This window comes from Variovorax sp. PDC80, assembly GCF_900115375.1.
Taxonomy (GTDB): domain Bacteria; phylum Pseudomonadota; class Gammaproteobacteria; order Burkholderiales; family Burkholderiaceae_C; genus Variovorax.
This window is the reverse complement of the sequence record NZ_FOWG01000019.1, coordinates 109,630-154,832: the sequence shown is the minus strand read 5'-3', so window position 1 is coordinate 154,832 and position 45,203 is coordinate 109,630. Positions and strand designations below refer to the sequence as shown.

The 45,203-nt window shown below is 70.5% G+C and carries 39 protein-coding genes (1 of these 39 running past the window's edge); 15 read left to right on the top strand and 24 right to left on the bottom strand.

Features of this window, described 5'->3' with window-relative positions:
- Positions 1 to 518: 518 nt before the first annotated feature.
- The 3 genes from BM109_RS37655 to BM109_RS37645 are packed head-to-tail and all read left to right on the top strand — an operon-like array spanning position 519 to position 4,449.
- Entirely contained in the window at positions 519 to 2,549 is a 2,031-nt protein-coding gene (locus BM109_RS37655) for a transglutaminase TgpA family protein (RefSeq protein ID WP_093354790.1), read from the top strand.
- Positions 2,550 to 2,606: 57 nt separating this feature from the next.
- Complete coding sequence (gene mltB, locus BM109_RS37650; RefSeq protein ID WP_093354787.1) at positions 2,607 to 3,797, top strand: lytic murein transglycosylase B; 1,191 nt, start codon at positions 2,607 to 2,609, stop codon at positions 3,795 to 3,797.
- A 10-nt stretch (positions 3,798 to 3,807) separates the two neighbouring features.
- Positions 3,808 to 4,449 carry an HD domain-containing protein gene (locus BM109_RS37645; RefSeq protein ID WP_177239562.1) on the top strand — a complete coding sequence of 214 codons (642 nt, stop codon included), beginning with the start codon at positions 3,808 to 3,810 and terminating at the stop codon, positions 4,447 to 4,449.
- A gap of 16 nt (positions 4,450 to 4,465) precedes the next feature.
- Here BM109_RS37645 and BM109_RS37640 read toward each other — a convergent pair whose 3' ends face one another.
- The 16 genes from BM109_RS37640 to glpD all read right to left on the bottom strand — a co-directional run bounded on the left by BM109_RS37640 (position 4,466) and on the right by glpD (position 19,866).
- Positions 4,466 to 4,957: a hypothetical protein gene (locus tag BM109_RS37640; RefSeq protein ID WP_093354785.1), complete on the bottom strand. Its 492-nt coding sequence runs from the start codon at positions 4,955 to 4,957 to the stop codon at positions 4,466 to 4,468.
- Entirely contained in the window at positions 4,954 to 6,042 is a 1,089-nt protein-coding gene (locus tag BM109_RS37635) for a beta-ketoacyl synthase N-terminal-like domain-containing protein (protein WP_093354782.1), read from the bottom strand. The genes BM109_RS37640 and BM109_RS37635 overlap by 4 nt, the downstream gene beginning before the upstream one ends.
- Positions 6,043 to 6,049: 7 nt before the next feature.
- A complete protein-coding gene (locus BM109_RS37630; RefSeq protein ID WP_057592243.1) occupies positions 6,050 to 6,322 on the bottom strand; it encodes an acyl carrier protein in 273 nt (90 codons plus the stop codon).
- Complete coding sequence (locus BM109_RS37625; protein ID WP_093354780.1) at positions 6,319 to 7,476, bottom strand: ABC transporter permease; 1,158 nt, start codon at positions 7,474 to 7,476, stop codon at positions 6,319 to 6,321. The genes BM109_RS37630 and BM109_RS37625 overlap by 4 nt, the downstream gene beginning before the upstream one ends.
- A 6-nt stretch (positions 7,477 to 7,482) precedes the next feature.
- A complete protein-coding gene (locus BM109_RS37620; protein ID WP_093354777.1) occupies positions 7,483 to 8,391 on the bottom strand; it encodes an ABC transporter ATP-binding protein in 909 nt (302 codons plus the stop codon).
- A complete protein-coding gene (locus BM109_RS37615) occupies positions 8,391 to 9,404 on the bottom strand; it encodes a BtrH-related acyltransferase DarH (RefSeq protein ID WP_093354775.1) in 1,014 nt (337 codons plus the stop codon). Before BM109_RS37615 ends, BM109_RS37620 begins: the two co-directional genes overlap by 1 nt.
- Complete coding sequence (locus BM109_RS37610) at positions 9,401 to 9,796, bottom strand: DarG family dialkylresorcinol biosynthesis protein (protein ID WP_093354772.1); 396 nt, start codon at positions 9,794 to 9,796, stop codon at positions 9,401 to 9,403. The genes BM109_RS37615 and BM109_RS37610 overlap by 4 nt, the downstream gene beginning before the upstream one ends.
- Before the next feature lie 32 nt (positions 9,797 to 9,828).
- Positions 9,829 to 10,971 (bottom strand): beta-ketoacyl-ACP synthase III, encoded by a 1,143-nt coding sequence (locus tag BM109_RS37605; protein WP_093354770.1) that lies wholly within the window; start codon positions 10,969 to 10,971, stop codon positions 9,829 to 9,831.
- A complete protein-coding gene (locus tag BM109_RS37600) occupies positions 10,961 to 11,944 on the bottom strand; it encodes a dialkylrecorsinol condensing enzyme (protein WP_256223039.1) in 984 nt (327 codons plus the stop codon). Before BM109_RS37600 ends, BM109_RS37605 begins: the two co-directional genes overlap by 11 nt.
- A gap of 223 nt (positions 11,945 to 12,167) precedes the next feature.
- A complete protein-coding gene (locus BM109_RS37595; protein WP_093354765.1) occupies positions 12,168 to 13,898 on the bottom strand; it encodes an ABC transporter substrate-binding protein in 1,731 nt (576 codons plus the stop codon).
- A gap of 101 nt (positions 13,899 to 13,999) precedes the next feature.
- Positions 14,000 to 14,308 carry a DUF2160 domain-containing protein gene (locus tag BM109_RS37590; RefSeq protein WP_093354762.1) on the bottom strand — a complete coding sequence of 103 codons (309 nt, stop codon included), beginning with the start codon at positions 14,306 to 14,308 and terminating at the stop codon, positions 14,000 to 14,002.
- A 13-nt stretch (positions 14,309 to 14,321) separates the two neighbouring features.
- On the bottom strand, positions 14,322 to 15,134 hold the full coding sequence (locus tag BM109_RS37585; protein WP_093354760.1) for a carbohydrate ABC transporter permease: 813 nt from the start codon (positions 15,132 to 15,134) through the stop codon (positions 14,322 to 14,324).
- A complete protein-coding gene (locus BM109_RS37580) occupies positions 15,131 to 16,021 on the bottom strand; it encodes a carbohydrate ABC transporter permease (RefSeq protein ID WP_093354758.1) in 891 nt (296 codons plus the stop codon). Before BM109_RS37580 ends, BM109_RS37585 begins: the two co-directional genes overlap by 4 nt.
- The gene (locus BM109_RS37575; protein ID WP_093354755.1) at positions 16,018 to 17,097 is read right to left on the bottom strand and encodes an ABC transporter ATP-binding protein; all 1,080 of its coding nucleotides are present in this window, start codon (positions 17,095 to 17,097) and stop codon (positions 16,018 to 16,020) included. Before BM109_RS37575 ends, BM109_RS37580 begins: the two co-directional genes overlap by 4 nt.
- Position 17,098: 1 nt before the next feature.
- Positions 17,099 to 18,172: an ABC transporter ATP-binding protein gene (locus BM109_RS37570; RefSeq protein WP_093354753.1), complete on the bottom strand. Its 1,074-nt coding sequence runs from the start codon at positions 18,170 to 18,172 to the stop codon at positions 17,099 to 17,101.
- Positions 18,172 to 19,866, bottom strand: a complete 1,695-nt coding sequence (gene glpD, locus BM109_RS37565) for a glycerol-3-phosphate dehydrogenase (RefSeq protein WP_093354750.1) — start codon at positions 19,864 to 19,866, stop codon at positions 18,172 to 18,174. The genes BM109_RS37570 and glpD overlap by 1 nt, the downstream gene beginning before the upstream one ends.
- Positions 19,867 to 20,023: 157 nt before the next feature.
- Between glpD and BM109_RS37560 the strand changes: the two genes are divergently transcribed.
- Entirely contained in the window at positions 20,024 to 20,809 is a 786-nt protein-coding gene (locus BM109_RS37560; RefSeq protein WP_093354748.1) for a DeoR/GlpR family DNA-binding transcription regulator, read from the top strand.
- A 7-nt stretch (positions 20,810 to 20,816) separates the two neighbouring features.
- Positions 20,817 to 22,316 (top strand): glycerol kinase GlpK, encoded by a 1,500-nt coding sequence (glpK, locus tag BM109_RS37555; protein ID WP_093354745.1) that lies wholly within the window; start codon positions 20,817 to 20,819, stop codon positions 22,314 to 22,316.
- A gap of 15 nt (positions 22,317 to 22,331) precedes the next feature.
- Here glpK and BM109_RS37550 read toward each other — a convergent pair whose 3' ends face one another.
- On the bottom strand, positions 22,332 to 22,748 hold the full coding sequence (locus BM109_RS37550) for an SH3 domain-containing protein (RefSeq protein WP_256223038.1): 417 nt from the start codon (positions 22,746 to 22,748) through the stop codon (positions 22,332 to 22,334).
- 211 nt (positions 22,749 to 22,959) lie between these two features.
- On the opposite strand from BM109_RS37550, the gene BM109_RS37545 reads away from it, so the two are divergent.
- Together BM109_RS37545 and BM109_RS37540 are read left to right on the top strand one after the other, a co-directional pair.
- Positions 22,960 to 23,436: a hypothetical protein gene (locus BM109_RS37545; protein ID WP_093354740.1), complete on the top strand. Its 477-nt coding sequence runs from the start codon at positions 22,960 to 22,962 to the stop codon at positions 23,434 to 23,436.
- Between the two features lie 154 nt (positions 23,437 to 23,590).
- Positions 23,591 to 25,234, top strand: coding sequence for a phosphoethanolamine transferase (locus BM109_RS37540; protein ID WP_371269422.1), 1,644 nt, complete (start codon positions 23,591 to 23,593; stop codon positions 25,232 to 25,234).
- A gap of 25 nt (positions 25,235 to 25,259) precedes the next feature.
- Here the strand turns inward: BM109_RS37540 and BM109_RS37535 are convergent, their stop codons facing one another.
- The 5 genes from BM109_RS37535 to BM109_RS37515 form a co-directional block, all read right to left on the bottom strand.
- On the bottom strand, positions 25,260 to 25,802 hold the full coding sequence (locus BM109_RS37535) for a prolyl hydroxylase family protein (protein WP_177239561.1): 543 nt from the start codon (positions 25,800 to 25,802) through the stop codon (positions 25,260 to 25,262).
- A gap of 29 nt (positions 25,803 to 25,831) precedes the next feature.
- On the bottom strand, positions 25,832 to 26,788 hold the full coding sequence (locus BM109_RS37530; RefSeq protein WP_093354738.1) for an alpha-E domain-containing protein: 957 nt from the start codon (positions 26,786 to 26,788) through the stop codon (positions 25,832 to 25,834).
- A gap of 23 nt (positions 26,789 to 26,811) precedes the next feature.
- Complete coding sequence (locus BM109_RS37525) at positions 26,812 to 28,308, bottom strand: circularly permuted type 2 ATP-grasp protein (RefSeq protein WP_093354736.1); 1,497 nt, start codon at positions 28,306 to 28,308, stop codon at positions 26,812 to 26,814.
- 88 nt (positions 28,309 to 28,396) lie between these two features.
- Positions 28,397 to 29,254, bottom strand: coding sequence for an oxepin-CoA hydrolase, alternative type (locus BM109_RS37520; protein WP_093354733.1), 858 nt, complete (start codon positions 29,252 to 29,254; stop codon positions 28,397 to 28,399).
- A gap of 145 nt (positions 29,255 to 29,399) precedes the next feature.
- Positions 29,400 to 31,877, bottom strand: coding sequence for a DNA internalization-related competence protein ComEC/Rec2 (locus BM109_RS37515; RefSeq protein ID WP_093354731.1), 2,478 nt, complete (start codon positions 31,875 to 31,877; stop codon positions 29,400 to 29,402).
- Positions 31,878 to 31,998: 121 nt separating this feature from the next.
- Here BM109_RS37515 and BM109_RS37510 point away from each other — a divergent pair, with 121 nt between their 5' ends.
- The 7 genes from BM109_RS37510 (at position 31,999) to BM109_RS37480 (ending at position 41,599) form a co-directional block, all read left to right on the top strand.
- A complete protein-coding gene (locus BM109_RS37510) occupies positions 31,999 to 35,550 on the top strand; it encodes a transglutaminase family protein (RefSeq protein ID WP_093354728.1) in 3,552 nt (1,183 codons plus the stop codon).
- A gap of 143 nt (positions 35,551 to 35,693) precedes the next feature.
- The gene (locus BM109_RS37505; protein ID WP_093354726.1) at positions 35,694 to 38,501 is read left to right on the top strand and encodes a circularly permuted type 2 ATP-grasp protein; all 2,808 of its coding nucleotides are present in this window, start codon (positions 35,694 to 35,696) and stop codon (positions 38,499 to 38,501) included.
- Between the two features lie 65 nt (positions 38,502 to 38,566).
- Positions 38,567 to 39,376: a basic amino acid ABC transporter substrate-binding protein gene (locus tag BM109_RS37500; RefSeq protein WP_093354723.1), complete on the top strand. Its 810-nt coding sequence runs from the start codon at positions 38,567 to 38,569 to the stop codon at positions 39,374 to 39,376.
- A gap of 15 nt (positions 39,377 to 39,391) precedes the next feature.
- Positions 39,392 to 40,459, top strand: a complete 1,068-nt coding sequence (locus tag BM109_RS37495) for a transglutaminase family protein (RefSeq protein ID WP_093354721.1) — start codon at positions 39,392 to 39,394, stop codon at positions 40,457 to 40,459.
- The gene (locus BM109_RS37490) at positions 40,456 to 40,914 is read left to right on the top strand and encodes a RidA family protein (RefSeq protein WP_093354718.1); all 459 of its coding nucleotides are present in this window, start codon (positions 40,456 to 40,458) and stop codon (positions 40,912 to 40,914) included. The genes BM109_RS37495 and BM109_RS37490 overlap by 4 nt, the downstream gene beginning before the upstream one ends.
- A gap of 23 nt (positions 40,915 to 40,937) precedes the next feature.
- Complete coding sequence (locus BM109_RS37485; RefSeq protein ID WP_256223037.1) at positions 40,938 to 41,255, top strand: c-type cytochrome; 318 nt, start codon at positions 40,938 to 40,940, stop codon at positions 41,253 to 41,255.
- A gap of 14 nt (positions 41,256 to 41,269) precedes the next feature.
- On the top strand, positions 41,270 to 41,599 hold the full coding sequence (locus BM109_RS37480) for a Rieske (2Fe-2S) protein (RefSeq protein WP_093354716.1): 330 nt from the start codon (positions 41,270 to 41,272) through the stop codon (positions 41,597 to 41,599).
- A 29-nt stretch (positions 41,600 to 41,628) separates the two neighbouring features.
- Here the strand turns inward: BM109_RS37480 and BM109_RS37475 are convergent, their stop codons facing one another.
- Both BM109_RS37475 and BM109_RS37470 read right to left on the bottom strand, forming a co-directional pair.
- The gene (locus BM109_RS37475) at positions 41,629 to 41,811 is read right to left on the bottom strand and encodes a hypothetical protein (RefSeq protein WP_143129335.1); all 183 of its coding nucleotides are present in this window, start codon (positions 41,809 to 41,811) and stop codon (positions 41,629 to 41,631) included.
- Between the two features lie 150 nt (positions 41,812 to 41,961).
- Positions 41,962 to 43,542 carry a serine hydrolase domain-containing protein gene (locus BM109_RS37470; RefSeq protein WP_177239560.1) on the bottom strand — a complete coding sequence of 527 codons (1,581 nt, stop codon included), beginning with the start codon at positions 43,540 to 43,542 and terminating at the stop codon, positions 41,962 to 41,964.
- A gap of 239 nt (positions 43,543 to 43,781) precedes the next feature.
- On the opposite strand from BM109_RS37470, the gene BM109_RS37465 reads away from it, so the two are divergent.
- Positions 43,782 to 45,203, top strand: partial view of a GMC family oxidoreductase gene (locus BM109_RS37465; RefSeq protein WP_093354708.1) — the 5' portion only. It continues 324 nt past the right edge of the window; the window shows 1,422 of its 1,746 coding nt (coding positions 1–1,422); the start codon lies at positions 43,782 to 43,784; its stop codon lies off the right edge, out of view.

Sequence of the window (45,203 nt, the reverse complement as noted above, 5' to 3'; positions counted from 1 at the left end):
CTGTCTGTGTCCCTCCGCTTCGCTACGGGCAACCTGCGGTGCTCGGAGAAAGCGGGGGTCCGCAGAACTCGCTCCACTTCGTTGCGCTCAGACAGCTGCGGCCCTTATCCCGCTTTCTCCTGCGCTCCTCGGCACAGCCAGAGGGGATTAGGGTCAACGCGCCGTGGCGCGTCCTTGTGTGGGGTGCTGGGATGCGTAGGCCCTGGATCTTTCACCAAGGCCGAGCAACGCGAAGGCCGGTTGGGTCTTGGTGGCCGAGCGCAGCGACGGCCCGAACCACCCCTCTGGCTGCGCCGAGGAGCGCAGCGTTTCGCGGATAAGGGCTCGCAGCTGTTTGAGCGAAGCGAGTTCTGCGAGACCCCGCGAAACGCGAGCACCGCAGGTTGCCCGCAGCTTCGCTGCGGGTCGCAGACAGTGGGTCGCCTTTTCTTTGGTTACTTTCTTTTGGCGAAGCAAAAGAAAGTGACTCGCCCGCCGGGGCGAGACCCGGCCAACAGCCTTCATAAGAAACCAACCTCATGAAGAAGCTAACGATGGCGACATTGCCAAGAGACACAAGAGACACCCTCTTCCTCCTGGCAGTCATCGCCCTCATCATCCTCCCCCAGGTAGACCACCTCCCCTGGTGGTGCACCACCCTCACCACAGCAGTCCTGATCTGGCGCAGCACCCTCGCCGTCCAATCCAAACCCCTCCCCTCCCGCTGGTGGCGCATCGCCCTGCTCGTGGTGACGGTCGCCGCCACCTTCGCCACCCACCGCACCCTGCTGGGCCGCGACGCCGGCGTCACGCTGATCGTGATCCTGCTCGCACTCAAGACGCTCGAACTTCGCGCGCGCCGCGACGCCTTCGTCGTCTTCTTCCTGGGCTTCTTCGCGATGCTCACGAACTTCTTCTATTCGCAGTCGCTCGCCACCGCCATCACGATGCTGCTCGCGCTGCTGGGCCTGCTGACCGCGCTGGTCAACGCCCACATGCCGGTGGGCCGGCCGCCGCTCGCGCAGGCGGCGCGCACCGCGGGGTGGATGGCGCTCGCGGGCGCGCCGATCATGTTCGCGCTGTTCCTGCTGTTCCCGCGCTTCGCGCCGCTGTGGGGCACGCCCAGTGACGCGATGGCCGGACGCAGCGGGCTGTCGAACACGATGCGCGTGGGCACCATCGCAGAACTCGCGCTCGACGAGCGCGTGGCGGCACGCATCAAGTTCGACGGCAACCGCGCGCCGCCGCAGAGCCAGCTCTACTTCCGCGGCCCGGTGCTCGCGCAGTTCGACGGCCGCGAATGGACCGCGCTGCCGTCCTGGCGCCGCGGCGCGGCCGGCTCCGAATTGCGCACCAGCGGCGAGCCGCTGGGCTACGAGGTCACGCTCGAGCCCAGCAACCGTCCCTGGCTCCTCACCCTCGACGCCGCACCACGCGCGCCCGAGCTGCCGGGCTACGAGGTCACGGGCAGTTCGGACCTGCAATGGTTCGTGAACCGGCCGCTGTCGGACCTGGTGCGCTACCGCGCCCAGAGCTACACGCGCTTCGAGAGCGGCCCCGCGAACAGCGCGAACACGCTGCGCGCCTACCTCGCGCTGCCGCCAGCCTCGAACCCGCGCACCGCGGCGCTCGCGCGCGAGATGCTCGCCGACCCGGCGCTGGCCGGCGCCGCCACGCCCGCGCTGGTGCAGGCGGTGCTGCAGCGGCTGCGCACCGGCGGCTACAGCTACACGCTCGAGCCCGGTGTCTACGGCAACGACACCGCCGACGAGTTCTGGTTCGACCGCAAGGAGGGCTTCTGCGAGCACATCGCCTCGGCCTTCGTGGTGCTGATGCGCGGCATGAACGTGCCGGCGCGCATCGTCACCGGCTACCAGGGCGGCGAGCTCAACGGCATCGACGGCTACTGGGTGCTGCGCCAGAGCGATGCCCACGCCTGGGCCGAGGTCTGGGAGGCCGGCAAGGGCTGGGTGCGCGTCGATCCCACCGGCGCGGTGGCACCGGGACGGGTCGGCCAGTCGATGCGCCTCGTGCAGGCGCCGGGGCTGTTCGCGGGCGCCGTCATCGCGATGAGCCCGACCTTCGCGCAGAACCTGCGCGCGACCTGGGAGGCCGTCAACAACGGCTGGAACCAGTGGGTGCTCAACTACACGCAGAGCCGCCAGCTCGACCTGCTGAAGAACATCGGCTTCGAGGCGCCGAGCCTCGAGGACCTGGCCTACGTGCTGCTCTACCTGCTGGTGGGCGCGAGCCTGGCCGGCGCGCTCTGGACGCTGTGGGAACGCAGCCAGCACGATCCCTGGCTGCGCCTGCTCGGCCGTGCGCGCGCGCGGCTCGCGAAGGCCGGCCTCGCGGTGCCCGACACCGCGCCGCCGCGCCAGATGGCGGCGCTGGCCGAAGCCTTCTTCGGCATCGATGAAAGCGCGCCGCTGCGCGACTGGCTGCTGAAGCTCGAGGCCCAGCGCTATGCACCGGCCGGCCCCGGGACGCCGGCCGCGCTGCGCGCCGAGTTCTGCCGCCTGCCATGGCCCGCGCGCAAGGCCGGGCCTGCACTACTGCAGCCCGGCTGAACGCAACCACATGTGTCGCCCGCCGGCCCTCGCGCGGCCGGGCGGCACAATCGGCCGATGCGATCCTCTCTTTCCACGCGGCATCAGCCGGTCCGCGCCGCCGCCCTCGCCCTCTTCGCTGCCTGTGCCGCATGTGCCGCCGGGTTCGCCACGCAGGCCGCGGCCCAGTCCCGCGCGGTCAAGGCCGTGGTCGGCAGCACGCCCTACGCCACGCGCGACGACGCGATGCGCTTCGCCGACGAGGTCGCGGCGCGCCGGGGCCTGGACCGCCAATGGGTGCGCGCCACCATCGGCGGCGCGCGCTTCCTGCCCAACGTGCCGCGGCTGATGCTGCCGGGACCGGTGGGCACGGTGAAGAACTGGCAGGCCTACCGCAGCCGCTTCATCGATGCCACGCGCATCGCCGCGGGCGTGCGCTTCTGGCGCGCCAATGCCGACCTGCTGGCGCGCGCCGAGGCCACCTACGGCGTGCCGCCCGAGATCGTCGTGGGCATCGTGGGCGTGGAGACCATCTACGGCCGCAACATGGGCAACTTCCGCGTCATCGATGCGCTCGCCACGCTGGCCTTCGACTTCCCGCAGGGCCATCCGCGCGCGGCCGAGCGCCAGGCCTTCTTCCGCGGCGAGCTCGAGAGCTTCCTGAGCACCGAGAGCCGCACCGCCGACGACCCGATGGTGCCGCTGGGCAGCTACGCGGGCGCGATGGGCATGCCGCAGTTCATGCCGAGCAGCATCGCCAAGTACGCAGTGGACTTCGACGGCGACGGACGCATCGACCTGGTCAACAACACGGCCGACGTGATCGGCTCGGTGGCCAGCTACTTCAAGGCCTTCGGCTGGCAGCCGGGCATGCCCGCGATCTACCCGGTGCGCTTCGACGAGTCGCGGCTGCGCAAGGACATCCTGCTGGCGCCCGACATCCTGCCGAGCTTCAGCGCCGACAGCTTCGTGGCCGCGGGCGCGGTGCCCGACGGCGAGGGCCAGCGCCATCGCGGCCTGCTCGCGCTGATCGAACTGCAGAACGGCGCCAACGCCGCGCCGACCTACGTGGCGGGCACGCGCAACTTCTACGTGATCACGCGCTACAACTGGAGCAGCTACTACGCGATGTCGGTGCTCGACCTCGGCAACGAGATCAAGGCCGCGATGGGCTATGCGCCGGCGCCGCAGCCGGTGCTCGCGCCGGCGCCCGCACCGCTGCGCTCGCAGCCGAGGCTCGATGCGCAACCGATGCCGCTGCCGCAGTGAGGGCCACGCGATGACGCCCCTGTCGAGCGCGGCCCTGCGGGCGAACTGGCACGCCGCCTGGCGCGCGCTCGGCATCGCGCAACCCGGCACGCCCGAGCGCGATGCGCTGTGCGACGAGCTGCAGCGCCGCTACGCCGAGCCGCAGCGCCACTACCACACGCTGCAGCACCTCGGCGAATGCCTGGCCTGGTTCGAGCGCGAGCAGGCCGCCGCGCAGCGGCCCGGCGAAGTGGCGCTCGCGCTGTGGTTCCATGACGCAATCTACGACGTGCATGGGCACGACAACGAGGCACGCAGCGCCGCCTGGGCGCTCGAGGCGCTGCGCCGCTTCGAGGCCGGCGAGGACGCGGCGCAGCGCGTGCACGAACTCGTGATGGCCACGCGCCACGATGCCGTGCCCGAGGGCCGCGATGCCGAACTGCTGATCGACATCGACCTCTCGATCCTGGGCGCCGAGCGCGCGCGCTTCGATGAGTACGAGGAGCAGGTCGGGCGCGAATACGCCTTCGTGCCGCTCGAGATCCGCCTGCCGCGCCGGCGCGCGATCCTGCAACGCTTCCTCGACCGCGACGCGATCTACGCCACGCCGCGCATGCACGCCCTGCTCGAGGTCTGCGCGCGCGAGAACCTGCGCCGGTCGATCGCGGGCTGAGCGCGCCGCCGATATCTCAGGCCGGCAGCAGCCGCCACCATTCCGAGCGCATCGGCAAGGCGCCACCGGCCTCCTCGACCTGGCCCAGCAGCAGGCCATCGGCCCCCGCGCCATGCACCACCAGTCGCAGCAGTTGCGCCGCATCGCGGTTCAGCACGAAGCTGCCGTCGCCGCGCCAGCCCAGGCAGCGGCCGACCTCGGCCAGCGCCAGCGCGGGCTGGCTCTGCATGAAGGTGAAGGGCATGGTGAGCCCCGCATCGAGCTGCTCGAGCCCGGTGCAGGTCGCGGCCCAGGGCCCGCGCCGGCTGCCGACGCGCAGGCGTGCACCGGCCGGCAGCGCGGCCTCGCCGACCGCGTCGATGCAGCGCAGCGCGCCATGCATCGCGAGCTCGGTCCAGGTACCGACGCGGCGCGGCCGGTAGCCGAGCCGCTGCACCAGCTGCGCGTGCCAGTCGTCCGGTAGGGGATCGGCACCGACATGCGCGACGACGCGCCAGCCCTCGATCATGGCGCGCCCTCCCCCGCATCCTCGAGCACCAGCGCCGCATGGCCGCCGCCGAAGCCCAGCACGTTGAACAGCAGATGCCGCAGCCCGCGCGGCGCCGAGGCACTCAGCGCCAGGCCCAGCGCCGCGTCGGGCGCATGCGTCGCCACCGGCCAGGCGCCGTGCGCGATGCAGCCGGTCAGCAAGGCCAGCTCGGCCGCGCCCGAGGCGCCGAGCGTGTGGCCGATCGCGGTCTTGAACGACACCAGCGGCGGCAGCGGATCGAACAGCGCGCGCAGCGCCTGCGCCTCCACCGCGTCGTTGCCGGGGCTGCCCGCGGCCTGCACCTTGACAAGGCCGATGTCGCGCGGCCGCAGCCCGGCCTGCGCGAGCGCGGCCTCGCACACGGCGCGCACCGCGCCCGCCTCGTTGCCCGCGGGGTTGCTGCCGTCGACCCTGTTCGCGCCGCCCGCGATGCGCCAGCGCGCGGGCCGCGTGCGCAGCTGCAGCGCTGCGAAGGCCTCGCCGAGCACCAGCCCGTCGCGGCCGGCGCCGAAGGGCCGCGCGCCATCGGGCGACAGCAGCTGCATCGCGCCGAAGCCCGCCACGGTGAAGCGGTTGTCGGGCTCGGCGCCGAGCACCAGCGCCTCCTCGGCCCCGCCGCCGCGCAGCAAGTCCGAGGCCGCGAGGATCGCATTGAGCGCCGAGGTACAGGCCGTCGACACGGTGAAGACCGGGCCGCGCCAGGCGAGCGCGCCGGCCACGATCTCGGCGAAGTCGAGCAGGTCGCCACCGAGCCGGCGGTCGTCCTTCTCGTGCTCCATGTGGCCGATGTCGAGCGAGGACGAGGCGACGAACAGCGGCGCGTCGCGCGACACCGCGCCGCCCGCGCGATCGGCCTGCGCCACCACCGCGCGCGCGCGCCGGCGCACGCGTTCGTCCCAACCGCCATCGCTCGCCGACAACTGGTAGACGGGCCATTGCGCCTGCGTCGACACGGCCACCGGCACGGGACGCACGCCGCCCGCGCGCAAGGTGGCGAGCGCCGCGTCCAGGTCGTCGCCCAGCGCGCAGGCCAGTCCCACGCCGCCGAGGTACACCGCCCTCATCGCGCGGTCATGCCTTCTGCTCGCGCAGCAGGTGCTCGGCCAGGTGCGCGACCGAGCTCAGCGCGCGGCGCGTCTCCTTGCTGTCGGGCATGCGCACGCCGAAGGCCTGCTGGATCGCCATCGACACCTGCAGCGCATCGAGCGAGTCGAGGTCCAGCCGCGCCTCGGGGCCGAACAGGGCCTCGTCGTCCGACAGGCCGCCGGGCGGCGGCTCCTTCTCGACGGCCTCGAGCACCAGCGTCTTGAGCCGGGCGATGAATTCGGGAGTGACGGGGTTCATGGCGTGCGCCTGCGAAAGAGAAAGACCGCGAGCACGAACATGGCGGCCGCGAACACCACGAGCCGGCCCACCTGCGGCAGCGTGTCGGCCACGCCGCCGCCGCGCAGCAGCACGGTCAGCAGCGCTTCGAGGCCCCAGTTCATCGGCGAGAGCTCGACCAGCCGCTGCATGAAGCCCGGCATCACGAACTTGGGCACCATGATTCCGCCCGCGGCCGCCATCAGCACGTTGACCATCGGCCCGATGGTGGCGGCCTGCGCATGGCTGCGCACCGCGCAGGCCAGCGCCAGCGAGAGGCTCACGGCCGCCAGGCTCACCGCGCCCAGCGCGACCAGCAGCGCGCCCCAATCGATGCCCGCGAGCGAGAGCGCGTCGCCGCCGATCAGCGGCATCAGCCAGATGCCCGCGGCCAGCATCAGCGCGGCCTGCACCGCATTCACCGCGAGATAGGGCAAGGCCTTCGAGGCCAGCAGCATGGCGCGCGAGACGCCCAGGCTCTGCAGCCGGCCCAGCGCGCCCGAGCCGCGCTCCTGCACCAGCAGGCTCGAGAGCGAGGCCACCACGAAGAACATGCCGAACACCAGCCAGGCCGGCACGTTCTGCTGCACCGAGGTCGGCCGCGGCCCGCTGCTCGCGAAGCGCTCGGCCTGCACCAGCGCCTGGATCGAGGCGCCCTGCGCCGGCCCCGCGGTGCCCGGCACCTGCAGCGCGAGCCGCGCCTTGAGCTCGCCCGAGGCGCCGACCAGCTCGGCGCGCAGCGCGTTGTGCAGGTTGCTGTCGATGCCGGGCTCGGTCAGCAGCTGGACGTAGGGGCGCGTCGAGAGCGCCACCGATTCGAGCTCGTCCGACAACCCCGGCTGCAGCACGATCACGTACTTGAGCTCGCCGCGGCGCAGCCGCGCCTGCCAGTCGGCGCCCAGCGGCTCGGGCGCGCCGTGGGCCTTGCGCCACAGCTGCAGCAGCCACTGCGCGGGCGTGCCGTTGTCGCGCACGTCGACCGCATAGTTCAGCGCGGCCAGCGGCGGGCGGTAGATGTCCTTGAGCGTCAGCGACATCAGCACGATGAAGATCATCGGCATCAGGAACAGCGCGGCCAGGCCGTGCATGTCGCGCCGCAGCGCGAGCAGTTCCTTCTTGATCAGGGCCCCGAGCATCGGTCGTCAGTCCCGCAGCGAACGGTGGGTGAGCGCCATGAACAGCTGCTCGAGGTCGTGGCGGCCGAACTCGGCATGGCGCACCTCGATGCCCGCGGCCTCGAGCGCGGCCAGCACCGGGGCCGGGCCGGTGCCCGGATGCAGGTGGATGCGCCAGTGCACGCCGCCCTGCTCCACCGTGCCGAAGCGCGAAAGCATCCGCGCGTCGAGCCCGTCGGCGGCCAGCGTGAGCAGCATCGCGTTCTTCGACAGCAGCTCCTCGAGCGACCCCTCGCGCAGCACCCGGCCATGGTCGAGGATCGCCACGCGGTCGGCGATGGCCTCGATCTCCTCCATGTAGTGCGAGGCGTAGATCACCGCCGCGCCCGCGCGCGCCAGGCCCTTGATGGCGTCGAGCACGAAGGCGCGCGACTGCGGATCGACGCCGACGGTGGGCTCGTCGAACAGCATCAGCTCGGGCTCGGGCAAGAGTGCGATCGCGAGGTTGAGCCGGCGCTTGAGGCCGCCCGACAGCCGCTCGGCGCGCGTGCCCGCGAAGGCCTCGAGCTGCGCGAACGCGAGGCAGGCCGCGATGCGCTCGCGCTGGCGCGCGCCCGCGAGCCGGCCCGCGGCGGCGAAGCAGGCCAGGTTCTCGGCCACGGTGAGCATCGGGTAGAAGGCATGGTCCTGCGGCGCCACCGCGATGCGCGTGGGCGCCTGCGCGCGCACCTGCGCGAGCGGCACGCCATCGATGCGGATCTGGCCCGACTGCACCGCGAGCGCGCCCGACAGATGCGAGATCAGCGTGGTCTTGCCCGCGCCGTTGGGCCCGAGCAGGCCGAGCACGCAACCGCGCGGCACGGCCAGCGACACCGCGTCGAGCGCGTTCGCCTGGGCGTGCGGGTAGCGGTGGCTCAGCCCCTGCAGTTCGAGCATCAGGACACGGCGGCCTTGAGGTCGCGGAAGAAGCTTTGCTCGCGCTGCGCCTGCTCGCGCAGCAGCGCCGCGAGCTTCGCCGGATCGACCGCCTCGCGCCCCTTGACCATGCGCGCCGCCTTGAGCGCGAAGGCGCGCCAATCGTCGCCGATGGCCGTGAGGCGGTCGGACATCTGCAGCAGCTGCGGCTTGCCGAGCAGCGCGGCCGCCTCCTGCAGGAAGGCCGCGTAGATGAAGCGGAAGCCGGCACCGCCGGTGCCGATCTCCTCCTGCATGCGCACCAGGTGGCCGATGAAGGCCACGGTGCGCGGATCGGCGGGCGCGAGCTTCGCGATGCGGCCGGCCAGGGTGCGCATGCCGCGCACGCCGACGATGGGCACCGGCGCGAGCATGTTGCGCACCGTCTTCAGGATCGCCTTGCGCACCGCGCCCGCGTCGACCGCCTTGCGCTCGATCGCCTGCGGGTAGTACATGAGCCCCTTGGGCGCGAGCACGCCCTTGGCGAAGCGCGCGCGCGCCAGGTCGGCGCTGGCGCAGCGCACCGGCTGCTCGAACACCGGGTCGCTGATCAGGTAGTCGTCGCCCTCCTTGCCGTAGACCAGCAGGTTGTGCGCGTTGAAATGGAAGCGCATGTTGGGCGGGAAATACGGCAGCCAGTAGACCGAGGTCTGCAGACCCACGAGGTGGCCGTCGGCGAGCAGCGCGTCGAGCCGGCGCTGGCCGTCCTCGGGGCTTCTGAAGGTCTCGAAGCGAAAGCGCGCGGCCATCGGCGCGAGCAGGCCCTTGATCATCGCGCGCGGCGGCATGCGGTAGGAGATCAGCGGCAGGCCCGAGAGCTTGATGAACGGCAGGTAGGCGAACGAGAGGCCCGAGGACAGGCCCAGCGCCATGCTCTCGGTCATCGCGGGCACGCCGTGGTGGCGCATCAGGCTCGAGATCACGCCGCTCTCGCAGTGGGCGGCCTGGCTGTGGCGGAAGCCGGCTTCGGCAACCGGTGCGGCGATGGCATTCATGGCAGTTCCTTGAGCGCGGCGACGGACAGGCCCAGCGCCTGCGCATAGCGCGCGAGCTGGTCCCCGGAGAGCGCCGCGAAGTGCCGCGGCTGCAGGTGGCGCCGCACGCGCCATTGCCAGAAGCCGCTGGTCTGCGACAGCAGCGCCACGTCCATGCGGCGGTCGTACATCCAGTATTCGAGCGGCGAGGCCAGGCCCTGCGCCACGCGCTCGCGCGCGGCCGCGGCCTGCGTCACCAGCGCGTCGACCGCGTGGGTGGTGACGATCTCCTCGGCCTCCCAGCCGCGCGAGGTGGTCGTGACCACGCGGCCCTGCGCATCGCGCGCGTACATCAGCTTGGCGTGGCCCGCGAGCGTGGCATTGCCTTCCTGGGGAACTGCGTCGAGGTCCATGTCAGCGTCTCTCCTTCGCCATCGGCTTCGTGTCAGACGGCTTCGAGGTAGATGAAACCGCTCGAGAAGCGGCCGCTCTCGGGCACGAACATCAGCAGCTTGTGGCCGGGCCGGATGCGGCCCGAGCGGAACAGCTCGTCGAGCATGATGTAGGGCGAGGCGGAACCGGTGTTGCCCTTGCTGACCAGGTTGCTGAACCAGCGCTCGCGCGGAATCGCGAAGCCCATCTGTTCGAGGCAGCGCGCCACCGGTTCCACGAAGTAGCTCGACGACAGATGCGGCAGGAACCAGTCCACGTCATCGGGCCGCAGGCCGCGCTTCTCGACGATGGCCGCGAGCGGCTCGCCGAGCGTGGCGCGCACGATGTTCTCGTTGAGCAGCCGCACGTCCTGCTTGATCGCGAAGGTGGAGTCGCGGTGCCAGTCGCGCGGCGCGGTGCGGGCCCAGCCGGTGAGGCTGCCGTCGGCATTGCGGTCGGCGCCGGCATACATGCACACCGGCAGCTCGTGCGCGGCCGACGAGAGATCGATCCATTCGACCTTGAGCGACAGCGGGCCGCGCGGCGCGCGCTCCAGCAGCACGGCGCCCGCGCCATCGGACAGCATCCAGCGCAGGAAATCCTTCTCGAACGCGATCTCGGGATTCGTCTCGAGCAGGTCGATGCGGTGCTCGATCTCGGCCTCGAAGCGCGAGCCGCGCATCAGCGGCGAGGCCAGCTCCGAGCCGGTGGCCACGGCGCGCTCGGCATCGCCCGCGCGCACCGAGAGCCAGGCGTGCTTGAGGGCGGTGGCGCCGGCCAGGCAGATGCCCGCGCAGGCCACCACCTCGAGCCGCGGCCAGCCGAGCTCGCCGTGCACCATCACCGCGTGGTTGGGCATCAGCTGGTCGGGCATCGAGGTGCCGGTGACGAGGCAGTCGATGCGCCCCAGCTCCTCGGGCGTACCCAGGTTGCGGATCGCCGCGGCGGTGAGCTCGGCATTGCTCATGGCCTGCAGCCCGGTCGCGCGGTCGATCGCGTAGTGGCGCGACTGGATGCCGTTGCTGCGCAGGATCAGGCGTCGCGCACGCGACACCCGATCGCCGACGCGGCCCAGGACTTCTTCGATGTCTTCGTTGCTGACCGGAGCAAAAGGCAGGAAGGCGGCGGTACGGGTCAGGAAGACATCAGTCGTCATAGAGATGGGAACGGTCCGTGGCCGAGCCGGAGGGCCACTCGAAATGGGCGGTCATTCTAGTCAGCCACCCTCGCAGCAGAGGGCGCAGCAGCGCCTGCAGCGTGAGGCTCACCGGGACCACGGTGACGATCAGCGCGAGCAGGAACAGCACGTACAGCACCAGCAGCGGCTTGCGCTGCCAGGCCCCGGGACCGCCGGCGGCCATCAGCAGCTTGCCCCAGAGGAAGAAGCTGCGCGTGCCGGCCTTCTCGCTGACCAGCAGCCGCGCGTTGGCGTTGACCGCGCCCAGGCCCGCGAGCAGCGGCGCGGTGCCGCGCTCGAGCCCCTGGTGCAGCGCATCGCGCAGCGCGCGGCCGAAGCGCACGGTGCGCGCGATCTGGCCCGGCTCGAGGCCCGCGTCGGGCATGCCCCAGAAGCCGCGCTTGCGGCCCCAGACCAGCCAGGCCGGGGTGGTGAAGAAGGTCGCGAGCGTGGGGCCCGGATCGGTCAGCACCACGTTGTCGATCAGCCGCGCGTCGATGGCGGCCAGCAGGCCCTTGAGCTTCTCGTGCGCGAGGTGCCACATGTTGCGGCAGGCGATCACCGTGACCACGGGCTTGCCCTCGAGCAGGCGCGCCGCCACCGGGTGCTTGAGGAAGGCCGTGATCGGCTGCGAGGGCGCGAGGAACCACACCTGGTAGGGCAGGATCACGAGGTCGAAGTCCTCCTCGCCCGTGAGCGCCAGCGGCTGCAGCGCGGGCGGCTTCATGTGCGCGGTCTCGGGGAAGGCGTCGAAGAAGCGGATGAAGCCCCAGGGGAACGGAAAGGGCCGCACCGGCCGCAGCGTCTCCACGTGCACCGCGATCGCCGGGTCGTCGCGCAGCGGCGCCACGATCCGCTCGGCGACGCTGCCGAGCTGGCCGGTCTGCGAATAGTGGATCACGAGCACGCGCTTGGCGATGGGGGGCGCGGCGGCCTCGGAAGGGCTGGACAAGCTGGAATTCACGGGTGGGCGGTTCGAAGGGCCGTCGAATGTACGCGATGCCCCGGCATCGCGCATCTGCCATAGGTCATGCATCGAAAGGATGCGGCCCACCGGCGACGCGCGGCGTACGAGGACTCGTAGGTCCCGGGGCCGCATGCCTGGCGCGCATGCAAAAAAGGGGCCGCGCCTCGCGGCGCGGCCCCTGCGGGCAGGGTTCGGGCGATCGTCCCGATCAGCGAACCTTGCCTTCCTTCCAGGCCGTCAGCAGCTTGTTGTAGTCGATGGTCTCGCCCTTGGGCTTCTCGTTGGCCAGCTTCTTCCACGGCGCGTGGTCGTCGCTCAGGTACTTGGCCGGGTCGCCCTTGGGATTGAGCTTGGGCGCGCACTTGGCCATGCCGGCGCGCTCGAGGCGGGCCATCACGTTGTCCATCTCGTCGGCCAGGTTGTCCATCGCCTTCTGCGGGGTCTTCTCGCCGGTCACGGCCTCGGCCACGTTCTTCCACCACAGCTGCGCGAGCTTCGGATAGTCGGGCACGTTGGTGCCGGTCGGGGTCCAGGCCACGCGCGCCGGGCTGCGGTAGAACTCGATCAGGCCGCCGTACTTGTTGGCGTTCTGGGTGAAGTAGTCCGAGCGGATGTCGCTGTCGCGGATGAAGGTCAGGCCGGTGATCGACTTCTTCAACGAGGTGGTCTTGGCGGTGATGAACTGCGCGTAGAGCCAGGCCGCGGCCGTCTTGTTGGCGTCGTGGCCCTTGAAGAAGGTCCACGAGCCCACGTCCTGGTAGCCGTTCTGCATGCCCTGCTTCCAGTACGGGCCGTTCGGGCCGGGGGCCATGCGCCACTTGGGCGAGCCGTCCTCGTTGACCACCGGCAGGCCCTTCTTGGTCATGTCGGCGGTGAAGGCCGTGTACCAGAAGATCTGCTGCGCGATCTGGCCCTGCGCCGGCACCGGACCGGATTCGCCGAAGGTCATGCCCATGGCTTCCTTGGGCGCGTACTTCTTCATCCAGTCGATGTACTTGGTGAGCGCGTAGACGGCGGCCGGCGAATTGGTCGCACCGCCGCGCGAAACGGAGGCACCGGTCGGCGTGCACTTGTCGGCCGCCACGCGGATGCCCCATTCGTCGATCGGCATGCCGTTCGGGATGCCCTTGTCGGCCGCGCCGGCCATCGACAGCCAGGCATCGGTGAAGCGCCAGCCCAGCGACGGGTCCTTCTTGCCGTAGTCCATGTGGCCGTAGATCGGCTTGCCGTCGATGGTCTTCACGTCGGTGCTGAAGAACTCGGCGATGTCCTCGTAAGCGCTCCAGTTCAGCGGCACGCCCAGGTCGTAGCCGTACTTGGCCTTGAACTTGTCCTGCAGGTCCTTTCGCGCGAACAGGTCGGCGCGGAACCAGTAGAGGTTGGCGAACTGCTGATCGGGCAGCTGGTAGAGCTGGCCATCGGGCGCGGTCGTGAAGCTGGTGCCGATGAAGTCCTTGAGGTCGAGGCCGGGGTTGGTGAACTCCTTGCCGGCGCCGCCCATGTACTCGGTCAGCGACATGATCTTGCCGTAGCGGTAGTGGGTGCCGATCAGGTCGGAGTCGGAGACCCAGCCGTCGTAGATCGACTTGCCCGACTGCATCGAGGTCTGCAGCTTCTCGACCACGTCGCCTTCCTGGATCAGGTCGTGCTTGACCTTGATGCCGGTGATCTCCTCGAAGGCCTTGGCCAGCGTCTTCGATTCGTATTCATGGGTGGTCAGCGTTTCGGAAACGACCGACACCTCCTTCACGCCCTTGGCCTGCAGCTTCTTCGCGGCCTCGATGAACCACTTCATTTCCTCCATCTGCTTGTCCTTGGACAAGGTCGAAGGCTGGAACTCGCTGTCGATCCATTTCTTGGCTTCGGCCTCCCCGGCCGACGCACCGTGCGCGGCGAACATCGCAGCCGCCAACGCCAACGCTGTGTAGCGCATCTTCATGAACGTGTCTCCTCGGTTGATTGCTTCCCCGGCTTTGTCGATCGCGGCTCCGGGGAGGCGGAGAGCCGGATTCGTTGTGGAAAGAAGAAGGCGTGCCGCGTTCAGCCCTTGCGCAGGATCAGCGCGAGCAGCGCCATCGACAGCACGAAGCTGATCCAGACCGAGGGCTCGGCCTCGAGGCTGAACCAGGCCTGGAACTTGTCGGCCAGGCCGACGAAGGCCAGGTTGACGTAGGCCGCCGACAGCAGGCCGATGAACAGCCGGTCGCCGCGCGTGGTGGCGATCGGCAGCCAGCCGCGGCGCAGCGTGGTCGGCGACTTGAGCTCCCACACCGTCATGCCGGCCAGCATGAGCACGATGCAGATGAAGAAAACGGCCACCGGGGTGGTCCAGACCATCCAGTCGAACATCTCTGTTGTCTCCTCAGACGCGGCCCATCGCAAAGCCTTTTGCGATGTAGTGGCGCACGAACCAGATCACGATCGCGCCCGGCACGATGGTCAGCACGCCGGCCGCCGCCAGGGTCGCCCAGTCCATGCCCGAGGCGCTCACGGTGCGCGTCATCGTCGCCACGATCGGCTTGGCGTTCACGCTCGTGAGCGTGCGCGCCAGCAGCAGCTCGACCCAGCTGAACATGAAGCAGAAGAAGGCCGCCACGCCCACGCCGGCCTTGATCAGCGGCAGGAAGATGGTGAGGAAGAAACGCGGGAACGAGTAGCCGTCGATGTAGGCCGTCTCGTCGATCTCGCGCGGTATGCCGCTCATGAAGCCTTCGAGGATCCAGACCGCGAGCGGCACGTTGAACAGCAGGTGCGCGAGCGCCACGCCCAGGTGCGTGTCCATCAGGCCGACCGTGCTGTAGAGCTGGAAGAACGGCAGCAGGAACACCGCGGGCGGCGTCATGCGGTTCGTGAGCAGCCAGAAGAACACGTGCTTGTCGCCGAGGAACGAATAGCGCGAGAAGGCATAGGCCGCCGGCAGCGCCACGGTCAGCGAGATCACGGTGTTGATCGCTACGTAGATCAGGCTGTTGATGTAGCCCGAGTACCAGGACTCGTCGGTGAAGATGCGCGCGTAGTTGGCCCAGGTGAGCTGCTGCGGGAAGAAAGAGAAGCTCGAGAGGATCTCCTCGTTCGTCTTGAAGCTCATGTTGATCATCCAGTAGATGGGCAACAGCGCGAACAGGATGTACAGCACCAGGAAGATGCTGCGCTTGTGGAATCTCTTCTCGCTCATCGCTCGACCTCCGCTTCCTGCGTACCCACCCGCTGCATCCAGTTGTAGAGCACGAAGCACAGCAGCAGGATGATGAGGAAATAGATCAGCGAGAACGCCGCCGCCGGCCCCAGGTCGAACTGGCCCACGGCCTTCTGCGTCAGGTACTGGCTCAGGAAGGTGGTGGCATTGCCCGGCCCGCCGCCCGTCAGCACGAAGGGCTCGGTGTAGATCATGAAGCTGTCCATGAAGCGCAGCAGCACCGCGATCATCAGCACGCCGCGCATCTTGGGCAGCTGGATGTAGCGGAACACCGCGAACTTGCTGGCGCCGTCGATGCGCGCGGCCTGGTAGTAGGCGTCGGGGATCGAGCGCAGGCCGGCATAGCACAGCAGCGCAACCAGCGGCGTCCAGTGCCACACGTCCATCACCAGCACCGTGAGCCAGGCGTCGGTGGCGCTGCCGGTGTAGTTGTAGTCCACGCCGAGCTTCTGCAGCGCGTGGCCCAGCAGGCCGATGTCGGCGCGGCCGTAGATCTGCCAGATGGTGCCGACCACGTTCCACGGAATCAGCAGCGAGAGCGCCACCACCACCAGCACGGCCGAGGACTTCCAGCCCTTGGCCGGCATCGACAGCGCGAGCGCGATGCCCAGCGGGATCTCGACCAGCAGCACCGCGAGCGAGAAGCCGAGCTGGCGCCACAGCGCCTGGTGCAGCTCGTCGTCGCGCATCACGGCGGCGAACCATTCGGTGCCGACGAAGACGCGGCGCTCGGGCGAGATGATGTCCTGCACCGAGTAGTTCACCACCGTCATCAGCGGCACGATGGCCGAGAAGGCGACGCAGATCAGCACCGGCAGCACGAGCCACCAGGCCTTCTGGTTGATGGGCTTGTTGGTGGCGTTCATGCGACCAGCTCCTCGTCCTTGTAGTAGCAGGTGTGCGCGTCCAGCACGCGCAGCCACACCGTGTCGCCCACCGCGGGCGGCTGCTCGTCGGGATGCAGGCGCACCTTGAGCGGGCTGCCGTCGCCGCCCTCGGTACGGGCGCTCACCATCGTGTAGGTGCCGACGTCCTGCACCTGCGCCACCGTCGCGGGCACGGCACCGCCGGCACCGGCCGGGGCCAGCCGCAGGTACTCGGGGCGGATGCCGATCTTGAGCTCGCCCGCCGGCAGTTCGCGCGTGGGCACCAGCGGCGTGCCCGCCACCTCGATGGTGCCGTGGGCGCTCTTCGCGGCGAGGAAGTTCATGCCCGGCGAGCCGATGAAGTGGCCGACGAAGGTGTGGGCCGGGCGTTCGAACAGCGCGTCGGCGCTGCCCACCTGCACCGCCTTGCCGCGCGTCATCACCACCACCTCCTCGGCGAAGGTCAGCGCCTCCACCTGGTCGTGCGTGACGTAGATCAGCGTGAGCTTGAGTTCGCGGTGGATCTGCTTGAGCTTGCGCCGCAGCTGCCACTTGAGGTGCGGGTCGATCACGGTCAGCGGCTCGTCGAACAGCACCGCCGAGACGTCGCTGCGCACCAGGCCGCGGCCCAGCGAGATCTTCTGCTTGGCATCGGCCGCGAGGCCCGCGGCGCGCTGGTTGAGCTGGCCGCTCATGTCGAGCATCTCGGCGATCTCGCCGACGCGTTTCTTGATCTGGTCGGCCGGCATCTTGCGGTTGCGCAGCGGGAACGCGAGGTTCTCGGCCACGGTCATCGTGTCGTAGATCACCGGGAACTGGAACACCTGCGCGATGTTGCGTTCCTGCGGCGTGGCCTGCGTCACGTCGCGGCCGTCGAACTTGACCGTGCCCTGCGACGGCACGAGCAGGCCCGAGACGATGTTGAGCATGGTGGTCTTGCCGCAGCCCGAGGGGCCGAGCAAGGCATAGGCGCCGCCGTCGCGAAAGCTCATCTTGAGCGGCAGCAGCGCATAGTCGCTGTCCTGCGTCGGGTTCGGGCGGTAGGCGTGGGCCAGGTCGAGGTCGATGCGGGCCATCTCAGTTTCCTTTGCGCCATGCCGGCGCGCGCGCCAGCTTCTCGCCGGCATCGAACACATAGGCCCGCGCCGCGCTGAAGTACAGCGTGATCGAGGCACCCAGCTCGAAGCGGTGCACGCCGGTGAGCTGCGCCACCAGTTCGCCGACCGCGGTCTCCACGTGCACGAAGGTGTCGGAGCCCGAAATCTCGGCCAGCTCCACGGTGCCAGGCAGCGCGATGTCGCCCTCTCCCGCTTCCACGTCGAGCGCGCTCGCGCGCAGCCCGATGGTGACCGCGCCCGCCACCGACTCGGGCAGCGCGAGCGCCAGCGCCGGCCCGCGCGCCAGCTGCACGCTACCCGCGGCGGCGGTGCCGGCCAGCAGGTTCATCGGCGGATCGCTGAAGGCGCGCGCCACGCGCAGCGACTGCGGCGCATGGAACACCTCGGCGGTCGGGCCGTACTGCAGCAGCTCGCCGGCATCCATCACCGCGGTGTAGCCGCCGAGCAGCAGCGCCTCGCCGGGCTCGGTGGTGGCGTAGATCACGGTCGAGTCGCCGGCGGCGAACAGTTGCGTGAGTTCCTCGCGCAGGCCCTCGCGCAGCTTGTAGTCGAGGTTCACCAGCGGCTCGTCGAGCAGCATCAGCGGCGCGTTCTTGGCCAGCGCGCGCGCCAGCGCCACGCGCTGCTGCTGGCCACCCGAGAGCTCCTGCGGATAGCGGTCGAGGAACATGCCGATGGACAGCTTGTCGGCCAGCGCGCGCACGCGCGCATCGATGTTCGATTCGCCGCGCAGCTTGAGCGGCGAGGCGATGTTGTCGGCCACCTTCAGCGAGGGATAGTTGATGAACTGCTGGTAGACCATCGCCACGTTGCGTTCGCGCACCGGCATGCCGGTGACGTCCTGGCCGTCGACCAGCACGCGGCCCTCGGTGGGCGTGTCGAGGCCGGCCATCAGCCGCATCAGGCTGGTCTTGCCGGCCTGCGTGGCGCCGAGCAGCACGGTCACCGCGCCGCTCTTCGGCGCGATGCTCTGCTCGTAGAGCCAGGTTTGCGCGCCGACTTTCTTGGTCACGCGCTCCAGTGACAGCTGCATCAGCCTTCCCTCCCTTGCATTGCCGGAATCTCCTGCCGCGCGTCCAGCCAGTCGGCCACCTGCCGGCGCTGCTGCGGCGTGTAGCGCAGCCCGAGCTTGGAACGGCGCCACAGCACGTCTTCGGCGCTCACCACCCATTCGTCGCGCTGCAGGAAGCGCAGCTCGCGCTCGTGCAGGCCGGGCGCCACCTCGGCGCCGAGGTCGGCCATCGATGCGGCATCGCCGAGCAGCTCGCCGATGCGCGCGCCGTAGGCACGCGCGAGCCGGCGCGCGAGCTTGGCGTCGAGCCAGCCGTAGCGCTGCTGCACGGCGGCCAGGAAGCGCTCGAAGTCGCCGTCGGGCCGCTGCGCCGCGCCGATCCAGGCCGACAGGTCGCCGCCCGCGAGGAAGGCGCCCTCGGTCCAGGCCGGGCGCTGGCTGTTGGGCTGGCCCAGCATGCGGCCGACCTCGTCGGCGGCGTCCTCGGCCAGCTTGCGGAAGGTGGTGATCTTGCCGCCCCACACCGACAGCAGCGGCGCGGCGGCGGTGTTCGACTCGAGCATGTAGTCGCGCGTGACCGCCGACGGATCGCCCGAGGCATCGTCGAGCAGCGGGCGCACGCCCGAGTAGGTCCACACCACGTCGCTCGGCGCGATCGGCTGCTCGAAGTAACGGCTGGCCTGGGTGCAGAGGTACTCGACCTCCTCGTCGGCGATGCGCGCCGCGCCCGGGTCGTCGCCATGCAGCTCGATGTCGGTGGTGCCGATCAGCGTGAAGTCGTCCTGGTAGGGGATCGCGAAGATGATCCGCTTGTCGGGGTTCTGGAAGATGTAGGCGTGGTCGTGCGCGAACACGCGCGGCACCACGATGTGGCTGCCCTTCACGAGCCGCAGGCTCTTGGTGGCCAGTGCCTCGCCGTTGGCGGGCTTCGCCACGCCGCGCAGGAAGGATTCGGCCCAGGGCCCGGCGGCATTCACGACCGCGCGGGCGCGCACCGTGCGGTGCGTGCCGTCGGGGCCCTCGAGCACCGCGGTCCAGCCGTCGGCCTCGCGCCGCGCATGCACGCAGCGGGTGCGCGTGAGCACCTCGGCGCCGCGTGCGCGCGCATCGAGCGCGTTGAGCACCACCAGCCGCGCGTCGTCGACCCAGCCGTCCGAATAGACGAAGCCGCGCTTGAACTGCGGCTTGAGCGGCGCGCCCGCGGCATGGGTGCGCAGGTCCACGCCGCGCGAGGCCGGCAGCACCTCGCGTTTGGCGAGGTGGTCGTAGAGGAACAGGCCGATGCGGATCATCCAGGCCGGGCGCATCGAGGGGTCGTGCGGCATCACGAAGCGCAGCGGCCACATGATGTGCGGCGCGCTCTTGAGCAGCACCTCGCGCTCCTGCAGCGCCTTGCGCACCAGCGAGAACTCGTAGTACTCGAGGTAGCGCAGCCCGCCGTGGATCAGCTTGGTGGAAGAAGACGAGGTATGGGAAGCGAGATCGTCCTTCTCGCACAGCACCACGCGCCAGCCGCGGCCCGCGAGATCGCGCGCGATGCCGCAGCCATTGATGCCGCCGCCGACGATCAGCACATCGCAGTCGGTGGCCGGTGCCGGCGGATTCTGGGAGAGATCGCTCACTGGAATGCCACCCGTCCTTTCGCCCGTCTCTTGTTGTTTCGATGCGTGACCAGAGTCACCGAAGGCGGCCATTGTATTTTCGGTTTTTTTCATTTGAGTTCCTTATGGCGCGATTTTCCTCCGAGTTTTCCCTTAGAGATGTTCGTTTTTTTTCGTTCTATAAAGTGACGCACCCAACGCCGGGTCACCGGTCACCCCGTGTTTTTTTGCGTACTCTCGGCTTACTTTCATTCGTTTTCGCCCCCACTCAGTGAATTCCAACCCTCGCCAGATCAATCTCCTCGACACCGTGCGCGCGCGCGGCTCGGTCACGGTCGAACAGCTCGCCGACATGCTCGGCGTGACCCTGCAGACCGTGCGGCGCGACGTGCAGCGGCTGGCCGACGAAGGCCTGCTGACCCGCTTCCACGGCGGCGTGCGCGTGCCGAGCTCGACCACCGAGAACATCGGCTACCAGCAGCGCGAGACGCTGCATGCCGACGGCAAGGCGCGCATCGCGCGGCGCGTGGCCGAACTGGTGCCGAACGACTGCTCGCTGATCCTCAACATCGGCACCACGACCGAGGCGATCGCGAAGGCACTGATGCGCCACAGCGGCCTGCGCGTGATCACCAACAACCTGAACGTGGCGACCATCCTGAGCGGCAACAGCCAGTGCGAGGTGATCGTGGCGGGCGGCTCGGTGCGCGCGCGCGATCGCGCCGTCGTGGGCGAGGCCACGATCGATTTCATCCGGCAGTTCAAGGTCGACATCGCGCTGATCGGCGTGTCGAGCATCGAGTCCGACGGCTCGCTGCGCGACTTCGACCTGCGCGAAGTGAAGGTGGCGCAGACCATCATCGCGCAGGCGCGCGAGGTCTGGCTCGCGGCCGACGCGAGCAAGTTCAACCGTCCCGCGATGATCCAGCTCGGTACCCTGTCTCAGATCGACCGCCTCTTCACCGATGCGGAACCGCCCGATCCCTTCCCGACGCTGCTGCGCGACGCGCAGGTGCGGCTCGAGATCGCCCGGCCCCATCAGACCCCGAAGGAATGACTCCCGCATGACGACCACCTACCTGCTCGCCCTCGACCAGGGCACCTCCAGCTCGCGCAGCATCGTGTTCGACCGCGGCGGCCACGTGGTGGCCATCGCGCAGAAGGAACTCAAACAGATCTATCCGCAGCCGGGCTGGGTCGAGCACGATCCGCTCGAGATCTGGGACAGCCAGCTCGCGACCGCGCGCGAGGTCATCGCCAAGGCGAAGCTGCGGCCCGAGGACATCCATGCCATCGGCATCACCAACCAGCGCGAGACCACCGTGCTGTGGAACCGCAAGACGGGCAAGCCGGTGCACCACGCGATCGTGTGGCAGGACCGGCGCGCCGAGCCGCTGTGCGCGCAGCTGCGCGAAGAGGGCCTGGCCGACACCATCCGCGAGAAGACCGGCCTCGTGATCGATGCCTACTTCTCGGGCACCAAGCTGCGCTGGCTGCTCGACAACGTGCCCGGCGCCCGCGAGCAGGCCGAGCGCGGCGAGCTCGCCTTCGGCACCATCGACAGCTGGCTGATGTGGCAGCTCACGGGCGGACGCAAGCACGTGACCGACGTGAGCAATGCCTCGCGCACCATGCTGTTCAACGTGCATCGCAACGAATGGGATGCCGAGCTGCTGGCGGCGCTGCACATCCCCGCCGCGCTGATGCCGGCGGTGCAGCCCTCGGCCTCGCACTTCGTCGACACCGACGCCGCGCTGCTGGGCCGCTCGCTGCCCGTGGGCGGCGTGGCCGGCGACCAGCAGAGCGCGCTGTTCGGCCAGGCCTGCTTCGAGGCCGGCATGGCCAAGAACACCTACGGCACCGGCTGCTTCCTGCTGATGCACACGGGCGAGGCCTTCCAGCCCTCGAGCAACGGCCTGCTCGTGACCAGTGCGGCGCAGACCGGCACGCAGCCGCAGTACGCGATGGAAGGCAGCGTGTTCGTGGGCGGCGCCGTGGTGCAGTGGCTGCGCGACGGCCTCAAGGCGATCAAGGGCAGCGCCGAGGTGCAGTCGCTGGCCGAGAGCGTGCCCGACGCGGGCGGCGTGATGATGGTGCCGGCCTTCACCGGCCTGGGCGCGCCCTACTGGAACGCCGACGCGCGCGGCACCATCACCGGCCTCACGCGCGGCACCACCGTGGCCCACATCGCGCGCGCCGCGCTCGAGAGCATTGCGTACCAAAGCGCCGCGCTGCTGCAGGCCATGAGCCGCGACGCGGTGGCAGCGGGCGGCAAGCCGGTGGCCGAGCTGCGCGTCGATGGCGGCGCCAGCGTGAACGACCTGCTGATGCAGTTCCAGGCCGACCTGCTGGGCATCCCGGTGGTGCGGCCCGAGGTGGTCGAGACCACCGCGCTCGGCGCGGCCTACCTCGCGGGACTGTCGACCGGCGTCTACGGCGACGTCGGCCAGCTCTCCAAGCTGTGGAAGGTGGAGCGCCGCTTCATGCCCACCATGGGCCGCGCGCAGGCCGAGGAATCGATGGCGCGCTGGGAGCGCGCGGTGCGCCAGGCCACGCAGGCCTGAGCGCCTGGGCCGGGCCTACCAGCCCCAGGTGAGGCTGGTCGCGACCCAGCCGACCGCGCCGCCCTCGTGGCGCACCTTGGTCCACTTGCCGCGCCGCTCGAGCGTGCGCAGCACGTCGCCGTAGCCGGCCTTCTTCACGATCGGGCTGCGCGCGCCCGGCGCGCGCCGCAGGTTCGCCACCTGCGCCTTCACCACGCGGTGCGGCACCTTGTTGGTCATCGAGCGGTAGACCCAGGCGCGGTCGCCCTCGAAGTCGCGCACCTGCAGCCAGTCGCCCTTGCGCTGGAGCACCTGGAACGGATAGCCGTGCGTCACGGTCCAGTGCGCGGGGTTGCCCACGCCCGGGCCGCTGCGCAGATTGAGCGTCTTGACCGCGGAGCTGACCATCTCGCGCGCCCATGCGGCCGGGGCCGAGACGAGCAACAGGGTCATGACGAGGAGGAGTGCGGGCAGTCGGCTGAATCCGTTCATGGAGGAGGGTTTCCTTTCTCGAGCGCAAGGGTTTTCCAGAGGGCCGGCGAGGCCGGCGCGAGCCTTTCTGGGCCGCATGCGCCGCAGAAGTTCCGCGACCGATCGATGGCTGATCGATACTTGCGCGATGCCTCCGCCTCCCAGGAATCATCGAAACGACCGTGCGCGGCGAGTGCCGCGCCCCCTTGCATGGGCCGCCACGGCTGCGCTGCTCGCCCTCGGCCTGCTCGTGTCGGGCTGCACCGACGGCTACCCGAGCGAGGATGCGCCGAACGTGCGCCACATGACGGGCGACCAGCACCTGCGCGCCCTCAACAACTACCTCGCGCTCGGCGCGACCGCGAGCGGCACCGTGCACCGCAAGCTCGTGAGCCAGGACGACTGCCACGTGGTGCTCAAGAAGCGCCGCGAGGCCGGCCAGGTCCAGCGCATCGTGATCCCGCTGCTCGAGACCAGCGTGGAGATCGCCACCCAGCCCACCGGCAGCGGCCTGCGCGTGAAGCTCGCGCAGCACCTGGACGACGGCGAGCGCGAGGTCCGGCTCAAGCTCGACCTCGATCGCTGGATCGATGCGGTCGCCTGGCGCTCGCACTTCCAGCAATTGCAGATGAACTGCCGCGAGATCAGCGAGGGCGCCGCGGCCGCGTAGCCTTCCTCGGGGGCCGGCGAAGTCCTCGCGGGCGGCGGGGGCACTGCCGGCGGCGCCGGCCCGGAGCGGCAGAATCCGCCCGCGACCCATCCTTCGTCTGCCCCGCTTGACCCAGCCGCCCGCCCAAGCCCCCGACCTGCTCCAGGCGCCGGCCATTCCCTCCCTCGATACCGCGCGCAGCAACGGCCTGCTCGCCTGCGGCGTGGTGGCGGCCACCCTGCTCGCGGTGATCGTGCTCGGCCACGACGGGCGCCGCATCGCGCAGCTCGCGGTGCTGGCGCTGCCGATGGTGCTGTGGCTGGCCTGGCCGGTGCGCAGTGCGCGCGTGCGCCGCTGGCGCACCGTGCTGGCCTGCGCCTGGACCCTGGCCTTCGCCTTCGACGGCGCCTTGCGCGCCTACCTGCTCGACACCTACCAGGCCGCGCCCGACGGCGCCATGGTGCTGAGCGCCGCGGCCAACACCAATGCGCGCGAGAGCGGCGAATACCTGCAGATGCACTGGCGCTCGGCGCTGCTGTGGAGCGGCGCGGCGGCCGCGGCCGCCCTGCTGGTGGCGGCCTTCGCGCGGCGCGGCGCCACCGCGGCGAACGACGGCCCGCGCACGCGCCCGCCGGCCTGGGCCACGGCGCTGATCGCGTTGCTGCTGCTGGTCGCCTGCGTCGGCTACGCCAGCAAGCCCTGGCGCCGGCTGCACCCGGTGGCCTTCTGGTCGCAGTGGGCGCAGTCGGTGCATGCGCTGCGCGGCCTCTGGGCCGACCAGGAACGCACGCGCAAGCAGATGCTCGCGCGCGCCAAGGCCATCGCGCCCGTGGTCGAGCGCGCGGGTCCGTCGACCGTGGTGCTGGTGATCACCGACAGCATCAACCGCGACAACATGGGGCTCTACGGCTATGGCCGCCCGACCACGCCGCGCCTGCTGGCCCACAAGGCGCAGGCGGGCGCGCACATGGAGGTGCTGCGCAACGCCTGGTCGGTCGATGCCACCACCGTGCCCGCGCTGCGCAACATGTTTCACTTCGGCCTGCCAGAGAGCGAGAACCCGCCGCACCTGATCGCGCTCGCGCGCGCGGCCGGCTACAAGGTCTGGTGGATCAGCAACCACGACGACCTCGCGATCGAGCAGCAGCATGCGCGCTACGCCGACGTGGTCGACATGGTCAACCGCACGCCGGGCCGCGCGAGCGCCTCGCTCGACGGCGAGATCCTCGACTGCATGCAGGAAGCGCTGGCCGACACCAGCGCCGAACGCAAGCTGATCGTGGTGCACCTGATGGGCGCCCATCCGCACTACAGCCTGCGCTTTCCGCCCGACGCCAATCCCTTCGACGACAACATCGACGCGGTCGAGACCGGCCTGGTAAAGAACGGCCGCTCGGCCTGGGTGCGCCACTACCGCCACGAGTACGACGCCGCCCTGCTCTATCACGACTTCGTGGTGTCCGAGCTGCTGCAGCAGATGCGCAGCGCGGGCTTGCCGCAGGAGCACCGCGCCTGGATGTACCTGTCGGACCATGGCCAGGAAGTGGGCCATGGCAGCGACCGCGCGGGCCACAGCCCCGCGACCGCCTCGGGCTACCGCATCCCGACCGTGATCTGGCGCCATCCGCAGACACCGTTCGCGGGCCACGCGCCGCAGCAATCGGCGCAACCGTTCCGCGCCGACTGGGCCGGCTGGACGCTGATGAACCTGCTCGACATCCGCTGGAACGGCCAGCGGCCCGAGCGCGACGTGCTCGGCGCCGGCTACCGTTGGGAGGCGCCCGTGCTGCCGGTGGCGGTGGAGTCGTTCGAGCGTTGAGCTTGAAGCGGTGGCGGCGGCGCGCTCAGGCCGCGCCGTACATCACGTCGGAACGCAGCACGTACTTCGTGCCGGCCTCGATGGCCGCGCCCTCGTGCCAGGTGTCGTGCACGAACAGCAGCGCCGCGCCGGCCTCGGGCTTCACGCGGAAGTCGCGGAAATCGGTGTCGCCGCCCGTGAAGCCGTCGTTGAGATAGACCAGCAGCGTGAGCCGGCTCGTGCGGCCGTCCTCGCGCCAGGGGCCGTCCTTATGCATCTTGAAGCGCTGGCCCGGCAGGTACTTGTAGAAGCGTAGTTCGCGCGGCAGCGCCAGCGCCGATTCTCCCTCGAGCTGCGGCAGCTCGACCTGGCAAAGGCGCTGCCAGATCAGCGCCACCCATTCGGGCGCCGCGAGCATCGCGCGCTCGTTGTTGCGGATCGCGGGCATGGCCTTCGGGCCGTCGGCGGTGCGCACGCCGGCCGCCGCGAAGCCCTCGCGCTCGGCCAGCGCGATCAGCGCCGCGCATTCGTCGACGCAAAGAAATCGCTCGACCGAAAACGCGCGCGGCGAATGGACCACGAGGTTCATTCGCCGCTTTCGCTCCGGGAGGTCGCCGTTCAGTGCGCCGGCACCAGGAAGTCCTGGCTGATGCGCACGCCGAGCTCGTTCACGCGGTCGAGGAACTGCGTGAGGTAGGCATGCAGGCCGGTCGCGAGGATCTCGTCGACGCGCGCGTACTGCAGGTCGGCCAGCAGTTTGCCGGCGCGGCGCTGGGTTTCGGCGCTCTGCTCGTTCTGCACCTTCGCGAGGTTGGCCACCACCTCGGCCAGGCTCGCATGCAGCGAGCGCGGCATGTCGGCGCGCAGGATCAGCAGCTCGGCCACGCGCTCGGGCTTGATCACGTCGCGGTAGACCTTGCGGTAGACCTCGAAGGCCGAGACGCTGCGCAGGATCGCGCTCCAGTGATAGAAGTCGTACTCCTGGTCCTCCTCGGTGGCGGCACCGAAGAACTCGCTGTTGAGCGCGTGGAACTTCACGTCGACCAGCCGCGCCGTGTTGTCGGCGCGTTCGAGGAAGGTGCCCAGGCGCGAGAAGTAGAAGGCCTCGTCCTGCAGCATCGTGCCCAGCGTGACGCCGCGCGAGAGGTGCGAGCGGAACTTGACCCATTCGAAGAACTGGCCGGGATCGCGCTCGAAGTCGCCCGCGCGCAGCATGCGGTTGACCTCGAGCCAGGTGGTGTTCTGCGTTTCCCAGGCCTCGGTGGTCAACGCGCCGCGCACCGCGCGGGCGTTCTCGCGCGCGGCCTTGAGGCAGGAGACGATCGAGGACGGATTGCTCTCGTCCTTGACCATGAACTCCATCACCTCGTTGGGCGCGATCTGGTCGTACTTCTGGTTGTACGAGGGCAGCAGCTCGCTGATCGAGAGCACGCCCTGCCAGCCGTACTTGGCGACCTCGGCCGACTGCGGCAGCAGCGAGGTCTGGTAGTTGACGTCGAGCATGCGTGCGGTGTTCTCGGCGCGCTCGGTGTAGCGGGACATCCAGTAGAGGTGGTCTGCGGTGCGGGACAGCATGTGGTTCTCCGGGCTTCTTGCACTCAGGCCGACTGGCTCTGCGACTGGGACTGCGTCTTCGGCTTGGCCGTGCGGTCGGCCTCGAGGATCCAGGTGTCCTTGGTGCCGCCGCCCTGCGAGGAATTGACCACCAGCGAGCCTTCCTTGAGCGCCACGCGCGTGAGGCCGCCGGGCACCATCTGCACCTCGCTGCCCGAGAGCACGAAGGGCCGCAGGTCGATGTGGCGCGGCGCGATGCCGGCGTCGACGAAGGTCGGCGAGGTCGACAGGCTCAGCGTGGGCTGGGCGATGTAGCCGTCGGGCTTGGCGATCACGGCCTTCTTGAAGTCCTCGATCTCGGCCTGCGTGGCGGCCGGGCCGATCAGCATGCCGTAGCCGCCGGCGCCGTGCACTTCCTTGACCACCAGGTCCTTCATGTTGTCGAGCGTGTACTGCAGCTCGTCCTTGTTGCGGCACATGTAGGTCGGCACGTTCTTGAGGATCGGCTGCTCGCCGAGGTAGAACTCGATCATCTTCGGCACGTACGGATAGATCGACTTGTCGTCGGCCACGCCGGTGCCCACGGCATTGCAGATCACGACGTTGCCGTCGCGGTAGGCGCGCATCAGGCCCGCGCAGCCCAGCGTGGAACTCGGGCGGAACACCTCGGGGTCGAGGAAGTCGTCGTCGACGCGGCGGTAGATCACGTCGACGCGCTTCGGTCCGCGCGTGGTGCGCATGTAGACGAAGTTGTCGCGCACGAACAGGTCCTGCCCCTCGACCAGCTCGACGCCCATCTGCTGCGCGAGGAAGGCGTGCTCGAAGTAGGCGCTGTTGTACATGCCGGGCGTGAGCACCACCACCGTGGGCTCGGCCGTCGCGGCCGGCGCGCTGGCGCGCAGGGTCTCGAGCAGCAGGTCGGGATAGTGCGCCACCGGCGCGATGCGGTTCTGGTTGAACAGCTCGGGGAACAGCCGCATCATCATCTTGCGGTTCTCGAGCATGTAGCTCACGCCGCTGGGCACGCGCAGGTTGTCCTCGAGCACGTAGTACTCGCCGTTGCCGCTGGCGTCGGGCGCGCGCACGATGTCGATGCCCGAGATGTTCGAGTAGACGTTGTGCGGCACGCTCACGCCCATCATCTCGGGGCGGAACTGGGCGTTGTTGAGGATCTGCTCGGCCGGGATGATGCCGGCCTTGATGATTTCCTGGTCGTGGTAGACGTCATGCAGGAAGCGGTTGAGCGCCGTGACGCGCTGCACCAGCCCCTTCTCCATGCTGTCCCACTCGTGCGCCGGAATGATCCGGGGCAGCAGGTCGAACGGGATCAGCCGCTCGGTGCCCGAGCCGTCCTCGTCCTTGGCGCCGTACACGGCGAAGGTGATACCGACCCGGCGGAAGATCATTTCCGCCTCTTCGCGCCGCGAACGCATCACCTCGCCGGGTTGCTTCGCGAGCCATTGGTCGTATCGCTTGTAGTGCTGCCGGATCGCGGCTCCCGCATAGGGGAGCTGCTCATACATCTCGTCGAATTTGTGCATGGAACGACCAATCTCCTTGAGCCATAGCTTAGCAAGTTCGAGGCCAGTAGAACCCCTGATGCCAAGCCCGCCAAGGCGACGGTCGGATTTATTCGCGCACTTCGGGAACAGGTTCCGCGTCGGCCGCGCGTTTCTTGCGCGGCGACAGGAAGGCCTTGATGCGCTCCCCGCTCTCCTCGCCATAGAGGCTGGCGACCGAGGACTCGCGCTCGGCATCGAGCTGCTCGCGCCGGCTGCGCCCGCGCGCCGCGTGCACGAGCTGCTTGGTGCGCGCCTGCGCCTCGAACGGGCCGCGCGCGAGCCGCTGGGCCCATGCGATCGCCTCCGCGCAGGCCTCGCCGGGCGGCACCACCTTGTTGACCACGCCCCAGCCGTGCAGCCGCCGCGCCGTGCAGGGCTCGTCGTCGAGCAGCAGTTCGAGCGCGGCCTGCGGCGGCAGCGCGCGGGCCAGCGAGTCGGTGGCGCCGCCATCGGGCGTCAGGCCCATGCTAACGAAGGAGGTGAAGAACTTCGCGTCCTCGGCCGCCACGACCAGGTCGCAGGCCAGGGCCAGCGAGAAGCCGCCTCCAGCCGCCGCGCCCTCGACCGCGGCGATGACCGGCTGCGGCGCCGCCTCGATCGCGAGGATCCAGTCGTGCAGCGCCGCCAGGTGCTCGTGCTGCTCGGCGGCCGGCAGGCGGCGCTGCCGCGACAGGCGCCGCAGGTCGCCGCCGCCGCTGAAATGTTCGCCCTCGCCGCACAGCACGATGGCGCGCACCGTGCGAAAGCCCGCGGCGTCGCGCATGACCTTGGCCGCGGCGCGGTAGACCGAGGGGCTGAGCGCGTTGCGCGCGCCGGGGTTGCTGAGCGTCAGCACCAGCACCGGGCCGTCGCGGTGCGTCTTGAGCCGCGCGGCGGAGCTGGTGCCGACGTGGCTGCTGGTGATGGCGGGGACGGCGGCGGTCATGGCACGGTGCCCGCGGGCGAGCGCGGGAAGAAAGCCTGGCGGTGGTGCGATTTCATGGGTCCCCTGCGTCGTTGTCTTTCGCTACAACGCATGGGACGCCGCCGCGCCCGACCTGGCAAGGGTTCGTCCGGAAAATTTTTAACAACTAGTTCACAGTTTTAACCTCAACGGCCGGCCGGTGCTGCCAGTAGCGCGGCGAGCGTTCGCGCTCGCAGTCCACCTCGGCCGGGCGGGCGCTGGTCCAGTGCGCGGCGCCGCAGTGCACGTTCTCGACCAGGCGCACGCCACGCCCGGCATGGCGCGCCACCACCTCGGGCACCGGGTGGCCGAAGCGGTTGCGGTAGCCGGCCTGGACCAGGCCGATGCGCGGGCGCACCGCATCGAGGAAAGCCGCGCTCGACGAGGTCTTGCTGCCGTGATGCGGCACCAGCAGCACGTCGGCGCGCAGCCGTTCGGGCACGCGCTCGAGCAGCGCGGCTTCCTGCAGCCGCTCGATGTCGCCGGCCAGCAGCGCGGTCGCGCGGCCATTGCCGATGCGCAGCACGCACGAGACCGCGTTGGGCCGCGTGAAGAACAGGTAGTCGCCGGCCTGCGGATGCAGCAGCTCGAACTCCACGCCATCCCAGGTCCAGCGCCGGCCCGCCTCGCAGCGCCGGGCGGGGCGTTGCGACTGCAGCGGATGTTCGGCCTCGATGGAGCTCAGCAGCTCGGCGCGCGGATGCATCGCGAGCACGGCGCTCGCGCCGCCCGTGTGGTCGCTGTCGCGGTGGCTCAGCACCAGCAGGTCGAGCCGCTCGCCCAGGGCGCGCAGCAGCGGCACCAGCACGCGGTGGCCGGCATCGCTCTCGAGGCTGTAGCGCGGGCCGCTGTCGTAGAGCAGGCTGTGGTTCGCGGTGCGCACCAGCACCGCGTTGCCCTGGCCGACGTCGGCCGCGAGCAGCTCGAACTCGCCGAGGGCGGGACGCGGCGGCTGCCACAGCAGCACCGGCAGCAGCAGCGGCAGGCCCAGCGCGCGCAGCGACCACGGCAGCCGCATCGCGACCAGCACGCCGCCCGCCACGCCGCAGGCGGCCAGCCACGCCGGCGGCGCGGCCATCGAGATGCTGGCGAACGGCAGCGCCGCGAGCCACGACAGCAGCAGCCCGAGCCCCTGCACCGCGCGCGCCGCGAGGTCCCACAGCGGCGCGGCGACGGTGCCGAGCATCGCGAGCGGCGTGATCACCAGCGTGACCCAGGGAATCGCGACCAGGTTGGCCACCAGCCCGACCAGCGACACCTGCTGGAACAGCAGCAGGCTCAAGGGCGTGAGCGCCAGCGTGATCGTCCATTGCTCGCGCAGCAGCCGCCACAGCCGCGCGCGCAGGCCCGGGCGCGTGTCGCCGGGCCAGCCCGCATCGGTGGCGAACAGCACGCCCACCGCCACGAAGCTGAGCCAGAAACCGGCCTGCGTCAGGGCCCAGGGATCGAGCGCGACCACCACCGCCGCGGTCAGCAGCCAGCCGTGCGGCCAGGGCCAGCGCCGCCCCGTGAGGCGCAGCAGCGCGACGGTCGCGAGCATCCAGACCGTGCGCTGCGATGGCACGCCCCAGCCGCTGAACAGCGCATAGAGCGTGGCCAGCAGCACGCCGCCCACGAGTGCCGCGCGCTGTGCCGGCAGGCGCAGCATCAGCCGCGGGCTGCGGCGCCAGAGCGCGCCGACGATGTGCGCGGCGAGCCACGCGAACAAGGTCACGTGCAGGCCCGAGATCGACATCAGGTGGGCCACGCCGGTGGCGCGGAAGACGTCCCAGCCCTCGCGGTCGATCGCGCCCTGGTCGCCCGTGACCAGCGCGGCGATCACGCCCGCGGCAAAGCGCTCGGGCACGCGTTCGAAGACGGCATCGCGCACGGTCTCGCGCGCGCGCTCGATCGGGTGCCGCCCCGTGAGGCCCAGCCGCGCCGGCGCCTCGTCGCGCGCGCCGATGCGCACATGGCCGCTGGCGCGCAGGCCCTGCTCCCACATCCACAGCTCGCTGTCGAAGCCATGCGGATTGCGAAGGCCGTGCGGCGCCTTGAGGCGCACGGTCAGGCGCCAGCGTTCGCCGGCATGCACCGGGCTCTCGGGCAGGAGTGTCGGTGCGGACGCATCGGCCGGGTCGTTCCAGAGGCTGCTGCCCTCGGCATACCAGCCGAGCGCGATGCGGTCGGGCACCGCGGGCGATCCCGTGCTCGATGGGTCGGCCCAGCGCGCGGACTCGACGCTGAAGCGGAAGCGCGTGCCGGCCTCGCCGCGCTGCGGCATCTGCGACACGACACCCACGAGCTGCAGGTCGCGCCCCTCGAGCGCGGGATCGAGCGCGCCGCCTGCGTAGACCGTGGCGCGCGCTCCTGCGAGCCCCGCACCGATTGCGGCACCGGCCAACGCAGCGCAGACCCAGGCAGTCCACGCACGCCGCGGCACGTGCCAGGCCACGCAGAAACCCGCGATGCCAGCGAACAGTCCCCCCACGTAGACCATGCCGTGCCACAACACCGGCTGCCGCAGTTGCAGCGCCACGCCCGCGAGCGCCGCCGCGAGCGCGACGAACGCGCAGCGCGCGCGCAAGACGGCATCGGATGCGTCTCGCACACCCTTGGCGACCATGATGCAAACCCTCCCCCAACGACGCTCCGTGGCGCGCTAATTGCTTTGTCTTCTGGGCTAGTATGCGTCTCACCAGAGACATCTTTTCGATGCAATCTGCCAGTACTGCACACAAAAACGCATGTCCATCCACGCCGCGCTCCACCACGTCACCCACTACAAATACGACCGCCTGGTGCAACTCGGCCCGCAGGTCGTCCGGCTGCGCCCGGCACCGCATTGCCGCAGCAACGTCATCTCGTACTCGCTGCGCGTCGAACCCGCGGATCACTTCGTCAACTGGATGCAGGACCCGTTCGCCAACTACCAGGCGCGGCTCGTGTTCCCCGAGAAGACGCGCGAGTTCAAGGTCACGGTCGACCTCGTGGTCGAGATGGCGGTCTACAACCCCTTCGACTTCTTCCTCGAGCCGCAGGCCGAGAACTTTCCTTTCGCCTACACGCCCTCGCAGGCCGAGGAGCTCGCGCCCTATCTCGTCACCGAGGAACCCACGCCGCTGCTCGCGGCCTACCTCGACAAGATCGACCGCAAGGAACAGCGCACCATCGACTTCCTGGTCGGCATCAACCAGCAGGTGCAGCAGGACGTCAACTACCTGATCCGCATGGAGCCCGGCGTGCAGACGCCGGAAGAAACGCTCACCAACGGCAGCGGCTCCTGCCGCGACTCGGGCTGGCTGCTGGTGCAGCTGCTGCGCCACTGCGGCCTGGCCGCGCGCTTCGTCTCGGGCTACCTGATCCAGCTCACGCCCGACGTGAAGGCGCTCGACGGCCCGAGCGGCACCACGGTCGACTTCACCGACCTGCATGCCTGGTGCGAGGTGTTCCTGCCGGGCGCCGGATGGATCGGCCTCGACGCCACCTCGGGCCTGCTGGCCGGCGAGGGCCACATCCCGCTGGCCTGCACGCCCACGCCCTCGAGCGCCGCGCCCATCGAGGGCGGCGTCGACGAGTCGAAGGTCGAGTTCGGCCATGACATGAAGGTCACGCGCATCTACGAATCGCCGCGCGTGACCAAGCCCTACACCGAGGAGCAGTGGGCCGAGGTGCTGACCCTGGGCGACGCGGTCGACGCGCGGCTGCAGGCCGGCGACGTGCGCCTCACGATGGGCGGCGAGCCCACCTACGTGGCCACCAGCGACCGCGACGCGCCCGAGTGGAACACCGACGCGCTCGGCCCCACCAAGCGCGGCTACGCCACCGAGCTGGTCCACAAGCTGCGCGCCGAGTACGGCCAGGGCGGCTTCCTGCATTTCGGCCAGGGCAAGTGGTACCCGGGCGAGCAGCTGCCGCGCTGGGCGCTGTCGATCTTCTGGCGCGCCGACGGCCAGACGCTGTGGCACGACCCCGAGCTGTTCGCCGACGAACGCTTCCCGACCCACTACACCAGCGAGGACGCGCGCCGCTTCACCAGCCTGCTGGCGCGCAAGCTCGGCCTGACCGACCGCTATGTGCAGCCGGGCTTCGAGGACATCTACTACTACCTGTGGCGCGAACGCCGCCTGCCGGTCAACGTCGACCCCTTCGACTCGAAGCTCGATGACGAACTCGAACGCGTGCGCCTGCGCCGCGTGTTCACGCAGAAGCTCGACGCGGTGATCGGCTACATGCTGCCGATCGAGCCCGGCAACGCGAACCGCGACGCGCCCGCGCTCGAGGGCCCGGCCTGGAAGACCGGCCCCTGGTTCCTGCGCGACGACCGCCTCTACCTGATCCCCGGCGATTCGCCGATGGGCTACCGCCTGCCGCTCGACTCGCAACCCTGGGCCAGCAAGGGCGACTACCCCTACCTGATCGAGCGCGACCCGACCGCGGCACGCGGCGCGCTGCCGAGCGCGGCCGACTATCGCGCGCGCTACACCGTGGGCGCGACTGGCGGCACCGGTGCCGACCTGGGCGCCGTGCCCTATGTCTTCGGCACGCCCGCGGCCGTGCCCGCCGCGCTGCGCATGCAGGGGCCGGGGACCGGCGAAGGGCTCGACGGCAAGCCGGGCCAGGGCGATGCCGGCCACACGGGTGACGGGGCCGATGGCGAGGCCGGCGATCCCGCGCGCGTCTCCGCCACGCGCCAGCCGCTGCGCGGCGAATCGGCCCACTGGGTCACGCGCACCGCGCTGTGCGTCGAGGTGCGCGACCCGCGCCGCGCCAACGGCCCGGCGGCCGAGAAGAAGGGCAGCGCCTCGGGCGTGCTCTACGTCTTCATGCCGCCGCTGGCGCGCCTCGAGGACTACCTCGACCTGGTCGCCGCCGTGGAAGCCACCGCGCGCGAGCTCGGCGTGCGCATCGTGATGGAAGGCTATCCGCCGCCGCGCGATCCGCGCCTGAAGATGCTGCAGGTCACGCCCGACCCCGGCGTGATCGAGGTCAACATCCATCCGGCCCACAACTGGAAGGAACTGGTCGACCACACCGAATTCCTCTACCAGGCCGCGTTCGAGACCCGGCTGTCGGCCGAGAAGTTCATGACCGACGGCCGCCACACCGGCACCGGCGGCGGCAACCACTTCGTGATGGGCGGCGCCACGCCGGCCGACAGCCCCTTCCTGCGCCGGCCCGAGCTGCTGGCCAGCCTGCTGCTCTACTGGCACAACCATCCCTCGCTAAGCTACCTGTTCTCGGGCATGTTCATCGGCCCGACCAGCCAGGCGCCACGCGTGGACGAAGCGCGCAACGACCAGGTCTACGAGCTCGAGATCGCGCTCAAGGAGATCGCGAAGAACCGCGAGCTCTACGGCCAGCACATGCCGGCCTGGCTGGTCGACCGCACCCTGCGCAACATCCTGATCGACGTCTCGGGCAACACGCACCGCAGCGAGTTTTGCATCGACAAGCTCTACTCGCCCGACTCCAGCACCGGCCGCCTCGGCCTGCTCGAGCTGCGCGCCTTCGAGATGCCGCCGCATGCGCGCATGAGCATCGCGCAGCAGCTGCTGATCCGCGCGCTGGTGGCGCGCTTCTGGGACGAGCCCTACAAGGCGCCCGTCACGCGCTGGGGCACCGAGCTGCACGACCGCTTCCTGCTGCCGACCTTCGTCAAGATGGACTTCGACGACGTCATCAGCGAGATGCGCCAGGCCGGCTTCGCCTTCGATCCCGACTGGTTCGCGCCGCACTTCGAGTTCCGCTTCCCGCTCGTGGGCCGGGTGCAGGCGATGGGCGTCGAGCTCTCGCTGCGCAACGCGCTCGAGCCCTGGCACGTGATGGGCGAAGAAGGCTCGGCCGGCGGCACGGTGCGCTACGTCGACTCCTCGCTCGAGCGCATCGAGGTGCGCGTGACCGGCCTCAACGAGAGCCGTCACGTGGTCACCGTCAACGGCCGTGTGCTGCCGCTGCAGCCCACGGGCGTGACCGGCGAGTTCGTGGCCGGCGTGCGCTACAAGGCCTGGAACCCGCCCTCGGCGCTGCATCCGAGCATCAAGGCCCATGCGCCGCTGACCGTCGACCTGGTCGACACCTGGATGAAGCGCTCGCTCGGCGGCTGCCAGTACTTCGTGGCCCATCCGGGCGGACGCAACTACGAGACCTTCCCGGTCAATGCCTACGAGGCCGAGAGCCGGCGCCTGTCGCGCTTCACGCGCACCGGCCACACGCCGGGGCTGATGCGCACGCCGGCCGCCACCATCGAGGTGCCCGGCAGCCGCGAATTCCCGTTCACGCTCGACCTGCGGCGCTGAGCGGCGCCGCGCGCCCGCCGGCCCTTCGGGGTGGCGGGCCGGGCGGCCGGCTGTGTCGTGGCGCCCACACCGATGGCTGCGGCGGGCATTTCGCACGCCATCGCCACCGGGGCCGGTGACGGCAATGTGACAATCCCAACCCTGTGGAACCCCTCAACGAATCCCTGTTCGATGCCCAGGCGCTGGATTTTCCAGCCGCCCTGGCGTCGGCGCTCGCCCCGGCCGCCCTGCCCGGCCACTTCGACGAGCTGCGCGGCACGGCGACGCCCGAGGCCGCGGCACGGCCCGCTGCCGGGCCGGCGGCGCCCGCGGGGCCGCACCTGCACGACGCGACGGCGGGCACGCAGAGCCAGTCCCAGGCCCAGGCCCAGGGCACCGGGTCCGGCCCGACCCAGTCGCAATCGCAGTCGCAATCCGCATCCCCGCCCCCGCGCACGCCCTCCGCCAACCCCGCCTCGTCGGCCGCCGCCCCCGGCGACAAGCCCCCGCTGTTGCCGCCCTGGCACGCCTTCTTCGAACAGCTCGGCCCCGACGGCTTCGGCGACCTGCCGCGGCGCGCGGTCAGCCTGGAGCGCCAGATCCGCGACAACGGCGTCACCTACAACGTCTACGCCGACGCCAACGGCCCGCAGCGGCCCTGGTCGCTCGACCTGTTCCCGCTGATCGTCTCGCCCGAGAGCTGGGCGCAGATCGAGACCGGCGTGCTGCAGCGCATGCGCGTGCTCGACCGCGTGATGGCCGACGTCTACGGCCCGCAGCGCCTGCTTGCCGAAGGCCTGCTGCCGCCCGCGCTGGTGCGCGGCCATCCGGGCTACCTGCGCGCGCTGCACGGCGTGAAGCCGCCGGGCGACACCTGGCTGCACATCGCGGCCTTCGACCTCGCGCGCGGCCCCGACGGCAACTGGTGGGTGGTCTCGCAGCGCACCCAGGCGCCCTCGGGCCTGGGCTACCTGCTCGAGAACCGGCTCGCGATCACGCGCCAGTTCCCGCAGGCCTTCGAGGCGCTGCACGTGCAGCGGCTGGCCGCCACCTACAGCGCCATGATGGACGGCCTGCAGCGCATGTGCCCGGCCGGCGTGCCGCCGCACATCGCGCTGCTCACGCCCGGCCCCTACAACGAGACCTACTTCGAGCACGCCTACCTGGCGCGCTACCTCGGCGTCACGCTGGTCGAGGGCAGCGACCTCACGGTGCGAGACCAGCGCCTGTACCTCAAGACGCTGCAGGGCCTGCGCCCCGTGCACGGGCTCATCAAGCGGCTCGACGACCAGTTCCTCGATCCGCTGGAGCTGCGCCCCGACTCCACGCTCGGCGTGCCGGGCCTGCTGCAGGCGATCCGCGCCGGCAACGTGCTGGTGGCCAACATGCCGGGCTCGGCCTTCCTCGAATCGCCGGCGCTGCTGGGCTTCCTGCCCGGCCTGGCGCGCCACCTGCTCGACGAGAAGCTGCTGCTGCCCGCGCTGCCCACCTGGTGGTGCGGCGAACGCGCGGCGCTCGAAGCCGTACTGCCGCAGCTCGGCGACTGCTTCATCAAGCCCACCTACCCGGGCATCGACGGCCGCGCGAGCTTCGACGCGGTGCTGGGCCGCCAGTTCGGCCGCCGCGAACTCGACGAATGGGCCGGGCGCATCGTGCGCGAGGGCGAGGCCCACACGGTGCAGAGCTACCTGCCGCTGTCGCAGATGCCGACCTGGGCCAGCGACCTCGGGCCCGGCCACATCGCGCCGCGCGCGGTGCTGCTGCGCGTGTTCGCGGTCAGCGACGGCGCGCAGTCGTGGCGCGTGCTGCCCGGCGGGCTGGCGCGGCTCGCGGGGCCCGATGCGCAGATCGCCTCGATGCAGCGCGGCGGCAGCAGCGCCGACGTCTGGGTGCAGACCCATGGCGAGGTCGACCGCACCACGCTGCTGCAGCCGCAGGCCACGCCGGCCTCGCTGGCGCGGCACCGCGCGCCGGTCACCAGCCGCGCGGCCGAGAACATGTTCTGGCTCGGCCGCTACACCGAGCGCGCCGAGAACGCGGTGCGGCTGGCGCGCCTCACGCTCAACATCCTCGGCGGCGAGGACCAGTCCTCGCGCCCGCTGCTCGAATGGCTGCACCGCATGGCGGCGCGCAATGCGCTGGTGCCGGCCGGCGTGCCGAGCGCGCCGCAGTCGCGCCGCGTGTTCGAGCGCGCGCTGATCGCCGAGCTCGGCGACGTGGCCCAGGGCGGCAGCGTGGGCTACAGCCTGCGCAGCATCCGCCAGGCCGCGGCCGCGGTACGCGAGCGGCTCTCGCCCGACCACTGGAACCAGATCGTGCGCGCCGAGGCCGACTTCCTGCGCCGCGCCGCCGAGCAGGCCGGCGAAGGCAGCTTCGCCACCGGCGCGGCGCTGCGCTCGCTCGAATCGGCGAGCTCGGCGCTGTCGGCCATGACCGGCGCGCAGACCGACCGCATGACGCGCGACGATGCCTGGCGGCTGCTGTCGATCGGCCGCCACATCGAGCGCCTGAGCTTCCTCGCCAACGCCCTGCTCGCGGGTTTCCAGAACCACGCGGTGCACGAGGTCAGCGGCTTCGAGGCGATGGTCGCGCTGTTCGACAGCACCATCACCTTCCATGCGCGCTACCAGCAGCGCCGCGACGTCGCCACGCTGGTCGACCTGCTGGTGCTCGACGCCGAGAACCCGCGCTCGCTGGCCTGGGTCACGCAGACCCTGCGCGGGCGCATCGCGCGGCTCGCGGGCAGCGCGCCCGGCAAGCTCACGGCGCTGTCGTACGAGCTGCCCGACCCGGCCACCTGGACGCTCGAGCACCTGTGCGACCCCGGCCCCGCCGACGGCGAGGACGGCCCCTATGCGGCGCTGGCCGCGCTGCTCGCGCACTGCGAGGCCGCGGCCTACCACGTGTCCGATGCCATCGGCATCCGCTACTTCACGCTGACCTCCGAATCGCTGCGCTCCGTGGGCGCCTGAGCCCGCGCTGCGCGCGCCGCGCGACCGACCATCCAGCAACAACGACAACCTCAGGAGGGCTCCCCATGACCATCATCCACCGACGTTTCGCACGGGCCGCCGCCGGCCTCGCCGCGGTCCTCGCGCTCGCCGGCTGCGGCAAGCAGGAAGCCGCCGCGCCCGCCGCCGCTTCGGCAGCGCCACCCGCCGCGCGCGTGCTGGTCGTGGGCACCGATGCCGCCTACACACCCTTCGAATCGCAGAACGAGAAAGGCGAGATCGTGGGCTTCGACATCGACATCGTGAACGCCGTCGCCAAGAAGGCCGGCATCGAGGTGAAGTTCGTCAACACGCCGTGGGAAGGCATCTTCAACACGCTGGACCAGGGCGACCGCGACTTCCTGGTGTCGGCCATCACCATCACGCCCGAGCGCCGCCAGACCATGGACTTCTCGCAGCCCTACTTCGACGCGCGCCAGCTGATCGCGATCAAGAGCGATGCGAGCGTGACCCGCTTCGAGGACCTGAAGACGCTCAAGGTCGGCGTGCAGAACGGCACCACCGGCGACGAGGTGGTCGGCAAGCTGCTGGGCAAATCGAGCGCGAACATCAAGCGCTTCGAATCGACGCCGCTCGCGCTCAAGGAGCTCGAGGCCGGCGGCGTGCAGGCGGTGGTGGCCGACAACGGCGTGGTGGCGCACTACCTCGCGAACAACGCGGGCGCGGGCTTCAAGACCGTGAGCGATGCCGGCTTCGCGACCGAGCAGTACGGCCTCGCGGTGAAGAAAGGCAACGCCGAGCTGCTCGCCAAGCTCGACAAGGGCCTGGCCGAGATCAAGGCCGACGGCAGCTACGACCGCATCTACGCCGCGCACTTCGGCGCCGCGTCGAAGTAACCCACGGCGCACGCCATGCGACTCCACGTCACCCACGAAACCCGCTACGAGTACTCGCCGCCGGTCGAGACCGCGCAGCACCTCGCGCACCTGCGGCCGCTGGTCACGCCCTCGCAGCGCCTGCTGAGCCACCGGCTCGCGATCGAGCCTTCGCCCGCGCAGCGCGTCGAGCAGGCCGACCTCTACGGCAACGTGCGCGCCTTCTTCGCACTCGACACCACGCACGACAGCCTGGTGGTCACGGCCGAGAGCGTGGTCGAGACCTCGGCGCCCGTGCTCTCGAGCGCGGTGGCGCGCGAGCTGCCGTGGGAGTCGGTGCGCGAGCGCTTCCGCTTCCGCAAGGACGCGCTGTTCGACCCGGCCTCGGAGTTCGTCTTCCCCTCGCCCTACGTGCCGCGCCACGACGACTTCGTCGCCTATGCGCGCGCGAGCTTCGCGCCGGGCCGCCCGGCCTTCGACGTGGCGATGGACCTCACCGAGCGCATCCACCGCGACTTCGACTACGACGCCGACAGCACCGAGATCAACACGCCCGCGGCCGAGGCGCTGGCCCAGCGCAAAGGCGTGTGCCAGGACTTCGCGCACATCATGATCGCCTGCTTCCGCGGGATGGGCCTGCCGGCGCGCTACGTCAGCGGCTACCTGCTGACGCAGCCGGCGCCGGGCCAGCCGCGGCTGATCGGCGCCGATGCCTCGCACGCCTGGGTCTCGGTCTACCTGCCCGGCGAAGGCGACGGCCCCGACAGCGCCGGCGACTGGGCCGACTTCGATCCCACCAACGGCCGCCAGCCTGGCGAGGACTACGTGACGCTGGCGATCGGCCGGGACTACTCCGACGTCTCGCCGATGCGCGGCGTGCTGCATGGCGGCGCGCGCCACACGCTGCACGTGGGCGTGACGGTGCAGCCGGTCGACGAGCTCGAGTCGCCGCAAGCCCCCGGCGGCGCAGGGCCTTCGGCCGCGGCGTCGCCTACGATCGCGGCTTCGCCGGTACAAACGTCAGTGCAAACGCCGGTCGATTCCCCGCAGCCGCCCTCCGCGCGGCCGCCTTCACCACCGTCTCACCAGGAGCCTTCTTCATGAGCGTCTACGATAAGCTTTCCAGCCTCGGCATCACCCTCCCGCCGGTCTCGGTTCCGGCCGCCGCCTACGTGCCTTTCGTGCAGACCGGCAACCTCGTGTTCCTGTCGGGCCACATCGCCAAGAAGGACGGCAAGGTCTGGACCGGCCAGCTCGGCGCCGACGTCAGCACCGAACAGGGCAAGCAGGCCGCGCGCGCGGTCGCCATCGACCTGCTGGGCACGCTGCACGCGGCCGTGGGCGACCTCGACAAGGTCAAGCGCATCGTCAAGGTGATGAGCCTGGTCAACTCGGTCGGCAGCTTCACCGAGCAGCACCTCGTGACCAACGGCGCGAGCGAACTGTTCGCCGAGGTCTTCGGTCCCGAGAAGGGCGCGCATGCGCGCAGCGCCTTCGGCGTGGCGCAGATCCCGATGGGCGCCTGCGTCGAGATCGAACTGATCGCGGAGATCGGCTGATTCGCCTGCCGCGGTCCCTGTGGGTGGCACTGCCGCTCGCGGCCATCGCGCCGCTGGCGGCCGCGGCCGACGAGATCCCGGCGCCGCTGCGCGAGCCGGTCGCGCGCTATGCCTGCCTCAGTTGCCACGGCATGGTGCGCAAGCAGGTGGGCCCGGGCTTCGCGCAGATCGCGGCGCGTTACCGCCACGATCCCGAGGCACCGGCCCGGCTGGCCGACAAGCTGCGCGACGGCAGCGTCGGTGCCTGGGGCCGCGTCATCATGCCGCGCCAGCCCCACATGAGCCTCGACGAATCGCGCCGGCTCGCGCAGTGGGTGCTGTCGCAGCCCTCCCCGCCCTGAATGTCTTCGCGACCATGACCGATGCACTGCTGATCTGCGACGTGCTGCCCGAATCCCGCGACGCGGTGAAGTTCGAGGCACCGGGCCGCGGGCCGGCCTTCGTCGTGCGCTGGCAGGGCCGGGTCCATGGCTACCTCAACCAGTGCGCGCACGTGGGCGGACCGATCGATTTCGAGGGCCAGGTGCTCGAGCGCTCGGGCCGCTTCCTGATGTGCGCGCGGCACGGCGCGATCTACGAGCCCGACACGGGTTTGTGCGTGGGCGGCCCCTGCAAGGGAGCGCGCCTGGTGCCCCTGGCGGTGGAGGAATCGGCCGACGGCAAGGTCTGGCTGCGCGCGGCCTGAGCCGGAGCAGGCGCCCCGGCATCGAGGATCTAATGCGCGGCCACGCCGCGTTCAGCCGTGCGCGCCTCGGCGCCGGTCCAGAAGTTCTCGGGCACGCCGCGCGGCTGCCGCTCCTCGATCTCGACCGTGACGCTGACCGAGATGTCGGCCGCCTGCTCGCGGCGCTTCAGAAAGCTTTCGAACTGGTCGAGGTAGTGATGTTCTTCATTCACGGATCGGGCCTCCATTTGGTTTTCGATACCAGAGGTTTTAATCCGTCGCAGCGTGTCGCCAAAGGTTGCGGACGCCGCCGCCGCGTGCAGGACAAGAGGCCATCGCGGCCGCCGTGCCGCGCTGGCAAGGCCTACGACCTTTCGTAGTTGTCAGGCCGCCCTCACCGTGCGCGCGCCGGTCAGCGTCGGCATCTCGGTCGCGCTCGAGTTCACGTTGACGCTGCGGTCGAGCCGCAGATAGCGCGAGGCGAAGCGGCAGGTCACGGTGTCGCGGAAGGCCGATTCGACGAAGGTCCAGCTCATCACGAAGGTGCGCTCGTCGAGCCATTCGCCGCTCGCCACCACGCGCATCACCGCGGGCTGGTACTCGTGGTGCAGGCGGTTGCCGGTCATGGTGGTGTCGCCCTCGATCGGCTTCCTGAGGCCCACCTGCACCGTGTGCGTGCCGCGCTCGTCCTCGAGCGTGAAGCTGCAGGCCTCGGCGCCGAAGTCCAGGCGCGCGGCCTTGATCCGGTCGGGGTTGTCGGGAAACTCGTAGCGCTGGCCCGACACGGCCGCGGCCACCGGCGACGCGGTCGGCCGCACCGGCGGCAGCAGGCGCAGGCCCGCCATGCGGCGGCGCAGCGCGGCGCTGGCCTGGCCGCCGTCGGCCGGTGCGTTCTCGAACGCGGCCGGGAAATGCTTGTAGAGCAGCCCCGCGTTGAAGCCGGCCTTCGGCGGCAGCGCCGCGTTGATCGCAAGCACCGCGTCGTGCGCGGGGAACACCACCGCGTACTGGCCGAACAGCCCGTCGGCGTTGTAGGCGCCGTTCGGGCCCAGCCACCACTGGTAGCCGTACTTGTCCTTGGTGTGCGGCTGGTGCACCGCGTCGACCCATTCCTTCGTGAGCACCTGCCTGCCGTTCCACACGCCGTTCTGCGCATGCAGGATGCCGAGCTTGAGCGAATCGACGGTCTTCCAGCTCAGGCCGTTGGCGCCCGGCGAGATGCCCTCGGGCCCGACCTCCCATTCGTAGCCCGTGATGCCCAGCGGATCGAAGAAGCGCGGCTTCAGGTAGTCGGCCACCGGCTGGCCCGTGGTCTTGGTCACGATGGCCGACAGCATGTAGGTGGCGGCGCTGGTGTAGACGAACTGCGTGCCGGGCGGATTCACCACCGGTATCTTGAAGAACTCGGCGATCCAGCTGGTGCGGATCTGGCGCCACACCGAGCCCGAGGTCATGGCGGCGTGGCCGGTGCGCATGGTCAGCAGGTCGCGCACCGTCATCGCCGCGAGGTTCGGGCTCACCACCGGCGGCAGGTGCTCGGGGAAGAAGGACACCACCTTGTCGTCGAGCCCGAAGCGCCCCTCGGCCACCGCCATGCCGACCGCGCAGACGGTCACGCTCTTGGTCAGCGAATGCGTCATGTGGCGGCGCTGCGGACCGTAGGGCTCCCACCAGCCCTCGGCCAGCACCTGGCCGCGGCGCCACAGCATGAAGCCGTGCAGCTCGAAGGCGCCGCGCTCGGCCTCGTCGAGGAAGGCCAGGATCGCCGCCGACGACACGCCCTGCGCCTCGGGCCGCCCGCGCGGCAGGCCGTCGGCGGGCACCGGCGCGGCCAGCCCGGTGGCGGCCCAGCCGAGGCCGGGCACCGAGGCCATCGCCATGCCGCCGAGCGACAGGCGCAGCGCGCCGCGGCGCGAGAGCGCGGGGAAGGAAGAAGAGGAGGAGGAAGAAGAAAGTGGCGGCATGGCGGCGGTCTCCGGGAGCTGTCGTTGTTCTTCGCCGAGTGTGGACCGCGCAACTGTCATTCGCCTGTCGGCCCCGCCAGGGGAAACCCCGTCGGAGGTTCCTATTACACGCGTCGCGCACGCGACAGTGCCACTTTGGTCCGACGGGAAAACGCTAGGCGCCCCGCCCCGTTTCGTTCCTACAGTCCACGGGCCGGCATCGGCGCAATCGAAGAAGAAGCAGGAAAGGACGCGGGGCGATGGAGTTCGACTACGTGATCGTCGGTGGCGGCTCCGGGGGCGCCACGCTCGCCGCGCGGCTCAGCGAGGACGCGCGCGTGCGCGTGTGCCTGATCGAGGCCGGCGGCGACGGCCGCGGCATCCTGGTGCGCGCGCCGGCCGCCACGGTGGCGATGCTGCCGGGCCGCCCGCCGATCAACAACTACGCGCTGCGCACCGAGCCGCAGCCGGGCCTGGACGGCCGCCGCGGCTACCAGCCGCGCGGGCGCTGCCTCGGCGGCTCGAGCGCGATCAACGCCATGCTCTACGTGCGCGGCCACCGCGAGGACTACGACGACTGGGAGCGCGCCGGCTGCAGCGGCTGGTCCTTCGGCGACGTGCTGCCCTGGTTCCGCCGCGCCGAGGGCAACCAGCGCGGCGCGAGCCCGCTGCACGGCGCCGACGGTCCGCTGCAGGTGGCCGACCAGCAGACGCCGCGCGCCATCAGCGAGGACTTCGTGCGCGCCGCGGTGCAGTCCGGCGTGCCCTTCAACGACGACTTCAACGGCATCGAGCAGGAAGGCGCGGGCCTCTACCAGGTCACGCAGTTCCATGGCGGCGCGAGGAACGGCGAGCGCTGCTCGGCCGCGGCCGCCTACCTGCACCCGGCGATGACGCGCCCCAACCTCGCGGTGCTCACGCACACGCAGGCGCTGCGCGTGGTGATCGAGCATGGCCGCGCCGTGGGCGTGGAGGTGCGCCGCGGCGGCAACGTCGAGCGCATCCATGCGCGGCGCGAGGTGGCGCTGTGCGGCGGCGCCTTCCATTCGCCGCAGCTGCTGATGCTCTCGGGCATCGGCGATCCCGCGCAGCTGCAGCAGCACGGCATCGCGGTGCAGCAGGCGCTGCCCGGCGTGGGGCGCAACCTGCAGGACCACCTCGACTTCATCCTCGCCTACCGCTCGAAGCACCGCGACCTGTTCGGCATCGGCCTCGGCGCGAGCTGGACCCTGCTGCGCCAGGCGCTCTTGTGGCGCAGGACCGGCACCGGCCTGATCGCCACGCCCTTCGCCGAGGGCGGCGCCTTCGTCAAGTCCTCGCCCGAGCTGCGCCGGCCCGACCTGCAGCTGCACTTCGTGATCGCCATCACCGACGACCATGCGCGCAAGCTGCATGCGGGCTACGGCTTCTCGTGCCATGTCTGCGTGCTGCGGCCGAAGAGCCGCGGCGAGGTCCGGCTGGCCGACGCCAACCCGGCCTCGGCGCCGCGCATCGATCCGCGCTTCCTGTCCGACCCCGAGGACCTCGCGCTGCTGCTGCAGGGCGTGAAGAAGACGCGCGAGATCATGGAGGCGGCGCCGCTCGCGAAGTACCGCCAGCGTGAGCTCTACACGGCCGATGCGCGCAGCGACGAGGACCTGGTGCGCCAGATCCGCGCGCGCGCCGACACCATCTACCACCCG

What these genes read in the sequence shown, in the direction of transcription:
- BM109_RS37655 (WP_093354790.1), top strand. Translation starts at nt 519, where the DNA reads ATGAAGAAGCTAACGATGGCGACATTGCCAAGAGACACAAGAGACACC.
- mltB (WP_093354787.1), top strand. Translation starts at nt 2,607, where the DNA reads ATGCGATCCTCTCTTTCCACGCGGCATCAGCCGGTCCGCGCCGCCGCC.
- BM109_RS37645 (WP_177239562.1), top strand. Translation starts at nt 3,808, where the DNA reads ATGACGCCCCTGTCGAGCGCGGCCCTGCGGGCGAACTGGCACGCCGCC.
- BM109_RS37640 (WP_093354785.1), bottom strand. Translation starts at nt 4,957, where the DNA reads ATGATCGAGGGCTGGCGCGTCGTCGCGCATGTCGGTGCCGATCCCCTA.
- BM109_RS37635 (WP_093354782.1), bottom strand. Translation starts at nt 6,042, where the DNA reads ATGAGGGCGGTGTACCTCGGCGGCGTGGGACTGGCCTGCGCGCTGGGC.
- BM109_RS37630 (WP_057592243.1), bottom strand. Translation starts at nt 6,322, where the DNA reads ATGAACCCCGTCACTCCCGAATTCATCGCCCGGCTCAAGACGCTGGTG.
- BM109_RS37625 (WP_093354780.1), bottom strand. Translation starts at nt 7,476, where the DNA reads ATGCTCGGGGCCCTGATCAAGAAGGAACTGCTCGCGCTGCGGCGCGAC.
- BM109_RS37620 (WP_093354777.1), bottom strand. Translation starts at nt 8,391, where the DNA reads ATGCTCGAACTGCAGGGGCTGAGCCACCGCTACCCGCACGCCCAGGCG.
- BM109_RS37615 (WP_093354775.1), bottom strand. Translation starts at nt 9,404, where the DNA reads ATGAATGCCATCGCCGCACCGGTTGCCGAAGCCGGCTTCCGCCACAGC.
- BM109_RS37610 (WP_093354772.1), bottom strand. Translation starts at nt 9,796, where the DNA reads ATGGACCTCGACGCAGTTCCCCAGGAAGGCAATGCCACGCTCGCGGGC.
- BM109_RS37605 (WP_093354770.1), bottom strand. Translation starts at nt 10,971, where the DNA reads ATGACGACTGATGTCTTCCTGACCCGTACCGCCGCCTTCCTGCCTTTT.
- BM109_RS37595 (WP_093354765.1), bottom strand. Translation starts at nt 13,898, where the DNA reads ATGAAGATGCGCTACACAGCGTTGGCGTTGGCGGCTGCGATGTTCGCC.
- BM109_RS37590 (WP_093354762.1), bottom strand. Translation starts at nt 14,308, where the DNA reads ATGTTCGACTGGATGGTCTGGACCACCCCGGTGGCCGTTTTCTTCATC.
- BM109_RS37585 (WP_093354760.1), bottom strand. Translation starts at nt 15,134, where the DNA reads ATGAGCGAGAAGAGATTCCACAAGCGCAGCATCTTCCTGGTGCTGTAC.
- BM109_RS37580 (WP_093354758.1), bottom strand. Translation starts at nt 16,021, where the DNA reads ATGAACGCCACCAACAAGCCCATCAACCAGAAGGCCTGGTGGCTCGTG.
- BM109_RS37575 (WP_093354755.1), bottom strand. Translation starts at nt 17,097, where the DNA reads ATGGCCCGCATCGACCTCGACCTGGCCCACGCCTACCGCCCGAACCCG.
- BM109_RS37570 (WP_093354753.1), bottom strand. Translation starts at nt 18,172, where the DNA reads ATGCAGCTGTCACTGGAGCGCGTGACCAAGAAAGTCGGCGCGCAAACC.
- glpD (WP_093354750.1), bottom strand. Translation starts at nt 19,866, where the DNA reads ATGAAAAAAACCGAAAATACAATGGCCGCCTTCGGTGACTCTGGTCAC.
- glpK (WP_093354745.1), top strand. Translation starts at nt 20,817, where the DNA reads ATGACGACCACCTACCTGCTCGCCCTCGACCAGGGCACCTCCAGCTCG.
- BM109_RS37550 (WP_256223038.1), bottom strand. Translation starts at nt 22,748, where the DNA reads ATGACCCTGTTGCTCGTCTCGGCCCCGGCCGCATGGGCGCGCGAGATG.
- BM109_RS37535 (WP_177239561.1), bottom strand. Translation starts at nt 25,802, where the DNA reads ATGAACCTCGTGGTCCATTCGCCGCGCGCGTTTTCGGTCGAGCGATTT.
- BM109_RS37530 (WP_093354738.1), bottom strand. Translation starts at nt 26,788, where the DNA reads ATGCTGTCCCGCACCGCAGACCACCTCTACTGGATGTCCCGCTACACC.
- BM109_RS37525 (WP_093354736.1), bottom strand. Translation starts at nt 28,308, where the DNA reads ATGCACAAATTCGACGAGATGTATGAGCAGCTCCCCTATGCGGGAGCC.
- BM109_RS37520 (WP_093354733.1), bottom strand. Translation starts at nt 29,254, where the DNA reads ATGACCGCCGCCGTCCCCGCCATCACCAGCAGCCACGTCGGCACCAGC.
- BM109_RS37515 (WP_093354731.1), bottom strand. Translation starts at nt 31,877, where the DNA reads ATGGTCGCCAAGGGTGTGCGAGACGCATCCGATGCCGTCTTGCGCGCG.
- BM109_RS37510 (WP_093354728.1), top strand. Translation starts at nt 31,999, where the DNA reads ATGTCCATCCACGCCGCGCTCCACCACGTCACCCACTACAAATACGAC.
- BM109_RS37500 (WP_093354723.1), top strand. Translation starts at nt 38,567, where the DNA reads ATGACCATCATCCACCGACGTTTCGCACGGGCCGCCGCCGGCCTCGCC.
- BM109_RS37495 (WP_093354721.1), top strand. Translation starts at nt 39,392, where the DNA reads ATGCGACTCCACGTCACCCACGAAACCCGCTACGAGTACTCGCCGCCG.
- BM109_RS37490 (WP_093354718.1), top strand. Translation starts at nt 40,456, where the DNA reads ATGAGCGTCTACGATAAGCTTTCCAGCCTCGGCATCACCCTCCCGCCG.
- BM109_RS37480 (WP_093354716.1), top strand. Translation starts at nt 41,270, where the DNA reads ATGACCGATGCACTGCTGATCTGCGACGTGCTGCCCGAATCCCGCGAC.
- BM109_RS37470 (WP_177239560.1), bottom strand. Translation starts at nt 43,542, where the DNA reads ATGCCGCCACTTTCTTCTTCCTCCTCCTCTTCTTCCTTCCCCGCGCTC.